Origin of the sequence: Pseudomonas sp. 13B_3.2_Bac1, from assembly GCF_025466205.1 — a bacterium.
In the GTDB taxonomy this organism is placed as follows: domain Bacteria; phylum Pseudomonadota; class Gammaproteobacteria; order Pseudomonadales; family Pseudomonadaceae; genus Aquipseudomonas; species Aquipseudomonas fluorescens_H.
Map to the genome: position 1 here is coordinate 55,674 of NZ_JANLOG010000152.1, position 57,671 is coordinate 113,344.

Sequence of the window (57,671 nt, forward strand, 5' to 3'; positions counted from 1 at the left end):
GCGCCTCTTCAAGTGTTCCGTCAAATAATCCATGAAAGCTCTGACCTTCGGCGTCATCGCCGCTCGCTCCTGCACGCATGCATAGATGTCCATCGGTTCGACATAAGCCTGCGCCTCACCTTGGAGATCGTCGAACAGCGGCAGCAATTGACCGCTTTCAAGATAGGGCGCGGCGACGAATTCGGCCAGGCGCGTAACGCCCGCGCCGTTGACTGCCATTTGCGCCAGAACATCGATGTCGTCGCTGATGGCGGTGGCGTTGATCGGGGCGTCGTAGTGCTCGCCGTTGCGGAGGAAACCCCAGCGCAGAAAACGCCCGTCCAATGGATAACGGAACGCCAGACAGGCGTGGTGTTGCAGGTCTTGCGGTGATTGCGGCACGCCGGCGCGTTCGAGGTAGGCGGGGGCGGCGCAGAAGATGAACGGCAGGGAAGCAATCCGGCGCGCGACGATGCCATCTTCCAGTTGCGGCTTGATCCGCAGGCTCAGGTCGATGCCGTCCTGGATGTGATTGATCTTGCCGTTGGTGGTCGACAGCTCGACCAGCAGGCGCGGATGCAGCGCGGCGAAACTGGCGAGTAACGGCGCCAGGACGTGGCGGCCGAATGCGCTGGTGGAGGCGATGCTCAAACGCCCTTGCAGTTCGCTTTCATCGCTGACGATCGCACTTTGCGCCGACTCCAGATCAGCCGCGATGCGTCTGACCTTTTCGTAATACAGCGCACCATTTTCGGTGAGGGCCATGCGGCGGGTGGTGCGTTGCAGCAGGCGAACACCGAGGTGCGTTTCGAGGCGATTGAGGGTCTGGCTCACCGCGGCCGCACTGACACCCAGCGTCTTGGCGGCGCCGACGATGGAGCCGGCTTCGACCACTTTGATAAAACTGGCAATCGCCGCCAACAGATTCATCCGTGTCCCGCCGCATGGGTTTGATTCGTAAGTTGTGCTTTATAAAGTACCTGTGGCGGGCCGTCTAGTTGCGCGCAGGGGGGCTTTGCTAAGGTGCCGACTCCCTGTCAATGGATGGAAAAGCCCTATGAATCAAAGAACCACCACCGATGCCTTGTATCTCAGCCGGCGCAAGCTGTCGCCGCGGGCGACACCCTATGTGTTTGCGTTGTACATGGCGACGATCATGGCGTTCCTGATGTCGCTGGTGATCACCGCCGCCAATTCCGGGATTGATAACGACTACCTGAGTAATGCGTTGCACGCTTACAAGCTGGCAATGCCGGTGGCCTTTCTGTGCATCCTCGTGGTGCGGCCGATTGTGATCAAACTGGTGGCGATGACGGTGCATCCGCATCGTTGATGCGTGCCTCAGAAAAACTCGTCGAGCAACTGATAGAAAGCGATTTTTCGCAGATCCGGTTGCACCCCATAAGCCTCGAAAAATGCCGGCACCCATTGCTCGCCGAGGTTGTAGGCGATGCTGTGGGCTGTCAGTGCAAGGTCCTGGAAACGGTCGGAAACGCCCAGCCGCCCGCAGTCGACGAAACCGCTGAAGCGACCGTGGTCGGCGAGCAGGTTGGGCAGGCACGCGTCGCCGTGAGTCACCACCAGGTCTTCGCTGTTCGGGCGCGCGGCCAGCATCTGCTCGAACAGCGCTTCGGCGCTTTGGCCGAGGCGCGAGTCGTCGAAATCCTCTTCGTCGATCAAACCGGCCAACAGGTGCTCGCGGGCCAGGGCGATTTTCGCGTCGAGGCGATGATCGAATGGGCAGTCTTCAATGTTGATCGCATGCAGCGTGCGCAAGGCATTCGCCGCCAGCGAGACGATTTGCTGCGGCGTGAGATGTTCACTGCTGGCGAGGTCGCGTCCCGGTACAGCGGTCATCAGCAACCAGAAGCGCTCGCTTTCTTCGACGCTGTCGAGCACGCGCGCCGCCGGCAGATCCTGCTCAGCCAGCCATCGCAGGCGGTGCACTTCGCCAGGCAATTCGGAGAAGCTGATTCGCGGCTCTGATTTGACGAACAGCGGCGCTGATCCGGCGGGCGTCAGGCGGAACACATCGGCGCGGGATTCGCCGATGGTTTGCTGTTCGTAGCGGGTGTCAGCGAAACGCTGGCGCCATGTCTGTGGCAGATCCATTTTCATTCGTCCCTTGTGACAGTGGGCGCCAGTGCGCCTTCAAGAATTCGATAAACACTTTGACCTTGCGCGTGTTGCGCCGGTGGGCCAGATACAACACGTAAATCCACGGGCCGAACGCGCTTGGCTCGCGCCAGTACTCGGGCATCACTTCCACCAGTTCGCCGCTAGCCAGATACGGCGCGGCGCTCCATTGCGGCAGAAACTGCAGGCCCTGGCCCTTCAGCAGGCAGGCCAGCAGGAAGTCGTAATTGTCGCTGGCCACCCGTGGACTCGGCTGGGTCAGGCGAATCCTCCGGTCACCTTGCTTGACCCACCAGAAATGCCGGTTGAGCAGCGGGTGACGAAAGATCAGCCAGTCGTGCTGCTGATAGTTGTCCAGTGACACCTCTTGACCCTTGCGCGCCAGATACGTCGGGCTGGCGCACAGCACCACCCGATTCTCGACGATGGGTTGGGCGATCACGCCCGGCAGATCGATCGGGCCGTCACGCAGCGCCAGATCGTAACCGCCATCCACCGGATCGTCATAGCTGTCACTCAAGTCGACTTCCAGATGCACCTGTGGGTGGGCGTCGAGAAAGCGGCAGCAGACGTCGTTGAGAAACGCCGGGGCGAAGGAGGGCGGTGCGGTGATGCGCAGGCCGCCGCTCAATTCGTGCCTGAGCTGTTCGACACCCTCGCAGGCCAATTGCAGTTGCATCAACGCCTGCCGCGCGCCATCCAGATAAATCCGTCCGGCCTCGGTCAACGCCATGCGTCTGGTCGTCCGGTCGAACAGCCGCGTGCCAAGCTCTTCTTCCAGTTGCGCCACGGCTTTGGTCAGGGCTGACGGAGTCTTGCCGAGCACCTCGGCGGCGCGGCTGAAATTGCCGTGTTCGGCGGTGGCGACGAACATCGTCAGGGCACTCATCTTGTCCATTGATCTATTCCTGCTGGGCACAGAAGTTGTGCGCGAGGTGGCATTCAGTTATCGCCAAGGCTTGGATAGGCTTGCTCGCAGCCTAACAAAAATAACGAGAAGCCTCATGAAGCAGCTACTGATCCTGATGGTGTCATCGGCACTGGCCTGTGCCTCACTGGAAAGTCTGGCGTCCGCCGATCTGATCCTGCACGACGCCAAGGTCTACACCGCCGAACCCGGCCAGCCCTTGCAGCAAGCGGTCGCGGTGGAGAACGGCAAGATCCTCGCCGTGGGCACGGATGCGCAGGTGATGCGCCTGAAGACGCCGGCCACGCAAGTGATCGACCTGCACGGCAAAGTGCTGATGCCGGGCTTCATCGACTCGCATTCCCACACGATCAAGGGCGGTCTGCAGATGTTGCAGGCCAACCTCGACGGGCAACTGTTGCCGCTTGATCAACTGGAACAACGCCTGCGCCAATGGCGTCAGGACGGCAAGGCGCAGCGTGGGGATTTCCTCAGTGTCGGCGGGTTGCCGTCGACCTACTGGAGCGACATCGCCGCCCTCGAGCAGCGTTTCAATCAGGGCGAATGGGCGAACCAGCCGATCCTCCTGCTGGGCTGGGATCTGCACACCGGCTGGGCCAATCGGGCGATGCTTGAACGCGCCGGCGTCACGGCAGAGAAAGTTAAAACGCTCAAGGGCGAAGAGCAGGCAACCATCGGCCATCACTCCGACGGCAGCCCGGATGGCTTCCTCGTCGATGCCGGACTGTACCCGGTGCAGGCCTTGCTGCCGCCGCCGACCGCTGACACCTTGCTGGCCGCTGGGCGCGCGGCGTTGAACTACTACAAGAGCCTGGGGATCACCGGATGGATGGACCCGCTCGCCAACGAAGTCCCGGGCAGTGACGTTACCAACACCTCGCTCGGTGTGTTGCCGACCTACAAAAAACTCTCGGAAAACGGCGAACTCACCGCCCACGTCGCGGCGCTGTTGATGGCGGATTCCAAGGCCAGACCGGCCGACCTCGATGAGCTCGACAAGGTGCGCCAACAGTTCCTCGGAGTCAGCAATCTGACCTTGCCGGGGATCAAGATTTTCGCTGACGGCGTGGCCGAAGCGCCGGCGCAAAGCGCGGCGATGCTCGAGCCGTACCGCAACTCGAAAAAGACCGGTGAGCTGCTGATCGACCCGGCGCATTTCGGCGAGCTGGTCAGCGCTGCCGATGCCCGTGGCTGGCTGGTGCACATCCACGCCATCGGTGACCGCGCGGTGCGTGAGTCGCTTAACGGCATCGAGCAGGCGCGCAAGGATCGTCAGAGTGGCATCGCCCATTCGATCACTCACCTGCAAATGGTCAATCCCAAGGAGTTCGCTCGTTTCAAGGCGCTGAATGTCATCGCCTCGATGCAGATGTTCTGGGCTGCCGCCGATGAGTCGAGCATGGATCTGGTCAAGCCTTACGTCAGCGCGATGGCCTTCATGTACACCTATCCGGCGCGCTCGCTGTTGAAGAACGGCGCGACCATCGCCGGTGCCAGCGACTGGCCGATCACCACCCCGGAGCCGTGGAAGGCGATCTATCAGGCCGTCAGCCGCAAAGGACCGAAAGGCGTGCTCAACGCCGCCGAAGACATCGACCGCCAGGTCATGTTCCAGGCCTACACCCTCAACGCGGCCAAGGTGCTGCGTCTTGAAGACCAGATCGGTTCGCTCAAGCCCGGCAAGCAGGCCGACATGATCGTCCTCGACCGCGATGTGTTCACGGTCGAGCCCGCCGCTCTGCGCGACACCCAGGTGCTCAACACCTGGTTCGCCGGTCGCGAAATCTACCGCCGTAAACCGTGACGGCAGCCTTTCAAAACGACAACAAGGAAATCTTTTCGTGAATGTTCATTGCTTCGTCACCGACACCCGTAACCCGCAGACTCGCGGGCAGCAGATTGGCACCACCTGGGGCGCGCAGATCCGCCAGACGGTGGCGCTCTATCTGGATTTCTTCAATCAGGTCGGTGTTCCCCAGGCACAGGTGCAGGCCATCGGTGAAGCCAGTCTGCAAACCCTCCAAGGCTGGTGCCCGAGCCTCGCCGAAGAGCTCGTCGCCACTGCTGAAGGTGCCGAGGTGCCGCTTTGGCAGCTCGCCAGTCTGAATGCTCGTACCGAGATTCTCGCGGTAATGCCGGCGTCCACCGAGGGCGAGTGCTCGACCGCCGTGTTCGCCCCCCACGGCGCATTGCCGCCGCGCAGCATCCAGACTTGGGACTGGCACGATTCGCTGGTGCCCAACGGGCTGATTCTGCAACTGACCACGGCCGCAGGCATGACGGTCAAACTGTTCACCGAGTTCGGCATGCTCGGCAAGATCGGCGTCAACAGCGCCGGGCTGGGTTTGCACTTCAACATCCTGCATCACGCCAGCGACAATGGATCTGCCGGGGTGCCGGTGCATGCGGTTGCCCGGCGCATCCTTGAAGAAGCCAGCAGCGTTGACGAAGCGATTGCGCTGGCGCGTTCAGCGCGGGTCAGCGCCTCCACGGTGCTGACCGTGTTCTCCCGCGAGGACTCAAGCCCGCGTGCGGTGAGCATTGAAATGTCGCCAGCATTCACTGCAGTGGTGCAGCCCGATGCCGAGGGCTGGATCACCCACACCAACCATTTTCTAGATCCCGAACTGAGCCTCGGCGAGCGCACACCGGATGCCTCGACGACTTACGCGCGTTTCGATCACGTCAACGCGGCGCTGCAAAACATGGCCAGTGGCAACCTGAGCCATCGGGCAGACGCCATGTGCGGCGAGGCGGGTGAAGACGCGCCGATCTGCTTCCACCCGGATCTGAGCATGCCGGCGACCGAACGCTGGGAGACTCTGCTGACCATCGGCATCGACACCGAGAACAGCGTCCTCGAATACGCCGCCGGCAACCCCAAACAGCTCGCCCGAAACGGCTATCTGCGTTTCTGAATCGCGGCCTCCAATAAAAACAAAACGAGCAATGCACATGGCTACCGAGATTGATCGCAAGAGCGGTTCCCCGTCAGCGCTGAGGACGTTTTTCGTCTCCGGCATGGGCACCGCCCTGGAGTTCTATGACTTCGTGATATACGGCACCGCCGCCGCGCTGGTGTTTCCCAAAGTGTTCTTTCCGCAGATGGATCCGCTGACCGCGACGCTGGTGGCGTTCGGCGCCTTTGGCGCCGGGTTCTTCGCCCGGCCCCTTGGCGGCATGGTGTTCGGGCATTACGGTGACAAACTCGGCCGGCAGAAAATGCTGGTGATCACGCTGCTGCTGATGGGTTTGAGCACGCTGTTGATCGGCTGCCTGCCGGGCTATGCCACCCTCGGCGCTGGCGCACCGGTGTTGTTGGTGCTGCTCAGGCTGGTGCAGGGCTTTGCCGCCGGTGGCGAGTGGGGTGGCGCGGCGTTGTTCGGTATCGAGTCGGCGCCGCCCGGGCGTCGTGGTCTGTGGGGCAGTTTCACCAGCATGGGCATCGGTATCGGCGGGATTCTCGGTGCCGGAGTGTTCGCGATTGTCAGTGTCGCATCACACGATGACCTGGCCGGATTTGCCTGGCGCATTCCATTCTGGCTCGGTGGCGTGCTGGTGCTGATCGGTCTGTATGCGCGCCTGCAGAAACCGCTCGAACAACCCGCCGAACCGCACGCCCACGTGCGCATGCCGCTGCTTGAAGCGCTGCGTGCGCGGCCCAGAGCCATGCTGTTGTGCACCGGCATCGCTTTCGGCTATGTGACCATCGCCTACATCGGCAGCACGTTCTTTCTGTCGTATGCAACGCAATTGGGCTATGGCAGTACCGATGCGCTGGTATTCGACTTGTCGCTGTCGATCGCCATCGTGATCACCGCGCCGTTGTTTGCCTTGCTGTCCGACCGGATCGGCCGCCGCCAGGTGATGATCCTCGGCGCGCTGATCATGGCTCTCGGCTTCTTTGCGTTTTTCCCGCTGGTCGGCCTCAAGAGTCTGCTGATTTCTACCGCTGCCTATATCGCTATCGGTGCGTTCATGGGCGCGACGCAGGGGCCTATTCCGGCGTTTCTGGCTGAACAGTTTCCGCGGCACATGCGCTATTCGGGAATGTCGGCGGCGTACCAGATCGGTGCGGCGCTGGGCGGCGGGACCGCTTCCAGTGCGGCCACAGCGATTCTGATCGCCAACAACCACAACGCGTTCGGGGTGGCGGTTTACGGCGCGGTTGCGCTGGGTATCGTGGCGCTGTGCTCGTTTCTTCTGAAGGAGACGGCGCACCTGAGCCTTGCCCAAATCGATGAGGTCGAGTGGGCGCAGGCTGTACCCGTCGCCACTGGCTAATGGCAAAAACAATCGAAACTTCGCGCTCTTCTCGGCTGTCCAGACCCTTGTACTTCCCGGCGGATGTTTCGCCGGGAAGGCTTCATGCATCGGTGACAGGCGAGGAACGAGATGACGACGACAGTGGGAGATTTTCTGGTTGAGCGGCTCAGCCAATGGGGCGTCACGCGGATTTTTGGTTATCCGGGAGACGGCATCAATGGCGTGTTCGGCGCGCTCGCCCGAGCCAATGGCAAGATCGAATTCGTTCAGGCCCGGCACGAAGAAATGGCCGCGTTCATGGCTTCGGCCCACGCCAAGTTCACCGGCGAATTAGGTGTGTGCATTGCCACTTCAGGCCCCGGCGCTACGCACTTGATTACCGGGCTGTACGACGCCCGCATGGATCACCAGCCGATGCTGGCGATTGTTGGTCAGCAGGCGCGTACCGCACTCGGCAGCCATTACCAGCAGGAGCTGGACCTGGTCTCGATGTTCAAGGATGTGGCCGGGGCTTTTGTGCAGCAGGCGTCGGCGCCGTCGCAAGTACGACATTTGCTCGACCGCGCCGTGCGCACAGCGGTTGGCGAGCGGCGGGTGACAGCGATCATCCTGCCCAATGATTTGCAGGATCTTGAGTACGAACCACCGGCGCGGGCGCATGGCACCGCGCACTCTGGCGTCGGTTACACCAAGCCGAAAGTGCTGCCCTACGAGGCGGATCTGCAGCGCGCCGCCGACGTTCTGAACAGCGGTGAAAAGGTTGCGATTCTGGTGGGCGCCGGCGCGTTGCAGGCGACGGATGAAGTGATCGCCATCGCGGAAAAACTTGGCGCCGGGGTTGCCAAGGCGTTGCTCGGCAAGGCTGCGCTGCCGGACGATTTGCCGTGGGTCACCGGCAGCATTGGTCTGCTGGGCACCGAACCGAGCTACAAGATGATGAACGAATGCGACACCTTGCTGATGATTGGCTCGGGTTTCCCCTATGCCGAATTTCTGCCCAAGGAAGGTCAGGCGCGCGGCGTGCAGATCGACCTGCAACCCGACATGCTCAGCCTGCGTTATCCGATGGAGGTCAATCTGGTTGGCGACTCCGCGGAAACCCTTGCTGCGTTGCTGCCGTTGCTCGAACAGAAGACCTCGCGCAAGTGGCGCAAAAAGATCGAAGGCTGGCGCGGCAGCTGGGAAAAGACTCTGGAAAAGCGCGCGATGGCCAAAGCCACACCGATCAATCCACAGCGGGTGGTGTATGAACTGTCACCGCGCCTGCCGGATCAGGCAATTATCACCAGCGATTCGGGCTCCTGCGCCAACTGGTACGCCCGTGACCTGAAAATTCGCCGGGGCATGCAGTGTTCGCTGTCCGGCGGACTGGCTTCGATGGGGGCTGCCGTGCCGTACGCGATTGCCGCCAAGTTCGCCCATCCCGAGCGCGCGGTGATTGCCCTGGTGGGGGATGGCGCGATGCAGATGAACAACATGGCCGAGCTGATCACCGTCGCCAAATACTGGCGCCAGTGGGACAGCCCGAAGTGGATCTGCGCGGTGTTCAACAACGAGGATCTGAATCAGGTCACTTGGGAACAGCGGGTGATGGAGGGTGATCCGAAGTTCGAAGCCTCGCAGAGCATCCCCGATGTGCCGTATCACCTGTTCGCCATTTCCATCGGCCTGAAAGGGATTTTCGTCGACCGCGAAGAGGACGTTGCCGCCGCCTGGGAGCAGGCATTGGCTTCGGAGGTGCCGGTGCTGATCGAGTTCAAGACCGATCCCAACGTACCGCCGTTGCCGCCGCACATCACGCTCCAACAGGCGAAGAAATTTGCCACGACCCTGCTCAAGGGCGACCCGGACGAGGCAGGCGTCATCGTGCAAGCCGCCAAGCAGGTGCTGGCGAGCGTCCTTCCAGGCAAAAAATAACCGCATAGGAGCTTCGCCGTGCCCCAAATCTGTGAATGCCGCTGAAACCTGTGGGAGCGGGCTTGCTCGCGAAAGCGCTGTGTCAGGTGCAGAAGTTGTGGATGTATCGACGCCTTCGCTGGCAAGCCAGCTCCCACAGGTGTTTCGTCGTCCCCCCCATCTGTGAACGCCGCCGAAATTGTGGGAGCGGGCTTGCTCGCGAAGGCGGTATGTCAGGCGCAGCGATTGTGGATGTGTCGACGCCTTCGCTGGCAAGCCAGCTCCCACAGGTATTTCGTCGTACCCCCAATCTGTGAACGCCGCCGAAATTGTGGGAGCGGGCTTGCTCGCGAAGGCGGTGTGTCAGGCGCAGCGATTGTGGATGTGTCGACGCCTTCGCTGGCAAGCCAGCTCCCACAGGTGTTTCGTCGTACCCCCAATCTGTGAACGCCGCCGAAATTGTGGGAGCGGGCTTGCTCGCGAAGGGGGTGTGTCAGGCGCAGCGATTGTGGATGTGTCGACGCCTTCGCTGGCAAGCCAGCTCCCACAGGTATTTCGTCGTATCCCAAGTTTGTGAACGAAGACCGTGGAGATTTTCATGCGTGAAGCGGCGAAGGTGTTTTTTTGATGTTCATCGGTTGCGCAGGCTGGAGTCTGGGGCGTGAGTATTGGCCGCAGTTTCCGGCCGAGGGCACGCATCTGCAGCGGTATGCGGCACGGTTCGACTGCGTGGAAATCAACAGTTCGTTCTATCGCCCGCATCGGCGCGAGACGTATGCACGCTGGGCGGAATCGGTGCCGCCGGGCTTTCGCTTTTCAGTGAAGGTGCCGAAGCAGATTACTCATGAATTGCGTCTGCAAAACTGTGAGCGAGCGCTGGATGAGTTTCTCGGGCAGTGCGAGGGCTTGGCCGATCGGCTGGGGTGTTTGCTGGTGCAACTGCCGCCGTCGCTGGCCTTTGAGCCGGCACGTGCAGAAGCGTTTTTCGTGGCGTTGCGCAAGCGATTCGCGGGTGATGTGGTGTTGGAGCCACGGCATGAATCGTGGGTGACGGCGGCGCCGATGCTGCACGCTTATCGTATCGCCCAGGTCGTGGTCGATCCATCGCGGATCAGTACCGACGGCTCGGCGCAGGGCTGGGCGGGTGTGCGCTATTGGCGACTGCATGGCGCGCCACGGATTTATCACAGTGCTTATGAGCTGCCTTATCTGCAACAGCTTGCGCAGAGCATGCGGCTCTGCGCTGCTGAAGGCGCCAGCGTCTGGTGCATTTTCGACAACACCGCCAGTGGCGCCGCGTTGGGCAACGCGATGACACTGTCGGCGCTGATCCGGGCCTGAATCAGGCTGACAAGTGCTCGTACAGAATGGTCGCGCCGACGATCATCAACACCACACCACCGACGATTTCCGCACGCTTGCCGACCACCGCTCCGAGTACCCGGCCAAGCATCACGCCGATGGTCACCATGGTCATGGTTGCCACGCCGATGGCCGCTGCCGCCACCCAGATATTCACGTCGACAAACGCCAGACCGACGCCGACTGCGAGGGCGTCAATGCTGGTGGCGAATGCGGTGACTGCCAGAATCAGGAACGAATGCTGGCCGGGTTTTTCCTCTTCCTCGTCTTCGTGTTTCAGGCCGTTGTAGATCATGTGCAGACCGAGGATCAGCAGCAGGGTGAAGGCGATCCAGTGGTCCCATTCGGCGACCCAACGGGTGGCGGCCTGACCGATCAGCCAGCCGATGATCGGGGTGATGGCTTCGATCACGCCGAAGATCAGGCCGGTGCGCAGCGCTTCGGTCAGACGTGGTTTGTGCAGGCTGGAGCCTTTGCCGATGGCCGCGGCGAACGCGTCCGTGGACATGGCCAGAGCGAGGAATATGAGGGAAACAGGATTCACGGGGGCACACTTCCAGTCGGGCTATGAGTCAACGACACAACCACACGCCCGACTTTAGGCATGGATGTGTCGTCGGTCTCACCAACCAAAAGGTGTTCGTACCACGGCATGTTGCCGAGAATGTTGATACGAACGCTTCCGAGGAACTCGGAAACAGGCTACTCCCCAACGAGGCTGCGGATCTTATTGGGGCAAACATGAAAATTTTGTCAAAAGCATCGAGGCGATCGATAAACACCAGACTCTGTGGCGAGGGAGCTTGCTCCCGCTGGGCTGCGCAGCAGGCCTTCTGCTGTTCGGCAAAGAAAGGGCCGCTGCGCGCCTCAGCGGGACGGTGCGACGATTCGACAAGCTCCCTCGCCACAATGCTCGTGCAGGGTCCGGGCGATGTTATTGACTCGAGAGCTCATTGATCCGCAACTGCGCACACAACCCGCCCTGCGGCCGGTTGTACAGCTGCAACGTGCTGCCGATCTTGCTGACGATCATCTGCACGATCGCCAGCCCCAGTCCCGCGCCGTTACCGTGGCCGTGGCTGTAGAAACGCTCGAACAGCCGCGCGTATTCCTGCTCGTTGATACCGGGGCCGGCGTCCTCGACGCTGATGTACACCGCGCCGCCCGCCTGCGGTTGCACCTGGACCCGCACCTCGCTGCCCGGCGGGGCGAAGTTCAGGGCGTTGGTCACCAGGTTCTGCAAGGCGATGGCGAGGGCCACCGGGTCGGTGTCGACCGGGCAGTGGTGGTCGCTGTCGAGGATCAGTTCGACGTCTTTTTCCAGGGCCAGCGGTGCCAGTTCGGCGAGCTCTTCGCGCACCAGTTCGGTCAGTTCCACGGTGCGGGTTTCGGGATTGGCCAGGTGCGGTTCGATGCGCGCCATGGTCAACAATTGACTGGCGATACGCGTCGCCCGATCCACCGCGCTGACCAGATACTCCAGCGCTTCTTCGCGTTGTTGCGGGGTCGCCGCCAGTTGCGCGTTTTGCGCGTGGATCCGCAGAATCGCCAGCGGTGTGCGCAGCTCATGGGCGGCGTCGGCAATGAAGCGCCGCTCCCGGGCCAGCAGATTGTCGATCTGTTGCAGCAGACGATTGAGCGCGGTCTGCATCGGCTCCAGATCGTGGGGCAGGGGGCTGAGGTGCAGCGGTTTCAGGGTTTCGGTGTCACGTCCGCGAATGCTCTGCGCCATCGCGCGCAGCGGTTGCAGGCCCCAGCCGATGGTCAGCCAGATCAGCGCGGCCAGCAGCGGGACGCCGATCAGACTCGGCCACACCGTGTGGCCGACGATGCGCTCGATCAGGTCCTGACGGATGTCGTCACGCTCGCCGACCCAGATCAGCAGCCCTTGTTGCGAATCCTTGAGCAGAAACGCGCACCAGTCGCGACCGTTTTCCATCAGGTCATGCGAGCCGAGAGTGGTCGGCGGTGCGGCAAGCTCCGGCGCTTCAGCCGAGCGCACCAGCAATTGGCCGTCGCTGCGCCAGACCTGAAAGGTCAGACGGGTTTCGTATGGGTGCGCAGCCTCACCGTCGCCGACCCGGCTCATCGCTTCATCGAAGGCCTGATAGAGCCGGCTCCAGTCGTTGTCGCCCGGCGCGCGCTGGGCCAGCACGCCTTGCAGCAGGCGCGCACTTTGCGCCAGTTGGGCATCGTAGACCTCTTCGATTTCATGGTGACTGTCGCGCAGCACCAGCCAACTGATCAGCAGATCGCCGATCAATACCAGAATCAGCACCGGCACCAGAATCCGCGCACGTATGGAAATCATGGCTTGAGCTCCACCACGTAACCGACCCCGCGCACCGTTCGGATCAACTCGCTTGAGAGTTTTTTGCGCAGGTTGTGGATCAGCACTTCAAGGGTGTTGCTCTCGACCCGGTCCTGCCAGCCATACAGCGCCCGGGACAGACGTTCGCGGGTGACGACCTTGCCGGGGCGGGCCATCAGTTGATGCAGCAGTTGATATTCCATCGGCGTCACCACCACGTCGGTGCCGTGCCAGGTGACCTGCTGCGTGACCGGATCAAGGCACACGCCGGCATGCTCGAGCACCGGTTGCGCACGGCCCTGACTGCGGCGCAGCAACGCGCGGATGCGCGCTTTCAATTCATCGACGTCGAACGGTTTGATCAGGTAGTCGTCGGCGCCGGCATCCAGCCCGGCGATGCGTTCGGCGGTGCCGTCGCGGGCGGTGAGGATCAGCACCGGCAAATCCTGTTGCTCGCCGCGCAAGCGCTGCAGCAGCGTCAGGCCGTCGAGCCGTGGCAGACCGAGGTCGAGCAGCAGCAAGTCGAAGCTCTCACTGCGCAGGGCGTGCAGGGCGCTGACCCCGTCCTGCAACCAGTCGAGGGTGTAGCCTTCGCTGCCGAGGGCAACACGAATGCCTTGACCGAGGGCGCGATCATCTTCGACCAGCAACAGGCGCATAACGGATTCTCTTGAGGAAACACGGCGGTTGACCGGCGGCATCATGCCGCTGTGCAGGCGGCTGTGGCAGCTGACCCGACGGGAAAGATGTAACGACTCGTTGCCAACTAAGCTTCGACTAAGGTTGCTTTTGCACAGTGAGGCCTTCCTCATCGAGCGAGAGTGTTTCCATGCGCAAACTTCTGCTGTTGTCCCTCATCGTTGCCAGCCCGCTGGCTGTCGCCGGCCCGCAATGCACCACCGCCGAACGCTCGCAATGGCAAGACCAGAAAGCCTTTCAGGAACAACTCAAGGCCCAAGGCTACGAGATCAGCAAGTTCAAGGTTACCGACGGCAACTGCTACGAGATCTACGGCTTCGACAAGGACAAGCGCAAGGTCGAGATCTACCACGACCCGGTCAGCGGCAAAGCGGTGAAAACCGAGATCAAGGGCTGATGCCGAGCGCGTCCCTGCGCCTGTGGGACCCCGTGGTGCGGCTGTTTCATCTGTCCATCGCGGGCGTCTTCGTCGCCAATTATTTCTTCAATGAAGCCGGTGATGACTGGCATGTGTGGCTCGGCTATTACGCCATGGGCTGGCTGCTGGTGCGGCTGGTGTGGGGATTCGTCGGGCCGCGCAGTGCGCGTTGGGCGGATTTCTGGCCGACACCGACGCGGCTGTTCGCCCATGCGCGCTCGTTGATTGCCGGACGGCCCGAGCATCGTCTTGGGCATTCGCCGATGGGTGCGCTGGTGATGATTTTGATGCTGCTGGCAATGTTCACCGCTGGCGTGAGTGGTTGGGCCATGGAAGAGGTCGATGCCTTGTGGGGCGCCGACTGGCCGTTGCAGGTGCACGAAACCGCTACCGACATCCTGCTGGTGCTGGTCTGCCTGCACATCGCCGCCGCGCTGTTCGAAAGTTTTCTGCTGCGCGACAACTTGCCGTTGTCGATGCTCACGGGACGCCGGCGCCGCTTGCCGGACGATCTACCGCGCTGACAAGGATGTTTTGCCGATTGCCCTCCATCCTGTTTTTGCCGTGAGTCCACTATGCGTGCGCTTCCCGATCGCTTGAAACTTATCCTCGGCGGACTGGCCGTGAGCCTGATTTTCTGGGGCGCCTGGCGCAGCCATCCGGCCCATGTGCTGGCGCCGTTTGCCGTGGCGACGCCGCCGGTCGATGCCTCGCTGCAGGCACCGGAGCCGCTGTACAGCAGTCGCTTCGTCTCCTCGCAATTGAATGATTTCGTGCACTCCTCGTCGGTGACCGCACTGCCGGGCGGCGACCTGATGGCGGTGTGGTTTGCCGGCTCCCGCGAGGGCGCTGCCGACGTGCAGATCCGCACCGCACGCTATGACGCCAACAGCGCGGAGTGGGGGGCCGAGCAGGTGCTGGCCACCCGCGAATCGACCCGCGACGGCACCCAGCGCTACATCCGCAAACTGGGCAACCCGGTGATTGCCCTCGCGCCGGATCAGCGGTTGTGGATGTTCTATGTCTCGGTGTCCGTGGGCGGCTGGGCCACCAGTGCGATCAACGTGATGGTCTCGGATGATGTCGGGCGCAACTGGTCGGCGCCGCGACAGCTGATCACTTCACCGTTTTTCAACATCAGTACGCTGGTGCGCGCCGCGCCGGTGTTCCATGCCGACGGCTCGATCGGTTTGCCGGTGTATCACGAGTTCATGGGCAAATTCGCCGAGTACCTGTACCTGAGCGCAGACGGCGCGGTGATCGATAAATTCCGCATCAGCCGTGGCAAACATTCGTTGCAACCGACCATTGTGCCGCTGGATGGCCGGCGTGCCGTGGCCATGCTGCGTTATGCCGGCGACACTCATCATCGAGTGCTGGCCAGCCGCACCGAGGACGCCGGGCAGACGTGGAGCGAGCCGTATCCGCTGGAACCGGCCAACCCCAATTCATCACTCGCGGCAGTCGGCACCGACGACAACGGGCTGCTGGTGGCGCTGAATGATCTGCAGGACGGGCGCTTCAAGCTCAGCCTCTATGGCACTGATGCCAGCCTGAACCACTGGCGCAACGTGATCGAGCTCGATCAGTCGCCCGACCCGCTCGGCCAGCCGTTCGCCCCCGAAGCCTATAAGGCAATCATCGGCGAAGGTTTTCGTGCTTCAAGTGGTGCCCGGCGCTTGCCGCTGGAGCAGCGCTTTCTGAGCAATCTGGACTACCGGGTGTGCAAGCCGCAGGGCTGTGATTTCGAGTACGAGTATCCGTACTTCAGTCGCGGCAGCGATGGCCTCTATCACCTGGTGTATTCGTGGAATAACACCTTCATCAAACATGTCAGCTTCAACGAAGCGTGGCTGGAGGAGCGCCTGTGATGCTGATTCTCTGGCAAGCCCATTTGACGTTCATCCTGCTCGGTTTTGTCCTGCTGGGTTCGTTGCAATGCACACAACGCTGGCGTCCGTGGCTGTTGCCGCTGCTGGCGGTGGTCAGCTTCGTGCCGGTCAACGAGCTGCCCTTGGCGGCGTATGTGCGCAGTGTCACCGACGATCTGGCGATCACCACGCTGGTGCTGCTCGGCTGGGCCAGTCTGGTCCGACTGGGCGTGGTCGAGCGGCAGACATTGTCGGCACGGGTGCAGGTGCTGGTGCTGTTTACCGTGCTGGCCGCGCTGCTGTACCCGGCGACGATGGGCCTGACCTATTTCGATCCGTACCGCTGGGGCTTCAACCCACGGCCGATGATCGTCTGTATCGGCCTGCTGGCACTGGCGCTGTTGTGGCTGCGCAACACGCTGGCAGTGTCGATGCTCGCGCTGGGCACGCTGGCGTTCGCCTTGCGTCTCAAGGCTTCGGAAAACTATTGGGATTACCTGATCGATCCGCTGCTGCTGGGTTACTGCCTGATCGCCGCTGCAACGCTGTGCATCCGTGAGGTCTGGCGTCTACTACGAGCCGCACCGGCCGGCGCGACATCTTCTATTTGAACCAACGACACTGAGGTCAATGATGGGCTGGTTGCAATCGCGACGCCTGCGCTACGGCGCGGGTGCGGCAGGTTTGGCGTTCTTGTTGTTTGCCGTGCTCCGGCTGGCGTTCGTGCTGGGGTTTTCCGGGATCGCGCCCAGCGAGTTCGTCGAAAACCCGGCACTGCGCGAAACCTTGGGCATCGGCTTGCGCTTCGACTTGCGCCTCGCCGTGTTGCTGATCCTGCCACTGGCGCTGCTGGCCTGGCTACCGCGCTGGAAACTCACGCGGTTGCCGTGGTTGCGCTGGGTCGCACGGGTTTACTGGCTGCTGGCGCTCGGTGCGATTGGCCTGTTGTACATCATCGATTTCGGTCATTACGCCTATCTCGGCGTGCGGATCAACGCCACGGTGCTGCGTTATCTGGAAGACGCGCAGATCTCGCAGCAGATGGTCTGGGAAACCTATCCGGTGCTGTGGATCGCCCTCGGCTGGTTGGCGGTGCTGGGCGTCTGGTTCTACGGATTTTTGAAGCTGGAACGGCTGACACTGGCCCGTGAAGCCAAGGTTATCCGGCGTCCGTCGCTGGCATTCGGCACCGGGCTGGGCGTGGTCGTGGTGCTGCTGGCGCTGCTGGGTCGTGTCGACAATCTCAACCTGGAAAACCCGGTGCCGCTGCGCTGGAGCGATGCGTTCTTTTCCGGTAACGCGCAGATCGCCGCGGTCGGTCTGAACCCGGTGCTGTTCCTGTACGACACGCTGAAAACCGGGCAGGCGCAATTCGATGAGGCGCAGGTGCGCGAGCACTATCCGCTGATTGCCCGCTATCTGGGCGTGGATCGACCGGATCCGCAATCGCTCAACTTCGAGCGTCAGCAAGGCCTGCAGCCGTATCGGCTGCAGGGCACGCCGAACGTGATGTTTGTCATGCTCGAATCGCTGGGCACCAGCGCCGTCGGCGCCTACGGCAATCCGTTGAACCCGACGCCGAACCTCGATCAACTGGCGAGCCGCAGCTGGTTCTTCAAACACTTCTATGTGCCGGTCACCGGTACCGCAAAAACCGTGTGGGCGAGCATCACCGGCGTTCCCAACGTGACGCGCCGCGAGACCGCAACGCGCCATCCGCTGATCACCCGTCAGCACACGCTGATCAACGCGTTCACCGATTACCAGAAGCTCTACATGATTGGCGGCAACGCCGGCTGGGCCAATATCAATGCGCTGATCCAGCAGAGCATCGACGGCGTGCGCCTGTATCAGGAAAGTGACTGGCGTTCGCCGCTGGTGGACGTGTGGGGCATCTCTGATCTGGATCTGTTCAAGGAGAGCGACCGCATCCTGCGCGACTTGCCGAAGGACCGACCGTTCTTCGCCTACGTGCAAACCTCGGGCAACCATCGGCCGTTCACCATCCCCAAGGACAACGATGGTTTCGAGGTCAGCAACCTGTCACTGGAGCAGGTGCAGGCCGCCGGTTCGCGCAGCGTCGAGCAGTACAACGCGGTGCGCCTGCTGGATTTCAATATTGGCAAGTTGATCGAGCTGGCCAAGGCTGGCGGCTATTACGACAACACGATTTTTGTGTTCTTCGGCGACCACAACACGCGCATCAGCCAGATCCCGCACATGCCGCCGGCGTTCGAGCAACTGGGCTTGGAAAGCAATCATGTGCCGATGTTGATTCACGCCCCGGGGCTGCTGGCGCCGAAGGTGATCGAGGAAGCCGTGGGGCTGGTGGATCTGCTGCCGACGGTGGCGGGGATGGCCGGCGTGCCGTTCAGCAACGGCGCGATGGGTCGCGATGTCCAGCAACCGGCGCCGGAAGGTGAGCGCGTGGTGCCGCTGGTGCTGCGCGAGGGGACGTTCCCGTTGATTGGCGGCGTGACCAAGGATTTCCTCCTGCAGATGCAACATGACGGCAGCTCGCCGACCCTGCATGACCTGGCGTCGAAGACTCCGCTGGATAACGTCGCCAGGCAAAACCCCGAGGAATTCCAGCGCCTGGTGGAGCTGACTCGGGGACTGCACGAAAGCGCGCGGCTGATGTTGTATCGCAACGTGCGCTGACCGGGACTGTTCCCGGTCAGCGTGGGGCTTTATTGGTTCAGGAAAGCCAACAGGTCTTCATTCAGCGCCTCGGCGTGCGTCACGGCAAAACCGTGGGGGGCGCCGGCATAGACTTTCAGTTCGGCGCCTTTGATCAGGGCGGCAGCTTGCTTGCCGGTGGTTTCGAACGGCACGATCTGATCGCCGTCGCCGTGGATGACCAAGGTCGGCACGTCGATCTTCGCCATGTCCGGACGGAAGTCGGTTTGCGAGAATGCGGTGACGCAATCCACGGTGCCTTTCAGCGAGGCGAGCAAGGCGACGTTCAGGGTTTGCGTGAGCACGCCGTCGGAGACTTTCTGGCCCTGATTGGTGCCGTAGAACGGCGCGGCGAAATCCGCGATGAACTGCGCGCGATCCTTGAGCAGGCCAGCCTTGATCCTGTCGAACACCGAGTGGTCGACGCCTTGCGGATAGTCGGCCTTCTTGCCGAACAGCGGCGTCACCGCCCCGAGCAATACCAGCCCGGCAACGCGCTCGCTGCCGTGGCGGGCGATGTAGCGGCTGACGTCGCCGCCACCCATGGAGAAGCCCACCAGCGTGACCTCGCGCAGGTCGAGGTGCTTGATCAGTTGCGCGATATCATCGGCAAAGGTGTCGTAGTCGTAGCCGGTCCACGGTTGATCGGAGCGCCCGAAACCACGGCGGTCGAAGGCAATCGTGCGGTAGCCGCGACTGCTCAGGTACTCCATCTGGTATTCCCACATGTCGGCATCCAGCGGCCAGCCATGGCTGAACAACACGGGTTTGCCGCTGCCCCAGTCCTTGAAATAGATCTGTGTGCCGTCATCGGTAGTGAATGTGCTCATGGAAACTCCTTGCTGTGGGCAATCGTTCAGGAAGGCCGGATGCCGCAATGGCCGCCGATCACTATCGGCGCAAATCGCTGCCGTCACTTGTACGCAAGTGCTGAATTGCCGGGCAGGGCAGTGTGGTTCTTTTCCAGCGTCACAGTTGTAAGATGCAACCACACGCCGGTTTTGATGGAGAAACACCCTGTGAAGCGCAAAAGCCTGCACGGCAACGCCTGCCCGGTCGCCCGTACGCTGGACCTGATCGGCGACTGGTGGTCGCTGCTGATCATCCGCGATGCGCTGGAGGGCATCCGCCGCTTCAGTGATTTTCAGAAGAATCTGGACATCGCCAAGAACATGCTCAGCGCCCGGCTCAAGGCCCTGGTGGAGCAGGGGATTCTGCAAACGGTGCCGGCCGCCGATGGCAGTGCTTATAAGGAATACGTGCTGACCGAACGCGGCAAGGCCCTGCAGACGGTGATCGTCGCGCTGTCGCAGTGGGGCGGGGAGCACCTGTATGCGCCGGGTGAGTCGGGTTCGGTGATGGTTGATGCAAAAGATCGCCAGCCGATTCGCAAGCTGCAATTGATGTCGGCTGATGGCCGCTTGCTTGCACCGCACGAGGTGGCGACGAGGACAGGCGTTGAACGCTGACAGGCAGTTGCAACATAGGTTTGACGTCAAAATGATGGCCATCTAATATCGCGGCGTTGTTTTGATGTCATTTCCCGTCCTGCTTGCTCAATAGAGATTCCTGCGTGAATAAACGTGTGCTTGTGACGTTGACCCTGCTGCTCGCGCTGCCAGGCTGCCATTCCAATGTGCGTGACTCTTCCCCCAGCCTGCTGAAAGACGGCATTCAGTTGCATCAAGACCAGGTGGTGGTGGACGCCCAGCACGCCAAAGTCATCATGAAATCATCGGGTGGCACCTATCCGGTGGAGTTTTCCATTCGCCGCGCCGATGATCCCGACCGCCGCATGGAAGTGCTCGGCACCGTTGTGGATTCAGGTCGTGGCAAGGTGTTCGGCTGGATCGCCAAACTCAACGAAGTGGCCAACAGCGCCACGGTCAAACGCTTTCCGCAACTGGAAGCACAGGCCGATGCCGGCAAGCCGTTTGAGGTCTCGGGGTATTCGAACAGCCGGGTGAGCGCAGGCATTTATACCTGTGGGCCGCTGAAAAGTGCCTTCACTCCGCAACAGGGCAAGGTGTACCAGGTGGAATTCCAGTTCTCCGGTGATCTCTGCGAGCAGCACGTCTACGACGTTACCCAACCCCAGCAGCGCATTCCTGTAGCAGGTTGATCCTGCATACGCGATGCATGGAATTCAGTTGAAGAAAGGAAATACCAAGTGAAACGCAATCTCTGCCTGGCTCTCATCGTCCTGGCTGCAACACTGGGTGGCTGTGCCGCCAACAAACCGGTCAACGATCCATCCCTGATCGGTTCATGGAAAGGTGTGCGGTCGGAAACCGGCAAATGCCAGTTCCTGTCCTGGAAAAACAACTTCAAGCCTGACGGCACCTTCAACATTACTTTCTTCCGGGATGCCCAGCAGACCCAGCCGATCCAGACCGAACACGGCATCTGGAAGGCGGCCAATGGCAAGAACGAGTTGCGAACCGCCGGCGTGCCCCTGCCCGATATCTATACCTACAAACTGATCGATGCCGACACGGTGCATTACGTCAATGTGGCGAAGGACCCTTCGGGCGATTGCCAGGAAGACTACGAGTTCACCGAGCACCGTATTCGCGGTTGAGTCGGTCTGCGCAAGAAAGGGGTGCATCCAATCTGGCCAATGGATGCGCCCCTTTTTCATGGCTTAACGGCACACGCTTCCTTTGTTAATTCCTTGATACAAAACCGACAAAAGGTTGAAACGATTGTTTGACGCCAAAATGATGGCCATCTAATATCGCGCCACTATTTTGATGTCATTCCGTCTCGAGGGATCGAACATGTACCCACCCGCCCTCGCGGCGAGGTTGTGCGTAGCTTTGCTGTGCCTGTCTCCGCTTCAAATTGCCTTCGCTGCACCCACACCCGGTGAAACCGACCTGATCCGCGATCGCCAGAATCGCTTGCTCGAAGAGCAGCAGCGGCGTCTTGAAGACCTGAAAAATCTGCCCGGCAAAGAGGCAGGTCCGGCGCAACCAGCGGCGCCCACCGACACCCGTTGTTTCCCGATCAAGGACATCGAGCTCAAGGGCGCCGACAGTCTGTCCGACAGCGACAGAACCCGTCTGCTCAAGCCCTACATCGACCAGTGCCTCGGTGTACCGCAACTCAACGAGCTGCTGAAAGTCATCACCGACCATTACATCGAGAAAGGCCTGGTCACCAGCCGCGCCTACCTGCCGCAGCAGGATCTGTCTGGCGGGCATCTGAAAGTGCTGGTGGTCGAAGGCAAGCTTGAAGGCATGAAGGGCGCCGAGAACAGCAAGCTTTCCGAGCGTGAACTGGCGATGGCGTTTCCCGGCAAGTCCGGCGATCTGGTCAACCTGCGCGAGATCGAGCAGATGGTCGATCAGCTCAATCGCCTGCCGTCCAATCAGGCCAAGATGGAACTGGCGCCGGGCAAGAACGTCGGCGGCAGTGAGGTGCTGGTCACCAATACGCCGCAGAAGCCATGGCGTGCCGGACTGTCGCGCAGCAACGACGGCCAGCGCAGCACCGGTGAACAGCAGTGGGGCACCACTTTCGATTGGGACAGCCCGCTGGGCCTGGCCGATCAGTTGAGCCTGCGCGGCGGTCACGATGCAATGACCGACCACCAGCACACCTCCAGCAACGCCATGCTCAATTACAACCTGCCGTGGGGCTGGTGGAACTTCAGCTACACCTACAGCCAGAGTGACTACCGCTCGCAGATCGCCGCCAACGGCTACAACTTCAAGCAGACCGGCGACAGCGAAAACCATCAGTTGCGCGCCGAACGGGTGATCCATCGCGACTCGGTGAGCAAGACCTCGCTCAGCGCCGGCCTGTCCTACCTGCGCACCAACAACTACATCGAAGACAGCAAGCTCAAGCTGAGCAGCAACCGCATCAGCGAAGCGCAGTTCGGCTTCAACCACGGTCGCCGCATCGGCAGCGCCTTCGTCAACTTCGATGCCGGCATGCAGGAAGGCATCGGCGCGTTCGACGCGCAGGGCAGCCACGATCCGGGCCCGGGCGAACCGGACGCACGCTACCGCAAATACACCGCGACCCTGAGCTACCTGCAACCGTTCAAGGTGTGGGGCGAATCCTTCACCTTCAGCAGCCTGATGACCGGCCAGCGCAGCGAAGACGTGCTGTTCAGTTCACAACGCACCAGCCTCGGCGGGCTGTCGTCGATCCGTGGCTACAAGGATCAGTCGCTGTCCGGCGACAGCGGCGGCTACTGGCGCAACGATCTGCGCTGGAGCCGTCCGATCAACGTCGAATGGCTGCGCCCGGTGTTCGCAGAATACGGCACCAGCCTCGGTTACGACCAGGGCGTGATTCGCGGCGACCGCTACAACGGCGATCAGCACGGGCGCATGTCGAGCAACTCGCTGGAACTGTTCGCCCGTGGTGAGCATGTGGCCGCCAGCGTGACTTTTGCTCACTCCCTCGAACGCCCGGATGTGCTGACCGAGCGTGAAGCGCCGATCTATTTCCGCCTCGACTTTTTCATCTAATTCAAATTCTTCGAGACCATCGACATGGATGTTCGTCAGTTCGCCTTCCTTGCAGGCCAGCCTTCTGCGGCCGTAAAAAACCGTGAGTCGTTTCTGGGCATGCCCAAGCGCGGGCTGGCGTTCCTGCTGGCGAACGTGATGTTCTGGCAACCGATGTGGGCGCAGGCCGACGGCATTGTCGTGGCCAACCCGAACACCGCGCTGGATCGGGCCGGCAATGGCGTGCCGATCATCAATATCGCCACGCCCAACGGCAGCGGGCTGTCGCACAACCAGTTTCACGATTACAACGTCGGCGCGCAGGGCGTCATCCTCAACAACGGCTCGACGCAAACCTCGAACACCCAGTTGGCCGGGCACATCATCGGCAACCCGAACCTGAAAAACAGTGGTTCGGCGCAGGCGATTCTCAACGAGGTCATCAGCGGCAACCCGAGTCAGTTGCGCGGTTACACCGAAGTGGCGGGGCAGTCGGCGCGAGTGATCGTCGCCAACCCGTATGGCATCACCTGTAATGGCTGCGGCTTCATCAACGCGCCGCGCGTAACGCTGACCACCGGCAAACCGGTGCTGGATGGCGCGGGACGGCTGGATCGTTTTCAAGTTGATCAGGGCAGCGTCGCCATCGAAGGCGCCGGCCTCAACGCCAACAACGTCGACCGCTTCGAAATCATCACCCGTAGCGCGAAGATCAACGCCGAAATTCAGGCGCAGAACTTGACCATTGTTGCCGGTCGCAACGACGTCAACGCGCAGACCTTGAACGCCACGGCCCGTGCCGATGACGGCAGCACCAAACCGCAACTGGCGATTGACTCCTCGGCACTCGGCGGGATGTATGCCGGGGCGATCAAACTGGTTGGCACCGAGGCCGGGGTCGGCGTGAAGCTCGACGGCAAACTGATCGCCAGCGGTGGCGATATTCAGCTTGATGCCAATGGTCAATTGAGCCTGGCCGATACTTCGGCGACCGGCGCGGTCAACGTCAAGGCGGCCAGTCTCGATGCGCGTGGGCCGGTGTATGCCGGCACGGCATTGAACGTGCAGACCCAAGGCAATCTGACCAACCACCAGACCCTCGCCGCCCGTGACAGCATCGCCCTCAGTGCCGGTGGTCAGTTGACCAACGCCGGCGTCATTGAGGCCGGGGTCAACGCCGACGGCAGCCGCAACGCCAACGGTGATCTGAGCCTGAATGCGCAGTACCTCGACAACAGCGGCAAGAGTCTGGTGGCGAGCCGCAGTCTTACCGTCAGCACCGCACAAACCCTGAACAACCAGGGCGGTACGCTGAGTGGCCAGAGCACGACGGTCAGCGCCGGCACACTGGACAACCGCAATGCGGGACGCGTGCTCGGCAACGCGACGCTGAACGTCACCGCCAATCAGCTATTCAACACTCAAGGGGTGATCCATAGCTCGGGCAATCTGACCGGTAGTTTCGGTCAGCTGGACAACAGCAACGGCGAGTTTTCCAGCAGCGGCGTCACCCGGCTCAACGCGGCAACGGTGAACAACCGCAGCGGTCAGATCCTTGGCGATCTGGGTTTGAATATCGACCTCAGTGGCGCGCTGGACAACCGTGACGGCGTGCTCGGCTCCGGCCAGTCGGTGAATCTGCAGGCTGCCAGCCTCGATAACCGCGATGGCGGTGTGGTGGTCAGCGACGGCGGCCTGACCTTGCGCGTGCGCGGCTTGCTCGATAACCGCAACAAAGGCGAGATCACGGCAAAGGGCGCCATCGATGCGCAAACCGGCAGCCTCGACAACCGCGACGGCAAAGTCATCGGCAAAACCACACTGGCACTGCGCAGCGATACGGCAGACAACCGCACAGGCGTGATCCAGGCTGATCAGCAACTGACGCTCAACGTCGATCGTCTGGACAACCGCGACAAGGGCCAGATCACCGGCAAGTCCGGTATCGCTTACGCCGGTACACGTCTGGACAACAGCGGCGGACTCATCAGTGCGGTCGGTCCGGTCAGCCTCAACGCGGGCGAAGTGCAAAACGCCGCAGGTCGGATCTCCAGCCAAGGCGATCTGACTGCGGCCATCGGTTTGCTGCAACAGCAGGGTGGTGCGCTGGTCGCTCAGGGCAATCTGAGCCTGACCGGCAAGACGCTCGACAACCGCAATGGCGGTCTGGTCGGCACCACAAAAGCGCTGACTCTGACTGTCGACGATATCGACAACCGCAACGGTGAACTCTCCAGCAGTCTGCTGCTGAACATCAAGGGCCAGCGCCTGGACAACAGCGACAGCGGCAAGCTGCTGGCCGGCACCGATCTGGGCCTCGCCGTGGCGAAACTGATCAACCTGAATAAAGGCTTGATCAGCGCCAAGGGCACAACCACGCTGACCGGCAGCAGCCTGGATAACAGCGACGGTCGCTTCAACAGCCTCAACGGCCTGGTGATTACCCTCGACGATGCCCTGATCAACGCGCAGGGCACTATCAGCAGCGAGGGCACGCTGACGGCCAATCTCGGCCGGTTCGACAACAGTGCCGGTAGCCTGAGCGCAGCCGGCGTCTTGTCGGTAACCAGCCGTGGCCTGGTACTCAATCGGGCGGGTTCGATCGGCACCGACAACACGTTGACCCTGACCAGCGCCAGCCTCGATAACAGCCAGAACGGTTTGATCAGCGCCAAAGGCGCCAGCCATGTCGATACCGGCGACTTCGACAACAGCCTGGGCGGCAAACTCACCAGTGAAGCGTCTCTGACGTTCAAGGCCGCTCAGGTCAACAACGCCACTGGCCGGATTGCCAGCCAGCAAGCGTTGAACGTATCGGTCACCGGGCTGGATCAGCAGGGTGGCGAGCTGTTCAGCAAGGCAGACCTGACCCTTGATTTGAACAACGGTCAGTTGAACAACCAGAACGGTTTGATCAACGCGCCCGGCACGCTGCTGCTGAAAAACCTCAATGGCTTGAACAACCACAGCGGCGAAATCTCCAGCCAGCAAGCATTCACGCTCGCGGCCAATGACCTGGACAACAGCAACGGCAAGTTGATCAGCCAGCAAGGGCTGACGCTGCGTATTGCTCAAGCGCTGAATAACCTCAAAGGCGTAATTTCTGCGGCGGCACTCGACAGCCATTCCGTGAGCCTCGACAACCAGGATGGCTTGATCAGTAGTCGCGGCCCATTGCTGCTGACCACCGACAAGACCTTGAACAACCAGTCAGGCACTCTCATCGCCGACGGTGAACTGACGCTGACCGCCGATACGCTGGTCAACCAGCAGGGCAGTATTGCCGGCAAGTCCGATGCCAGTATTCAGGTCAAAAGCCTGAACAACCAGAACGGTAAACTGATCGCCACCGGTATGCTCAAACTGAGCGCCGAGACCCTCGACAACCGCCAGGGTGGCTTGCTCGGTTCGACCAAAGCCATGACCCTGACGGTCGATGAGCTGGACAACCGTGGCGGCGAAATCTCCACCAACAGCGATCTGCTGCTGACCGGTAAAAAACTCGATAACAGCGATGGCGGCAAGGTCTTCACCAGCCAGGTACTGACGCTCACGGTCGATCAGTTGCTCAACCGCAACAAGGGCCTGATCGACACGGGCACGCTGCTGAAGCTGCAAGGTCGTACGCTGGACAACAGCGGCGGTGAATTGCTCAGCCAGCAGGACACGTTGCTGAACCTCAGCGGCGACTTCACCAACCAACTCGGCAAAGTCAGCAGCGAAGGCGCGCTGACCGTCAATACTGCGCAACTGAGCAATACCGGTGGCAGCCTGTCCAGCGCGGCGGATCTGACCCTCGACAGCAGCGGCAACATCGATAACCAGGCAGGCAGGATCGTCACCGATGGCGCCCTCGTGCTGAAAAGTACTGGCCTGGATAACCGGCAGAAGGGCACCCTCAGTGGCAAAGGTGCGGTCACGGTCACGACCGGTGATTTCGATAACAGCAGCGGTTCGCTGAGCAGCGCCGACACGCTCGATCTCGTCGCCGGCCAGGTCACCAACAGCGATGCCGGCAGCATCGGCAGCCAAGGCGCACTGACCGCGTCGGTGACCGGCTTCGATCAACAGGGCGGCAAGTTGCTCAGCAACACGCGCCTGAGCCTGGACCTGAACCACGGCCAGTTGAACAACATCAACGGCGTGATCAGCGCGCCCGGCACTCTGCTGCTTAAGCAACTCAACGGTGTCAACAACCAGGGCGGCACGATCTCCAGCACTGAAGCGTTCACCCTGAGCGCTGATAGCCTGGACAACAGCAACGGCAAACTCCTGAGCAATCAGGGGCTGACCCTGCGCATCGCCAACGCGCTGGACAACGTCAAAGGCCTGATCGGCGCGGCGTCGATCGATGTCCGGGCGGCCAGCCTGAACAACAGCGGCGGCAGCCTGGTCAGCCGTGGCGATCTTGAACTCACGGTCGATGGCCTGCTGCGCAATGATGCCAGCGGTCTGATCAGCGCCGCGCAGGCGCTGAGCATCAGCAGCGCCGAACTGAACAACCAGAGCGGCACGTTGCTGGGTGTCAGCGCGGTCACGCTCCATGCGATGGCGCTGAACAACCGCGACAAGGGTTTGATCAACAGCAAGGGCAACCTGACGCTGACCGCGACCGGTCTGGATTCCAGCAATGACGGTGAAGTCTCCGCGGCGGGTGACATCGGTCTCACCCTGACTTCGTTGACCCAGAACGGCGGACGCCTGTTGGGCGACCAAGCCGTCACGCTGGACCTGGCCAACGGCGACCTCGACAACCAGAACGGTCTGCTCACCGCCAAAGGCCCGTTGACCCTCAAGCGTCTGCGCGACCTGAACAACCAGCGCGGTGAGATCTCCAGCAACTTGAGTTTCGACGTCATCGCTCGTGCCGTGAATAACAACGCCGGCAAGTTGATCAGCGGCGCAAAACTCTTGCTGCGCGGCACCTCGATCACCAACCAGAAAGGCTTGCTGTCCGGCTGGCAAGGGTTGAGCGTCAGCGGCAACAGCCTCGACAACCGCGACAGCGGCACACTCTCGAGCAAATTCGGTGATGTCGCGGTCGAGCTCAAAGACGCATTGCTCAACAGCGGTGCCGGTGCGCTGGTCGCCGAGGGCAGCCTGACCGTCAAGGCCGGCAGCCTCGATAACAGCAACAAAGGTATTTTGAGCAGCGGAGCAGGGCAGACGCTCACGCTAAGCGGCGCGCTCAATAACAGTCAGGGCGGCTTGATCGCCAGCGACGGTGCGCTGGATCTGCTGAGCATGGCGCTGACCAACGTCGGCGGCGCGATCAATGCGCAGCAAGCGATCACCGCCACGGTTTCGCGACTGGACAACAGTGGCGGCCAGGTCGCCAGCAACGACGCGATCACCCTCAACCTCAGCGGCGACCTCAACAACAACGGTGGCCGACTGGCTGGCGCGGGCCCTGTGCTGATCAAGGGCGTGACTGACCTGAGCAACCAGAACGGCCAGATCGCCAGCCAGAAGAATCTGAACCTGTCGACCGGCACGCTGGACAACAGCAACAAAGGCACCATCGCCGCCAATGATCTGCTACAGATCACCGCCAGCGGCGCAGTGCGCAACAACGCTGACGGTTTGATCTACAGCCAGAACTCCGCGCTGCAACTGAAGGCGGCGAGCCTGAACAACGGCAAGGGTGCGCTGCAAAGCGAAAGCGGCCTGACCCTGGATATCAGCGGCGACCTCGACAACCAGAGCGGCAAAGTCATCGCGCAAAACGGTGATGTGAGCATCAACGCCGCAAACATCGATAACCGCGGCGGCATCCTGTCCAGCATCAAAGGCGCTCTCGAAGCGCGCACGGTGGGTGTGCTGCGCAATGGCTACGACCTCAACAACAACCGTCAGGGCGGCATCATTCAGGCACAGGGTCTGAAGCTGTCGGCACTGGCCGGGCTGGACAACAACGGCGGACGCATCTCCGCGCAAGCGACAGACGCGAACATCACCACGGCCGGGTTCGATAACCGCAACGGTGTGCTTTATGCCAAAGGTCTGGTGAGCGTCAGCGGCACCAGCCTGGACAACGGTGCCGGGCAGATCGCCGGCGAGCGCATCGACTTCGGCCTCAGCGGCGCGCTGAGCAACGTTGCGGGCGTCATTGAAAGCAACACGCAACTCGCCGTCAGGGCGGCCAGCGTCAACAACCAGAATGGTCGTCTGCGTTCGCTGGGCAACTGGGGCAAGACCGACTTCCAGATCGGCGGCCAACTCGACAACCGCAACGGTGTACTGGAAACCGCCAACACCGACATGACCGTCAACGTCGGCAGCTTCCTCAATGACGGCGGGCAGCTCAACCACGTCGGCCGCGGCAAGTTCGAAATTTCCACGGCCAATGTGATCGGTGCGGGTGGCAGCATCACCACCGGTGGGCTGCTGGAACTCAATGCCGATACCTGGAACAACAGCAGTGTCATCCAGGCTGGACGTTTGAACGTCAATGTTCGGCAGTTCAGCCAGACTGCCAGTGGCAAGTTGCTGGCCTCGGATCTTTTGCAGGTGCGTGGCGGCAACTGGACCAACGATGGCTTGATCGCCAGTGATGGCTTGATCGACATGCAGTTGAGCGGTGGCTACAGCGGTAATGGCCGACTGTCGAGCCAGCGCGGGACTTACCTCTCCGCTGCACAGATGAACATCGGCGCGGGCGGCAGTTTTGCCGCGGGTGCGACCTCGACCATCAGTGTGGGCGGGGCACTCATCAATTCCGGGCGCATCACCTCCAGTGAAGACCTGACCGTCAATGCCGGTAGTGTGACCAACTACGGCACCCTCGGTGCGGCGCAGAACCTGAACATCAACACACCTTCGTTGCTCAATGATCGCGGGCTGATTTTCAGCGGCAACGACATGACGCTCAGTGTCGGCAATCTGACCAACCAGAACGGTGATTTCTACGGGTTGGGGAATGTGACCATCAAGGGTTACGGCGGCGCCGCGCGGGCTGCTGGGGTCTACAACATCTCCGGTTCGATGGAGAGCGGTGGCGGGTTCGAGATCAATGCCGATGTTTTCGAGAACCGTACCGAAGGTCCGGTGATGTCGGGCGATCGCAAATTGATCTCGGGTTATATCGCCAATATTTGTAATGACTGCCAGGGTGACAATTACGTCTTCACGCTGATGGCCAAAGAGTTTTATCAAAGTACGGACGCTGATAGCAGCGCCTCGGCAGTGCTCAATGTCGGCAAGGATTTTGTTTTCCAGGGCGGTACGTTTCTCAATATCAAAAGCACCGTCGCTGCTGGCGGCAATATCAATATCACCGCTGACAGTCTCAAAAACATCGGGGCGAAAAGCGGCACCATCGAACGCACAAGTACTTACGTACTCAGCATGACCGACGGTGGTACCAAGCGGTTTTTTGACAGTGTCGTAATGCCTTACAACCAGCGCAATAACCCTGATTTTCCGTTTGTTTATTACATCGGAGCGGGAGGCAGCATACGTAAGGCCGTTCCCAAGTCCACGACTATCAGAGAAGGGGGGCGCGACGGCGAGTGGTTTGACGTTGTAACACTCAAGGACAGCGAAACCGGCGCGGTCGTCAGTAAGCTGCGTGGATGGGGCAACGCGATACCAGGTCTGAACTACGGCTTTGAAACCACAACCCCCTCCCTGTACGACCCGAACAATCTGGTTGAACTGCCTGGCCAGTTGACCCAGTACAAACCGGAGTCTGTCACTGAAGTCGCCGTGGACAGCACCGGTGCCGCCAGCACCAACACTGGCCGCAATGCAGTCATCCAGGCGGGTGGTAACGTTTCGATCACGGCTGCCAAGGAACTGGAAAACAGCGTTATCCACCAGGACTACGGTTCGGCGGGAGGCACCAACAAAGTTGGTAACACCAACGTTGGCAACACCGGCACCACCGTTATCCGCATCAACAGCCAGCTGCCACCGGACCTCGCCCAACAGCAGGTCAACCCGCTGTCCCTGCCAGGCTTCTCCCTGCCAACCGGGGAGAACGGTCTGTTCCGCCTGAGCGGGCAGGGCGCCACGGATACCGCGCCAATCGCCGCGATCGGCCCGGCGCCGACCTGGACCGTGGGCGGGCAAACCGTCGCTACCGAAGCACACGTTGTCGCCGGCAGCAGCGGCGGCCCGCGTAATCTTTTTATTGATGCACCGCCCGCAGTCTCCGACAGCACGCGCGCAGTGGATACGTTCCACCGCACCCCAAGCATCGTGCAGGCCGTGGCCAGCACGGTCGACGTCAACGTGCCAGTGAAACCCGCCGGCCCGGGCATGAAAGACCGTGGCAACGACGCTATGGAGTCGATCGACACCCGTCCGGTGACCCGCGTCACCGGTCTGCCGGACACCAAGGCGCCGTCTAACGCACACAAATACCTGATCGAAACCAACCCGGTGCTGACCGACCTCAAGTCGTTCATGAGCTCCGACTACCTGCTGGAAAAACTCGGCTACGACCCCGACCAGAGCGCCAAGCGCCTCGGCGACGGCCTCTACGAACAACGCCTGATCCAGCAAGCCGTTACTGCACGCACCGGCCAGGCGTTCATCGACGGCCAGACCTCCAACGAGGGCATGTTCAAGTACCTGATGAACAACGCCATCGCCAGTAAGGACGCACTCAACCTGTCGGTAGGCGTCGGCCTCACCTCGCAGCAAGTCGCGGCGCTGACCCACGACATCGTCTGGCTCGAAGAGCACGAAGTGAACGGTGAGAAAGTGCTGGTGCCGGTGGTTTATCTGGCGCAGGCCAATGGCCGTCTGGGTCCGACCGGGGCGTTGATTGCCGGTAATGATGTGACGCTGATCGCCGGTGAGAACCTGGACAACGTCGGGACGTTGAAGGCGACGAATAATCTGTCGGCGACGGCGGGCAAGGATCTGGTCAACAGTGGCGTGATTGAGGCGGGCAACCGTCTGGATCTGTTGGCGACCAACAATATCGTCAACAAGTCCGGCGGGATCATCACCGGGCGCGATGTGAACCTGACGACTCGCACCGGGGATGTGATCAACGAACGCACCATCACCTCCTCCGACAACAGCACCCGCTTCGGCACCCAGCATCATGACTATGCCGATAACGCGGCGCGGATCGAGGCGGCCAATGACTTGACCGTCAAAGCGGCCAACGACATCAACATCACCGGTGGCGTGATGAAAAGCGGCGAGGACATGGTCCTGAATGCGGGTCGTGACATTAACGTGTCGTCGGTGCAAGTCACCAACAGCGTGTTCCATGACGATCGGCACAACAGCAGCGACATCGCCCAACTGGGTGCTGACATTGATGCTGGGCGTGACTTCATGGCTGATGCCAAACGCGATATCAGTGTTATCGCGAGTCAGATTGACGCCAAGCGCGACGTTGCCATCAAGGCAACCGGAGATCTGCTGATCACATCGGCGGCAGATGAAGAGCACTCGCTATCCAAGAGCAAGAAACTCACCGTCCAGGAAGACCATGTCAGCCAGGTCATGTCCGGTATTTCAGCCGGCGGTGACGTCAGGCTGGACGCCGGTAAAGATTTGAGTGTGGTTTCCAGTCGCGTGACTGCTGGAGATGAAGCCTATCTGGTGGCTGGCGATAATCTGGAAATTCTTGCCAAACAGGACAGTGACTATTCGCTCTATGACAAAAAGAAAAAAGGCAGCTTTGGCAGCCTCAAAACCAAGCGCGATGAAGTTACCAAGATCACCCATGTGGGCAGTGAAATTTCTGCTGGCGGTAACCTGACGCTAAAAAGTGACGGTGATCAGCGCTATCAGGTAGCGAAGCTTGAAAGTGGCAACGATCTCACTCTGGACAGTGGCGGCGTCATTACGTTTGAGGGGGTCAAGGACCTCCATGACGAGAGCCATACCAAGAGCAATAGCAACGCAGGCTGGAACTCCGCCAAAGGTAGAGGCAATACCGATGAGACCCTGCGCCAGAGCGAGTTGATTGCCAACGGAAAGCTTGTAATCAAAGCGGTTGATGGTCTCAAGATCGATATCAAACAGATCGACCAGAAAAGTGTCAGCCAGACCATCGACACGATGGTCGCGGCTGATCCGAAACTGGCGTGGCTTAAAGAGGCAGAACTGCGCGGCGATGTTGATTGGCGCCGTGTGGAGGAAATTCACAAGAGCTTCAAATACTCGACATCCGGACTTGGTGTCGCCGCACAATTGGCATTGGCAATCATGTTGGCAGCGGTCACGGGCGGCGCGGGCGCCGGTTTGATCGGGGCCACTGCAGGTACATTCTCGGCAGGTTTTGCCAACGCTGTATTGATTGCTGTGGAAACCACAGCAGCTAACAGCGCCATCAGTAACAAGGGCGATCTGGGCTCAGTTCTTAAGGATGTCTTCAGCAGCGAAAACCTGCAGGGATACGTACTCTCGGGGATGCTGGGCGGTATCGGCACGGGGCTTGGTTATAACCCGACGGAGCTTGGGTTCGACTGGAACAGTGCCGGGCAGGTTGTTCTCAAGACGAGTGCCGACACGCTCGCCCAGACGGCTCTACAGGGTGGCAGCCTGAGTGATAACTTCATCAATAATATCCTGGGCGCTGTTATCGACATTGGTGGCGCTATTGCTGCCAACAAGGTCGGTAACCTCAATCTGGTCGACGGCAGTCCGACCAAGATTGCCGCACATGCATTAGTGGGCGGCTTAAAGTCCATGGCAATGGGCGGTGACTTCAAGACGGGTGCACTCGCTGGAGGTGCCAACGAAGCCATGGTGCAATACCTGGCGGGCTTGATACTTCCTGATAATTACGTTCCGAATATGCCGGGTGCGGACCAGGCAAAAGCCAATTTGTTGGCGATGTCCCAGTTGATCGCCGTGCTTTCTGCAGTGGTTGCGGGTACCGACCCGAACATCGCAGCGAATATTGCTGCAACCGCAACCCAGTACAACTTCCTGTCTCACTCGGATCTTGAGCGAGCAGCGAAGGAGATGATCAACTGCGGAAGTGACTCTACCTGCGCAAACAAGGCTTATGGCGAGTACCATGAACTGAGCCAGAAGCAGGATATCGAGGCGGTTGCAAAGTGTGCGGCCGATCCTGGTCAGTGCGCCACGTTCTCCAATCTGGTTGCGGAAGCAGAGGCTAAAACCCAGAAACTCAAGGACCTGGCGGCCTCTGCATCGCCTGAAGCGGCGCATTTTTTTGATCTGTTGATTACCGAGAACAATGGCTTCCAGAACATGTTGGCCGGTATTACCGCTGGCCATACCGTCGCGGCCATTGCCGATACGCTGGTCCAGACACTTGGTATCAGTCACGAAGTGGCGATGGCGGCCGTCGAAGGCTTCGCGATGGGCGTGTCCGCGATGGGGCCGACAATCAAGTTGCCTGGAGGGGGCAAAGGCGGGAAAGGAGGGACGAAGGACGGTGCTACCGACACGAAGGAAGGGCCCGGTGCAAAAGCGATAGATGACTCTGCGTCTTACGCTAAATGGTGGGATGATCTAGCACAGCCAAAAAACTTAACTGATAGAGAGGCTAGAGCTTGGTATTTGTCTAAAGAAGCAGAAATCCCAGCCCGAATTAACAGTAGCGCCTCCTTGGAAGAGCAGGCGAAGCAGGCTTTTGATATGAGAAATGATTTGAGGTCAACGGCACGAGAGTTAATGTCTAACAGGACATTGGCTGACTCCTTGAATAAGACTGACCCAAATAGAACTTGGAGTGAAATTGTGGATAAATATTCTGGGCAAGGTCTATCAGGAGATGAATTGTGGTCGAAGATCATAGAAAAGTCACAGTCTTCTCGAACGTCTGTTAATGATGGGTTGGGGATGTAATTTTATGTTTCGATTCTCCGAGTCAAGTTCTGAAACTAATCATTTCATATTTTTCGATGATTATGAGGAGGAAAGGTTCGAAGAGTTTGTGAGTGTCGTCTTAAAAACTCTGAGGATCAAAGAAGAAGCCCGTAGATTTGGCCCATATTCAGTATTGGTTTCAGCTTGTTATGAAGGCAACACCTTGATTTTGACTAGTGGATCCTTTGAGGGATGTTTTATTTCCATGGAGAAAAGTGCAAGTGCTTTGTCTAAAAAAATAATCCAGAGATTTAATCTCGTAGATTGATTTGGTGCAAAAGCGATAGACGACTCTGCGTCTTACGCTAAATGGTGGGATGATCTAGCACAGCCAAAAAACTTAACTGATAGAGAGGCTAGAGCTTGGTATTTGTCTAAAGAAGCAGAAATCCCAGCCCGAATTAACAGTAGCGCCTCCTTGGAAGAGCAGGCGAGGGGTAAATGGGGACAGGTAAATGGGGACAGACCACGTTTAGAAAACACTCGGAAAATGTGGTCTGTCCCCGTTGACCTACCCGTTGACCTAGGAAAATAGTCATGAATATTGGCGACGTTGTTGAGTTGGAAGGGTGGCTGGTGGTTATTGGTTTTAGGCCCTTTCTCGTGCCTGAGGAGTATTCTGAAAAATTACGAGGAAGGTGATAGGATTGAAATATCCAGGCCGGAAATAATGTTTTCCATAATGGATAAAATTCTTCCTTTGGGTGGCGGAAAAAGTTCTATTTTTCATCGGGCGAGGATTGCCGGTGTTTTAGAGGATGTCTTGCCGGCAAAGGTTAAGGCAACCTCTATATTTGTTGAAGAGAGAGAGGGAAGCTTTATTTGTATAGAACTTGAGGATGACAGTTTTGAGAAGAACAAGCCTCGGTATGATGAGTTTCTTAGGAAGAATCAAGGCATAAAGTCCGATGATTGGCTTGATTGTTTATAGGGAGTAAATGGGGATAGGCCGCGTTTAATGTAATCGGCTGAAACAATCCGTAAAATTTTGCCGTCATTTGAGTCTTGCAGCGCGCTAAGCTTTCAGTTTGACCAATTGAAAGGACTCATTGATGCCGCGTAGACCCCGAGTTTTGATACCAGGCGTACCACTGCACTTGATTCAACGAGGAAATAATAGATCTGTTTGTTTTTTTACCGAGGAAGACTACCTTTTTTACCTGGAGCTTTTGGTCGAGCAGGGTTTAAAAAGTAATTGTGATATTCATGCGTGGTGCCTAATGACTAATCACGTTCATTTGTTAGTAAGTCCTCATAATGCCAACAGCGCAAGCCTGCTAATGAAAGGTGTTGGCCAGAGATACGTCCAATATATAAATCGTACGTATGGTCGCAGCGGAAGTTTGTGGGAAGGCCGGTATCGCTCCTGCCTTGTTGAAAGTGAACGATATTTGTTGTGCTGTTATCGATACATCGAAATGAATCCCGTTAGAGCGAAAATGGTAATTCATCCAGCAGAATATCGCTGGTCAAGTTACCGTGTTAATGCACAATCAGAACGCTCACACATTGTTACCCCTCACGAACAGTATTTGGCGCTTGGACGGCGGGGCGGGCACCCGGCAGATGCTTACCGCGAACTGTTCAAAAATGACTTAGATTCTGAATTGGTTGACCAGGTTCGTGAGGCGACCAATGGAAATAATGTTTTTGGCGGTTCAAAATTTGCTGTTGAGGTCGAAACAATGCTCGGTCGCCGCGTGCAGAGGGGGAACCCGGGACGGCCGAAAAAGTCGACCATCTAGTGAAAACGTGGTCTGTCCCCGTTAACCTGGTTTTAAAGACAAGGTCTTCCCGAAAACTGTTTATGATCCGAAAATATTTACCGATCAGAAAATTCTTGATCTAGGGCAGCAGGCCGCAGCCACTGGCTATAAGGAAGCGCTATCTAAAGGGTGAGTCAATATGACTCTATTGCAGGAAGCGTCACCTTTAGGGTGTATTTAGATAAAGCTACAGGGACGGTGACAAACTTCCACCCGAAGTAAAGGTGAGGTGCTTATGAAAGAATTGTTCGGTCAGCCATACGGTGAGTCAGATCCTTATTGGGCCGTTAAAGGGTATTTCGATAGAATGTATAATGATGGCTATTTCGTTGAAGCGGTTGGCTATATCGTTAAGAAGTGGGGTTTCAGTACGGATGGGGCGTACTGTAACTTCCCTGATGAAAATAGTCCATTTGATGAGGAGCATTTTGAAGGGGTTGAATTTGCTTATGGCTATCCGCCTAAAGATGAAGACACAGTTGTCGTGAGTGAAGCTGTTTGCTTTGAATACATTAGATTAGCTTGTGAGAAATATCTTCAACACCATCCTGAAGATACTGCGAAAGTAAAAGAGCTCTTAGGTAAGATCTCTTTCTAGTTTCGAATAACAAATAGCCCAGGTCCAGCCGAGGCTATTTGGTGCAAAAGCTGGGTAGATGGGGGCAGGCCACGTTTAGAAGCACTCCGAAAATGTGGTCTGTCCCCGTTAACCGTCCCCGTTAACCTTCTTGGAAGATGGCAGATTCAGTTAAGGCTCTTGGTAGTAAAAAGACACGATCAGGACCCTACGATGCAAACTTAAATCGCATTGGAGATTGAAATGAGCGATAAAATAACTCCCGACTGGGTTGGTCGTGGGAGAACTATTAAGCAACTTATCGTTGAGTTGCAATCTTTCGAAAATCAAAATTTGTTGGTTGAAATATCAACTGATGATGGTATGACCAAAAAACCGATTAGCTTGGTTGTGAAGTCTGGTGATACTTGCGTACTGGTAAATTGCGAGCAGTAAAGGGGGCGGATTTATTTGCCTAGTCCTTCTGGAGGGGTAAATGGGGACAGACCACGTTTAGAAGCACTCCGAAAATGTGGTCTGTCCCCGTTAATCCTAAAATAGCAACAATGATTAGTGCCTACGACCCAGTAACGGGGAAAATCGCGGTAGGAAGCAGTAATGGAAAAATTAGTGCTGATCAATTAGATTTTCGTACTGTTGACTATTTAGAGTCAAAGCTTGGTGTGAAAATTGGCGAGATAACGACTCTATGTCGAAACGTCGCTGGTGCTTGTGCAGAGGTTTCAGCGGTTGACAAACTAGTGAGGCAGGGTGTAAATCCCGGTGAAGTGAAATTTACTAGCGCGCTGCGTCCTCGAACTGTTAGAGAAAATGGTGCCGTTACCGGGGATGCAGTTATTAAAACATGTCCGAACTGTAATGCTGTTTGGCCGGAGAGAAAGTGATGTTTTTAGATATAGATTGGCAACCGAGTTTTGGCGAAATAATTACGTGGTTTGCCATGGATAAAAACGGATTGGTAGCCGTTATGGTAAATAACTGTTTTGGAAAGCTTCCCAAGGTTTTGCTACAGGTGTCGGAGTTAGAGGGGAAGCTTGACCGGTTAAATGAATATATGTGGGAAGAGTCTTCGGGGGTTGTCAGTTATCCAGAAAACAAAAGAGGACTTGCAATTCTTGATTTGTATTCAATCTGTAGATTTGGGGGCGATAAGTCTCGTAAAGAGGTCGAATCAGTTATTGCACAGCGATCTGCATTTGATAAAAAGTTATCAGAGTGCTCGATTCCTTCGATAAAGGGTTTTTACGTTTATCATGCAGTGGAGGGTAGTGTTCAAGGTGAGGATTATCCTGTTGGTTATAGCGGGAAAACTGAAATGGGTGATTATTTCCGCTACCTGATGCCAACTGTGTATGCGAGTATTGATGATTTCCCCGAAGAGCTAAAAGGGGTTGTGGTCGTATCGGATGTATTGGATTTTACGTCTGATCAGATTGTTAGAAGCTGTGAGGTGGATTCAATTTTTAATCGGCTTTATAGTTGATTTTATGATAATTTAAAGGCGGCAGATCAATTTGGAGTAAATGGGGGGGCGGACCACGTTTAGAAAACACTCCGAAAATGTGGTCTGTCCCCGTTAACCCTCTCAGGACTGTGCCAATGTTTTATGCCACTTACTGATTGAAGACTGACACTTCAGCCACGAGAACAGCGCAAGGGAATTGAAGGTTTTCAAATTTCCTGCGGCCGTTGATTATTTGTTCAGGGCAGCACTTACTTGTTATCCTTATATCGTATCCGAGCATGCACTAGGTGTTAATGCATTCATGCTCTGCATGAGATCGGCACCGATAATGCTAAAGAGAAGTTACGTTTGTTGGCTAAGGTTGAGAATGCTGAAATGTCAAAACTTGCGACCCGTTTGTTGGCGCGGGGATGACGTTGGTTTAAAAGTGATTGATTTCTCACGTAGGAATATACAATTTTCCAATTTGGAGTAAAACGCCCCAAATTGCTTGGGGCTTTTTGTCATGTCAGAGAGCGGGTGTCGGTTCAGCGAAACGTCAGCACCACATCCTGATGACACGACAACGTTGACAGATTGTTTTTTTGGCGATAAAGGTCATCGTAAATAAATCTGTCCCTTTTTACGTGAGAGACTGATCGATGTCAGCGATTTTAAGTTATAAAGAAATAATGCAGCGAATGTTTTACTACTATCCCATTTACTGCAGAGCTAAAATCAGGAAGAACAAAAAGTCGGGTTTTTCCTGGGTTGAAGGGGAGCTTGAAGTCGGGTATGCATTAAATGAGATGGAAGAAAGTTTTGTTACTCCAGTTGAAAATCTGATGTTCCAGACTGCCGGACTTGTGTTGTCGGCGGGAAGAGAGCCCAAGGTCGCCTTTGATTTTGCGGTTGCCCATATCAAAGGAATTATTGAGGTGTATGGGCTAGCGTTTCTTATGTCGCAGTTACCTGAACAGGATGCTTTGCAGGTCCAGTCGGACTTACAACTTTTTGACATTATTTAACGGTGCTTCAGGGCAGGTTTATTGAGGTCGATAAATTTGCCCACTTTGGAAGGGTAATAAAAATTGATTAAAACCGCACTTTCGCTTCCGTTGATTTTCCTCATTGCAGGCTGCCATTCCAATGTCAGAGACTCTTCCCCCAGTCTTTTGAGGGATGGTGTCCAACTTCAGCAAAAAACGGCAACGCCAGATACACAACACGCCGGGGTAAAGGGGAGGGTAAAGGGGACAGACCACGTTTAGAAAGCACTCCGAAAATGTGGTCTGTCCCCGTTAACCCCCAGAATTGCCAAGAGACGACCTAAAGATATATGTCGAGATTTTACGTGACTCGGTCCTTGATTGGATTGGTGGCGATGGACACGAGTTGGAAGTTGTATTCAAAGAAGTTGATAGAGCTGTGGCCGAAAGTTTGCTAAAAATCAGGCTAAGCCTGTGACGCAAGGTAAATGGGAAAGTAATAGGTTGAAAACTATGGATCCGAAAACACATGAGTTGCTTCACAGTATTCCGGATAATGCCGATTATGCTGCCGAAGCCGGTGATTTGGATGCGGGAGATATTCCGGAGGCAAGACGTAGTGCCGTCAAGGAATTGATGCTCCATAGTAATGATGAAACAGAGCGTTTCTTGGCTGCAAAACTACTGGCAAGTTGGGGAGAATATGAAGGTTTAGTGGCCTTGCAGAAAGGTCTAGAGAGGCCTGAAGTCATTGAGGGGACGTATATTCATAGGCTTTATGGGTATGATGATACTTATCGGCAAGTATTGATGGCGGTGACCATGTATTTCGCCAATGTTGCCGGCGCACAAGGGAAGGACGTGGCCCGGCCTCATGTATATGAACTGCTCTCGAAAATTATCTCGTTGGCAAACGACAGGCCTTTTGAAATATCAGAGTTGTATTCCTTTGTGCGGCGAGAGAAGTATCTGGAATACTTGCCTATGATTGAGCGGCACTTGATCTCCATTATTGATTTTCCAGAAAAGCACCGCTGGAAAATCTACGATGCTATTGTGTTTCTAATGGAATTAGACTCCGATTTTGTAGTGCCTCTATTGATTGGGCGGAATAAGACTGTTGATGATTTTAAGCCGTAACAAGAGTTTATTAAAGGCTAAGCTCGAGGAGGTATATAATTATAGGTGTCGGATTTATTTATTCAAAACTAGATCTGACCCATTTTTCTTTTTTTAATAAATGGGGACAGGCCACGTTTAGAAAGCACTCGGAAAATGTGGTCTGTCCCCGTTAACTTGTATGGTCAGAGAGCGGGTGTCGGTTCAGCGAGCATGCCATCACCATATCCCTGACGACACGAAGAGGTCACCGGTTACGGTTTACGGACGAAATTGGCCGAAAGGCGAATGCGAGGGTTAACCATTGAGCAATGTCGAAGCATTGAATAAATTATTGCGCGAATATGTTTATGTGGAAAGTCTTCATCTAGATTCGGAAGAGGGTTTTTCCAGTTACAACTTATTGATGAAGTTGGCGGAGTCTTCGCATCCCGGAGCAAAAAATATTGCAATAAATTTTTATAACGTAGGTGGTTTCAAAATCCGGGAATTTGGTGGTGGTCTCACGCAGTTCATGGATCTATGTGTAACACGGGTTGAAGGCGAGCTGGATCGGATTCGGTACGAGCTGATGGATGAAGAAGACGAGAAAATAGCCTTCAATTTTCACTCTTTCAGGGTGTCCAGCGAAGACCTCGACAGTAAGTGATAGGCTGCGAATAGGGTCAAGTTGGCACGCTAAAGATGACATATTTATTCTTGTCGTAAAGAGATTGAAAATCCGCTTAAAAATAAATCTGTCCAATTTTTCTTTAAGAGTTTAATTAAAATGACCGTAAGTGAAGTGATTTTTGATGAACTGTGGGACGGCGAAAAAAATATCTGTTTTTTTGTTCATTCTGAAAAATGCTTCTGGGTTGTGGATGAAAAAGATAATTTTATTTTGGATATGGATATCAGTCTCAGCGCCTCTCTGGAAAATGGAGGAATTCAAAAGGAACATTATGAACAGTTTCGCCAAAACTACAGGGGAGGGCTTGCGCAGTTGACGTCGGAGAATTTTCCGAAGTATCTTGATGATTCGCGAAAGAAAATACTATCGTCGTTGGATTTGCAGGGCTTTGTTGGGGCCGATGAAACTGTCTTTGAGGCAATTGAGAGTTACTACTTGACAGGTAAAGGTTTGAGCGCCGATTTGTATAAATTGGCCAACGTTGTTAGTTCGCGCCTTCCAACTTTCTATATAAATTTTGATCGAAAGATATTTATGCATATGGATGAAGGTCGGTTTCACGAGAAATATGTTTATGCGGATTGGATTTCTGAGTGCTATGATTTTAGTTTTCTGATTCCCGCGCATGAAAGATACTGGATAGTGGATGGCAGGGACTATTGGAAGTTACGCTTTGTATGATCGTAGGCAATTAGGTGGTTGTTAAGTTGCAAGGCTACATACCTTGGAAAGGGGTAAATGGGGACAGCCTACGTTTAGAAAGCCCTCCGAAAATTTCGTCTGACCCCATCAACCACGTTAGCCCAGCCCCCCGTTAACCCAATTTTTCGGGTGCGCAGGACGTTTGGGATCATATCGTTAAAAGAACTGTCGATGCCTATAACAAGTAAATCAATAATCAGCTTGCTATTTAAATGCCGTGACTGGGTGGGGGTGAGTCTAATGCTCGCAGCACTACTCAATGGCTACTTTCAGTTCAATGGCAGTTGGGGGCGTTTTTTTACTATAATTGCTGTTCAGTTATGGTTTGCTCAAGGTGTTTATAACTATTTAAGAGGGGCAACGGTTGCCATTGCACCCGGTGGATTAGGCAGGGATGCTGACCCTGCCGGACGGGCGGCATTGGCAATTTTTGCCTTCATTTTGTATGCGATATTTTTCTTTTCGGATTACCAGTATTGAATTGTTGATTGCAAAATTTCCTTTGATATTAGAACTGTTTCGGAGACACCTATAAAAAAACCGGGCTGATGCCCGGTTTTTTACAAGTCAGCTCACCGAAACGCCGGCACCACATCCCTGATAAACAACTCCAACGACTTCTTCTTCTCCTCATGCGGCAGACTGTTGTCACACCAGAAACTGAACTCATCCACCCCCAGTTCCTGGTAATACTTGATCCGCGGAATAATTTCCTCCGGCGTACCAATCATCGCCGTCTTGTGCAGGCTCTCCAATTCAAACTCCGGACGCCCGGCAAACTTCTCTTCCGGGCTCGGGGCGAGGAAGCCGTTGACCGGTGTTTCCTTGTTGCCGAACCAGGCATCGAAGGTGCGGTAGAACCGTGAGATCGCTTTCGCGCCGATTTTCCAGCCATCCGGGTTATCAGCGGTGTGCACGTGGGTGTGGCGCAGCACCATCAGTTGCGGACGCGGCACGTCTGGATTGTTGTCCAGCGCGGCCTGGAATTTGTTCTTCAGGTCGACGACTTCTTCATCACCTTTCATCAACGGCGTGACCATCACGTTGCAGCCGTTGGCCACGGCAAAATTGTGCGAATCCGGGTCGCGGGCGGCGATCCACATTGGCGGGTTCGGCTTCTGGATCGGCTTCGGCACGCTGGTCGAGGTCGGGAATTTCCAGATGTCGCCGTCGTGGGCGTAATCGCCTTGCCACAGGGCGCGGACCACCGGGACCATTTCGCGCAGGGCCTGACCGCCGCTGGAGGCGGGCATGCCGCCGGCCATGCGATCGAATTCGACCTGATAGGCGCCGCGCGCCAGGCCGACTTCCATGCGTCCGTTGCTGATGACGTCGAGCAGCGCGCACTCACCGGCCACCCGCAGCGGGTGCCAGAACGGCGCGATGATGGTGCCGGCGCCCAGGTGAATGGTGGTGGTTTTGGCGGCGAGGTAGGCCAGCAGCGGCATCGGGCTTGGCGAGATGGTGTATTCCATCGCGTGGTGTTCGCCGATCCACACGGTGCTGAAACCACCGGCCTCGGCCATCAGGGTCAGTTCGGTCAAGTCTTCGAACAGTTGGCGGTGGCTGACGCTTTCGTCCCAGCGTTCCATGTGGATGAACAGGGAAAATTTCATGACGCTTCCTCGGATCTTTTGTTGTTGAGGCTACAAGACTGTGTGGGAGGGGGCTTGCTCCCGAAAGCGGTGGATCGATCGACATCTCTGGTGGCTAACACATCGCTTTCGGGAGCAAGCCCCCTCCCACAGTTGATTTGTGTAGGGCTGACGATCAGGCCAGAACGGGCAGGGCGCCCATCTTGCCGTGGCAGTAAACCAACGGTCCGGTGTGCTGCTCCGGGACGATCAGGTTCTTCACCGCGCCGACCATGATCGCGTGGTCGCCGCCTTCATATTCGCGCCACAACTCACACTCGATGATAGCCGTTGCGTTGGCCAGGATCGGGTTGCCCAACTCGCTCAGCGTCCACTCGATGCCCTGCGCCTTGTCCTTGCCTTTACGGGCGAAGGCGTAAGCCTCGCTCTGCTGGCCGCCGGACAGGACGTGGATCGCGAAGCGCTTGTTCTTGATCAGCACAGGGTAGGAGTCGGAGCTGTAGTTGGGGCAGAACAGCACCAGGGCCGGGTCCATCGACAGCGAGCTGAAGGCGCTGGCAGTGAGGCCAACGATCTGGCCGTCATCGTCCAGCGTGGTGATGACAGTGACGCCGGACGGAAACGAGCCCATGACTTGTTTGTAGATGGCTGCATCGATCATTGGACGGTCCTCGGGTGTTGTGACGCGATTTTTATGTGTTTGTTGGTCTGATGGTATACCAGTATTTTTGCTTTGCAAGGCCTTTTCTGCTGAACCGATAAACGTGGTTCTTTCGTCGGAAACTCAGCGTTTATTGGGCTTGTGGCTGGCCTGCAGGCCGCAGGATCATTGAGGATGGCGCATCAGATAGCGCCGTAAACTGCGGATCAGTCTTGTGAAATGTTTGGAATACCATAATATGGTCTGCATCTGAGGGGCGGCCAAAGAGTCCCCCCGGTTTGGCTTCATACAAAGATAAGAACAGACAAACTCGAGTTCATGCATATGTCCCAGATGTCCCGGCAAGATCCGTTGATCGAGAATCACACGGTCGACTACGTCCCACTCGCGGAACGCCACGGGAAGGCCCGCGACCTTTTCACCTTATGGTTCAGCACCAACATTGCGCCACTGCCGATCGTCACCGGCGCCATGGTGGTCCAGGTGTTTCATCTCGACTTGCTCTGGGGGCTGCTGGCGATTGCGCTGGGGCACCTGATCGGCGGGATTGTGATTGCGTTAGCGTCGGCGCAAGGTCCGCGCATGGGCATTCCGCAAATGGTCCAGAGTCGCGGTCAGTTCGGGCGCTACGGCGCATTGTTGATCGTGTTCTTTGCGGCGCTGATCTACATCGGTTTTTTCATTTCCAACATCGTGCTTGCCGGTAAATCGATTGTCGGCATTGCGCCGTCGGTGCCGGCCCCTTTGAGCATTCTGATTGGCGCGCTGGCGGCCACGGCGATTGGTGTGATCGGCTACAACTTCATCCATACACTGAACCGAATCGGCACCTGGGTGATGGGCAGCGCGCTGCTCGCCGGTTTCATCTACATCTTCGCCCATGAGCTGCCGGCAGATTTCCTGACGCGTGGCAGCTTCAACCTGTCGGGCTGGCTGGCGACGGTGTCGCTGGGGATCATCTGGCAGATCAGCTTCTCGCCGTACGTGTCCGACTATTCGCGTTATCTGCCGGCGGATATCGGTATCGCCAAACCGTTCTGGGCCACTTACCTGGGCGCGACGCTGGGCACGATTCTGTCGTTCAGCTTCGGCGCCGTAGCGGTGCTGGCAACGCCCGAAGGCACCGAGGCGATGGTGGCGGTCAAGCAGTCCACCGGGTGGCTGGGACCGATTCTGATGGTGCTGTTTTTGCTCAACATCATCAGCCACAACGCGCTGAATCTGTACGGCGCGGTGCTGTCGATCATCACCTCGATCCAGACCTTCGCCAGCCAGTGGACGCCGAGCATCAAGGTACGCGTGGGGTTGTCGGGCGTGGTGCTGGCGGCTTGCTGCGTGGTGGCGCTCGGCGCTTCGGCGGATTTCATTTCGCAGTTCATCGGGCTGATTCTTGCGTTGCTGCTGGTGCTGGTGCCGTGGGCGTCGATCAACCTGATCGACTTCTATCTGATCAAGCGCGGCAGCTATGACATCAGCTCGATTTTCCGTGCGGACGGTGGCATCTACGGGCGCTTCAATCTGCACGCGATCATTGCCTACTTCATCGGCATCATCGTGCAGTTGCCGTTCGCCAATACCTCGCTGTACGTCGGGCCGTACGCCAATCTGGTGGACGGTGCGGATCTGTCGTGGCTGTTTGGCCTGGTGGTGACAGTGCCGCTGTATTACTGCCTCGCCACACGCGGGCAGACCCGGCAGAGCAGGGCGGCGCGGTTGAGTTATACCGACTGAGCCGATCATCGTTAGAACTGTGGCGAGGGAGCAAGGTCCCTCGCCACAAATGATGTTTGCTAAGCCCTTGTGCATTACGGTGGTCATTCAAATTGGCCATTTCGATCCCCTTTTGGCCCATCCCCCACTGTGCCGCGACCACGCTGTCGGCAAGAATCGAAACCACAACGAAACGCTGGATCTTCCTTGCCCTTGGCTACCTTTACAGCCACTGCCGTGTACAGAACATAAAAACCATCGATCTCACGTCGCATTCTGGGGAAACAACCATGGTCACGATGAAACGCATTCTGGGTGCCACCGTGTGTGGGCTGACGCTGCTGGCCAGCGCAGTACACGCCGAGCAGCGCGAGCTGCGGGTTTACAACTGGGCGGATTACATCCTGCCGTCGGTGCCCAAGGATTTCGCCGCGAAGACCGGCATCAAAGTGACCTGGGACACCTTCGACACCAACGAATCGCTGGAGGCGAAGTTGCTCACCGGCAACTCCGGCTACGACCTGGTGGTGCCGTCGAACCAGTTCATCGACACCCAGATCAAGGCCGGCGTGTTCCAGAAACTCGACAAGTCAAAACTGCCGAACTGGAGTCATCAGGATCCGGCGCTGCTCAAGTTGCTCGACGCCAACGATCCGGGCAACCAGTATGGCGTGCCCTACATGTACGGCACGGTGCTGATCGGTTTCAACCCGGCCAAGGTCAAGGCCGCGCTTGGCGACAACGCGCCGGTGGACAGCTGGGATCTGGTGTTCAAACCGGAGAACATGGAGAAGCTCAAATCCTGCGGCGTGGCGATGCTCGATTCGCCGTCGGAAATCCTCCCGCTGGCCCTGCATTACCTCGGCCTCGACCCGAACAGCCAGAACCCGGCCGATTATGAAAAGGCCAAGGATCTGATGCTGAAGATTCGCCCGTACGTGACCTACTTCAACTCGGCCAAGTACATGACCGACATCGCCAATGGCGACATCTGCGTGGCCATCGGCTATTCCGGCAGCTTCTACCAGTTCGGTAATCGCGCGAAAGAGGCGGGCAACGGCGTGGTGGTTGACTGGCGCTTGCCGAAGGAGGGCGCGCCGATCTGGTTCGATACTTTCGCGATTCCGAAGAGTGCGAAGAATGTCGAAGAGGCGCATGAATTCCTCAACACCTTGCTCGATCCGAAAGTCATTGCGCCGATCAGCGACTTCCTCGGCTACCCGAACGTGAACAAGGACTCGATGCCGCTGGTGAATAAAGACATCACCGGCAACCCGAACCTGACGCCGACCAGCGAAGCGCTGAAAACCCTGTACGTGGTCCAGCCACTGCCGCAAAAACTCGAGCGCGTACGCACGCGGGTGTGGACCAGCATCAAATCCGACAAGTAGCCGCACACCCTCTGGAGGAGTGAGCCTGCTCGCGAAGGCGTCGGGTCAGTCAACATGGATGCTGAATGTGCCGGCCCCTTCGTGAGCAAGCCCACTCCCACTCTTTGATCTCGGCCAGCCCCGGATCCTCCATCCACCGACTATCACCTGTGGGAGCGGGCTTGCTCGCGAAGGCGTCGGGTCAGTCAACATGGATGCTGAATGTGCCGGCCCCTTCGTGAGCAAGCCCACTCCCACTCTTTGATCTCGGCCAGCCCCGGATCCTCCATCCACTGACTATCACCTGTGGGAGCGGGCTTGCTCGCGAAGGCGTCGGTCAGCCGACACCTTTATTGAATGCCGCACCGCGTTGTGAGCAGGCTCACTCCTACAGGTTTTGTGGCGCGTTTTTACTCATCACCAGACTCAACACCACCGACCCCAGAATCACCCCGCCCACCACCGCCAGTGACCATTCCACTGGCATGTGAAACCACGGCATCAGCGTCATCTTGCCGCCGATGAACACCAGCACAATCGCCAGTCCGTACTTGAGCAGATGAAAGCGGTCGGCCATGTCTGCCAGCAGGAAGTACAGCGCGCGCAGGCCCATGATCGCGAAGATGTTCGAGGTGAACACGATGAACGGATCGGTGGTAACCGCGAAGATCGCCGGGATGCTGTCGACCGCGAACATCAGGTCGCTGGCTTCGATCAGCACTAGTACAAGGAACATCGGCGTCGCCCAGCGCACGCCGTTCTGCCGCACGAAAAAGCGTTCGCCATGAAAGCCCTGAGTGATCCGCATGTGCCCGCGCACCCAGCGCAGCAACGGGTTTTTATCGAGGTCCGGTTGTTGCTCGGCGAACATCAACATCTTGATCCCGGTAAAGATCAGAAATGCGCCGAAGGCATACAGCAGCCACTCGAACTGCGACACCAGCCACACCCCGGCGAAGATCATCGCCGCGCGCATCACGATCGCCCCGAGTACGCCGTAGAGCAGCACCCGGCGTTGCAGTTCCGGTGGCACCGCGAAGTAGCTGAAGATCATCACGAAGACGAACATGTTGTCGATCGACAGCGACTGCTCGATCAAATAACCGGTGAGAAATTCCAGTGTCTTGCGCTGGGCAATCTCGGCGCCGAACTCGCCGTGCAGATACCACCAGAGCAAACCGGCAAAGGCCATGGCCAGTGCGCACCAGGCGATCACCCAACAGGACGCTTCCCGCACTGAAACGCGGTGCGCCTTGCGTCCGCCGAAGACGAACAGGTCCAGCGCAAGCATGGCGAGGACGAAGACGATAAACGCGCCCCACATCCATGGTTCGCCGATATTGATGTTGGTGGTTGGCATGGCTGGCTCCCTGGCTTTTATTGAATTAGGGTCAGGCAAGGCCATGCTATCGGCGAATTTGGTTGTAAGAAAAATCGCTTATTTCTGAGCAACAGTTCGGGAAAAGCGAAGTGTTGTACTGATGAAGCGCTCATGGCGGTATGATCGCCGCCTTCATTGGGTCGGGCGAATGCCTTGTCCGGCAACGAAAGGGAGTTTCGTAATTGAATCAGCCAGTCAATGAGTTGCGTGCAGAAGAGGGGTTGGAACGCTACCGGAAATATTTGCGCATCGAGGTTTCGTTATTCATTGCGGCGATGCTCGGCGCATTCGTACTCAATGGCTACGCTCATTTGGAAAAATATTATCTGGTGCTGGATGTGCCGTTTGACCGCTTGAATATCAGTGGTCAAAAGCTTGCTGCGTATGGCGCTGCAGGACTTGGCTCGATGATCGGCGCGTTACTGTTCGCCATAGCATTTGTCATTGCCGTTTCATTGATCATTGCCTTGACTGAGCGGCCGGGAAGGCTGCCGGTGTCCCCGACAAATCCTCTGTGGCTTGTGAGGTTTCGCCAACGTGCAAGTGAATTGAACATCGTGTTCAAACTCTTCGCGTTTTCCGCAGTCCTGGCCGGATTTTCCATTCTGGCCTGGTATCTGACAGTCCACGTACCCTCGATGTCGGGCAGAAAATCTGCCCTGGATACCGCCGCGAAGTGCGAGGAGCGCACCTTGACCTTCCGCAGCCTGGACCGCTACACCGCCTGCCAGGTCGCAGAGTCTGAGGACATGTTGTATCTGCTTAAGCGCGACTCAAAAAACAACACCGAGGTTTCGTTTTATACCTTTCAGCTCCCCAAAGCCGGCCTTGTTGAAAGTAAGGGAGAAAGCAAGAAAATGAAATTCGAGCCGGATGATGACGACGCGAAATAACATGACTGTCGCCATCAGGACCGATCAAGTGCGCGCACCTGATCGGTCATCTGGCGTGCCCGAGGAGGCTGCAGCTGCCTCCTCGGGTTAATTATTTGCCACGGGCCAGCGCCGGAGTGCGCGGTGGCACCAAGCGCTTCGAGCCAGTCGCCTCAAACGCCGAGGCCAGACGCAACAGGTTCGAGTCATCGTAGGCACGACCGGCGAAGGTCAGGCCGACCGGCATGCCGATGTCGGCCATGATGCCCATCGGCACGGTGACGGTCGGAACGCCGAGGTGACGGATCGCCAGGTTGCCGTTGGCGACCCAGATGCCGTTGCTCCAGGCGATGTCTGCCGATTCCGGATTGATATCGGCATCTGCCGGACCAACGTCTGCGTTGGTCGGGAACAGCACCGCGTCGAGTTTCAGTGCATCCATCCAGTCTTCGAGATCGAGCTTGCGGGTCTTTTCCAGACCGCGCAGGCCGTCCGGCAGGGTCGGGATCTGGTCCCACGGGGTGATGCCGCGTTGGGCCATGCGCACGTATTCGTCCATGCCGGCGGCCAGGTCGCCCTCACGGTTGGGCAGGGTGCCCGGGTCGTGCGGGAAGATCTTCGGCCCGTCGACATCGGCCAGGCGATTGAGCTTCGGATCGCCGTTGGCGCGCAGGAAATCATCGAAGGCCCAGGCCGACAGATCCCACAGTTCGTGGTGCAGGAACTCCTTGGAGACGATGCCGCGATTGAACACGGTCGGTGCGCCCGGACGATCGCCTTCGCAGTTGGAAACCAGCGGGAAGTCTACTTCGATGACTTCGGCGCCAGCCGCTTCCAGAGCAGCGCGGGCCTGTTTCCACAGGTCGATCACTGACGCACGAGTGTTGATGCGCTGCCCGGTCGGGCCGCCGATGCCTGGGGCTTCGCTGGTGCCGGCTTCAGGATCGGCGTTGATGTACATCTTCGGCACGCCGAGGCGTTTGCCGGCCAGTGCATCGGACTTCACGGCCAACTCGGCGTAGGAGGCCGGGCGCACCGAGTCGACGCTCGGGATCGGCACCCACGGCTGCAGGCGCCACAGATCGCCACGGGTGTCAGGGTCTTCCGCGACCACCACGTCGAGCACTTCGAGCAGGTCGGCCATGGTTCGGGCGTACGGCACCACCACGTCCATGGTCGGCGTCAGCGGCCAGTTGCCGCGCACCGAAATCACCCCGCGTGACGGCGTGTAGGCGCACAAACCGTTGTTCGACGCCGGGCCGCGACCACTCGACCAGGTTTCCTCAGCCAGACCGAACGCCGAGAAACTGGCGGCAGTGGCGGTGCCGGCACCGTTGGACGAGCCGGAGGCAAACGGCGCGGTCAGGTAGGCCGCGTTGTACGGGCTTTCGGCACGGCCATAGACGCCACGCTGCATGCCGCCATTGGCCATCGGCGGCATATTGGTCTTGCCCAGGCAGATCGCTCCGGCGGCACGCAGGCGTTCGATGGTGAAGGCGTCGCGATGTGCCACCAGATCGGCGAATGCCGGGCTGCCCGAGGCGGCGGTCAACCCCTTGACCAGATAGCTGTCCTTGGCGGTGTAAGGGATGCCGTCGAGCGGGCCGAGGGTTTCGCCCTTGGCGCGGCGTGCATCGGACGCCTGGGCCTCTGCCAGTGCTTCGGGATTGCGTACGACCACGGCATTCAGTGCAGTGGCGGTGTTCGGGCCGTCATAGGCGTCGATCCGGGCCAGATAGGCCTGCACCAGTTCAACCGCGGTGGTCTGGCCGGCTTCGAGCGCCGCGCGTAATTGAGCAATGGAGACTTCAGTGACTTCGATCATGCTGTTACCGCCGACAGGTTCGCTAAAGGGGTGGGTCATTATGGTTATGGTCGAAACGCATAGAGAATTTCGTATGGACGAAACTCTACCCTGAACTTTGCCGAATGGCATGTGCTAATTCGATAAATATCGACAAAACTCAGCGAAAAAATTCCCCCGGTGTCTCGCCGAACTGTTGCCGAAAGGCCGCGATGAACGCCGAGGTCGAGTCATAACCGCAGGCCAGAGCCACGTCGGTGACGCGTTCGCCACGTTCCAGCGGGGTCAGTGCGCCGAGCAATCGCAAGCGCTGACGCCAGGCACGGAAGGTCAGGCCGGTGTCACGTAAAAACAGGCGGCTGAGGGTTTTTTCGGTGACGCCGAATTTGTCGCTCCAATGGTGCAGCGTGGTCTGCTGTTCCGGATGTTGCTCCAGGCTTTGATAGATCTGTCGCAGACGGCTGTCCTGGGGCAGTGGCAGCATCAGGTCGATCTGCGGCGCCTCGGCCAGTTGATCGAGGATCACCTGGGCCAGGCGGCCATGCGCGCCGCGCTCATCGTACTCCACCGGAACCAGACTGAACGCGCGAATCAGCTCGCGCAACAGGTCGCTGACGGCCAACACATGACAACGTTCAAGCGCCCAGCCGGCCACGCTGCAGTCGATGTACAGGCTGCGCATTTCCGTGTGCGGCGAGCTGAACACACGGTGCGGTACGCCCGCCGGAATCCACACCGCGCGCTCCGGTGGGGCAACGAAGCGTCCAGCGCCGGTCTGCACTTCGAGCACGCCCTGAATCGCGTACGACAATTGCACCCACGGGTGACTGTGGCGCCGGGTCAGTGCACGATTGGGCAGCGATTCGGTGCGCCCGTATAGAGGACGCGGCAGGCTGGGCAGTCCGGGAATGCTGCGCCGGAAGCTTTTCTCATGTCCTTTAGGCGGCATCTGTTGGCTCTTCGGCGTTAGTCGGTAATTCCCACTCACGTTAGAGTCGCAATCACGTACTGGCAACCCCCGGATGAGCAAACCATGACCCGCCCAAGATTCCTGCCCGACAACTTCACCCTGACCCTGATCAGCGTCGTGCTGCTGGCCAGTTTCCTGCCGGCCAGCGGGCAGGTCGCGGTGGGGTTTGGCTGGCTGACCAACATTGCCATCGCGCTGCTGTTCTTCCTCCACGGCGCCAAACTGTCGCGTGAATCAATCATCGCCGGTGCCGGCCACTGGCGCCTGCACCTGTTGGTGTTCGGTCTGACCTTTGTGCTGTTCCCGATCCTCGGCCTGGCATTGAAACCGCTGCTGTCTCCGCTGATCGGCGACAAGCTGTACATGGGCATGCTCTACCTCTGTGCATTGCCCGCCACCGTGCAGTCGGCGATTGCCTTCACCTCGCTGGCCCGGGGCAATATTCCGGCAGCGATCTGCAGTGCGGCGGCCTCGAGCCTGTTCGGGATCTTCCTCACGCCGTTACTGGTGACCCTGCTGTTGAACGTACACGGCGATGGCGGCTCGACCCTCGATGCGATCCTGAAGATCAGCGTGCAACTGCTGCTGCCGTTCATTGCCGGGCAGATCGCTCGCCGCTGGATCGGTGCGTGGGTCGGACGCAACAAGAACTGGCTGAAGTTTGTCGATCAGGGTTCGATTCTGCTGGTGGTTTACAGCGCGTTCAGCGAGGCGGTCAACGAAGGCATCTGGCATCAGATCCCGGTGGTCGATCTGCTGGGGTTGGTGGTGGTCTGCTGCATCCTGCTGGCGCTGGTGCTGCTGGCGTCGACCCTGCTGGGCAAGGCGTTCGGCTTCAGTCAGGAGGATCGCATCACCATTCTGTTCTGCGGTTCGAAGAAGAGTCTGGCCACCGGCGTGCCGATGGCGCAGGTGTTGTTTGCCGGCAGCACCATCGGCGTGTTGATTCTGCCGCTGATGCTGTTCCATCAGATTCAGCTAATGGTTTGTGCGGTGCTGGCGCAGCGTTATGCCAAGCGGCCGGAATCGGTGCCGGAGTTGATGGCGCAGGTTGATCCATAAACACTGCTTCCCTGTAGGAGCTGCCGCAGGCTGCGATCTTTTGACTTTCAAGATCAAAAGATCGCAGCCTGCGGCAGCTCCTACAGGGGATTTTGTTGTGTCAATCCTGCGTAACGTGTTTCGGCCCTGCCAGTGCCCAGGCGATCAGGCCAAACAACGGCACGAACACGATGGCGATAATCCACACGCCTTTGTTGCTGCCTTTACCGGCGCTTTTGCGCACCCGGTTGATCGCCCACAATTCAATGAGCACAAGAACGGCGGCGAGTACGATCCAGACGGGTTCAATTTGCATGGGCTACCTCCTGATGGTCTTTCAGTTAGGTGAGCCTCGGCGCGCAGGGTTCATTTAAATTGCGCCACTGCCTCCCGAATACTTCACCGCCGCGGCTGCCCGCGACGGCACATTGAGCGTGCGCAACAACGACGACACATGGATGCGCACGGTGAACGGCGAGATATCCAGTTCCCGAGCGATTTCCTTGTTGGTCTTGCCTTGGGCGATCAGCCGCAACACATCCTGCTGACGCGGGGTGAGGGCGGTGCCGGTCTCCAGCGGCAACAGCCCGGAAGGCGCAAACCTGACCAGCACTTCGCCTTCACGGATCGCGAGAATCGCCTGGCCGATCTCATCCGGGGCGATGTTCTTGCCGATGAAACCGTCGATGCCGGCCGCCATCACTTCACCGATCAGCGCCTCGTCGTCCACCATCGACACCACAATCAGTGTGGTGCGCGGCAGTTTTCGGCGCAGCTCGGCGAGTTGGCTGATGCAGGTCAGGCCAGGGAAGCGCAGGTCGAGAATCAACGTGTCCGGCTCGCTGCCGTTGGGCAGCAAGGCCAGCACGGCGTCGAGGTCCCCGGCTTCTTCGATAGTCGCTTCGGGCAGCAGGCGCTGCACGGTGTGCCGCATGGCTTCGCGAAACATCGGGTGATCGTCGGCTATGATGATGCGGCATGTCATGGCGTGACCCTCCCTGGATCAGTGTTGTTTATGGCATGCACCATAGCACCGCGCGCCAGGGTCGCCTGTCGATTGGTGTTGAATCTGACGACTGTTGCACAAGGACGTTGCCCATGAAGTTCGAGAAAAACACCGAACTCGACCAAGCTAATCTGCGGATCATCATCGCCAGCATTGCCATGGTTTACATCGGCGTGCTCGGTTTGCTGCCGGGTCAGCGCTTCGATACTTATCTGCCGGTAATGACTTACATCTTCGTGTTTCTGCTGGTGTCGGTCGGCTTGCGCCAGGCCATTGCGCGCTGGCCCGGGCATTACCCGGCGCGGCGGATTTTCGGCATGGTCCACGATTACACCGGCACCTGTTTCGGCCTGGTGCTCGGCGGTGAAGCGGCGTTGCCGCTGTATGCAGTAATCATCTGGGTCAATCTGGGCAACGGCATGCGCTACGGCTCGCGCTATCTGGCGATTGCCACCGGTCTGGCGCTGGTGGCGCTGCTGGCGGTGTATCGCTTGACGCCGGTGTGGCAGGCGCAACCGTTCATGGTGTTGATGTTGATGCTCACCAGCACGGTGATCCCGTTCTACGCGCACTTGCTGCTGGAGCGCACGCGCAAGGCGTCGGAAGAAGCCGTCGCGGCCAATCTGGAAAAGTCGCGGTTTCTCGCCCAGGCCAGTCACGATCTGCGTCAACCGATTCACTCCATCGGTCTGTTCACGGCGTGCCTGCGCGAGTCGCGGCTGGGCGAGCAGGAGCGGCAACTGGTCGACAACATCGACCGTTCGTTGCTCAACGTCTCGCAGTTGTTCCGTTCGATTCTCGACCTTTACACCCTCGACAACGGGCGCATCCTGCCCAGGCCGCAGGTGTTCAATCTCGGCGAGTGGCTGGCCGACCTGATCCGCCAGAACGCCGAGGCGGCGCGCTGGGCCGGCGTGGAGTTGCGCCTGCGCCCTTGCAAACACTGGGTGCAGAGCGATCCGGCGGTGCTCGCGACCCTGGTGCAAAACGTGCTCTCCAACTGCTTCAAGTACGGCGCGCAACGCCCGGTGCTGATCGGCGTGCGCAAACGCGGCGCCGGGCTGGCCATCGTGATTTATGACCGCGGCAACGGCATTGCCGAGGAGCACCTGCCGAGGGTCTTCGAGGAGTTTTATCGGGTGCGTCAGGTGCGCGACAAAGACGTGGAAGGCGTCGGCCTCGGGCTGTCGATCGTCAAGCGTCTGGGGCAGTTGATCGGCGTCGATGTTGCGTTGCGCTCGCAGCTTGGGCGCGGCACGGCGGTCACGCTGTATGGCTTGCCGCTGGCCATGGCACCCCAGTTGCCAGTCAATCGTGACGATGTGCGGCAGGTCGGTCTGTTGACCGGGCTGAAGGTGTGTCTGGTGGAAGATGACCGCAACGTGCTGCTGGCGACGTCCGCGCTGCTGGAGCGCTGGGGCTGCGTGGTGCAGGGCGAGTTGAGCGGACAGGGTCTGGTCACCGATTGCGACATCATCGTCGCCGATTACGATCTGGGAACGCATTCCACGGGTATCGAGTGCATTGACGCTGTGCGGCGCCAGCGTGGTTTTGCGGTGCCGGCGATGATCATCACCGGGCATGACATCGAGAAAATACAGGCGGCCTTGCACGACCGCCAAATTGCCATCCTGTCCAAACCGGTACGCCCGGCCGAGCTGCGCGCGACCTTGCGCAGCCTGCGCGACCGGCAAACCGAGCCGGTCGCGCAGGTCTGATTTCAACGCTTGCAGAGGTAGTCCTGAGTGATGGTGGTTTGCAGGCAGTTGAACTGGCCCATGGTGCGGCAGATGTTTTTCTCCGAACCGGTCACCTCGGCGTTCTTGTAGCCCCAGGTCTTGCAGCGCTCCATCGCGACAGTCAGGCCTTGCGCGGCGTTGGTCTGGCCGCTTTCAAACTGGCCCAATTCATAGGAGACCTGGACGACACCGTCGTTCTTGCTGCCGCCGGTGGCTTCCCACTGTTTGGGCGTGGCGCAGCCGCTCAAGGCGAGGGCGGTGAGGGTGAGAGTTGCGATCAGGGTTTTCATGATGGAACGTAGTCCTTTACCGGGGATGAGGGATTACTGGAACGGAATCGGCGAGGCGCCTTTCGGCAGGCACGACAGTGGCGGGCTCATGATGCCCATGCTCGCCACGGCGACAATCGCGCCGCTGGGCAACTCGCAGTTGTACTCGCCGGCCGGGGTGTAGGCGGTGTAGTAGGTGAGGGTACTGTCGCTGCGGATGTTGTCGATTTTCGACACCGGTTTCCCGATGACCGTCTGAGCGCGCTCTTTCATGCTGGCTTCGGTGGGCTTGGCGGTCTGGCAGCCGCTGGCGCCAAGCAGCAGAGCGCTGACGATGGCCACTCTGCAGAGGTTGGAATGCAGTTTCATGGTGTTTCTTCCTTGGTGTTGTTCTGATTTCCAGGCACAACGATCCCGCGCACTGCACAGCGGCAATGTTGGGGAGCATCGGGGGGTGCGAGGGAATATAACGCCGGGTGGCGGGGCGGTCGATTAGCACAAATGTGCTAGTGCGACCTGAGGCGATAGTCGTTTAGCTTCCTTGCAGGCCAGTGCAAAAAAGGAAATCAGTCTAAAAACACCGAGGCGGATCTTGTGGCTTTTGCTAGGCTCAAGGATGTAGGCGAAGACGCAGACTGATGCGCAAGCGGATAGCAAGGGGACGTGGGGCGCGTTCCGAAGGGTACACGGTTAGAAAGATCTCCGCGCTGAGATCCAGCCCTTATGCCGTGTGAGGCAGCAGAGCACCGCTCTTTTTCCATGGTTGCTTTTGTACTGTGAGAGGCCCGATAAACCTTGTAAGCCAGAGACCAGCACTGGCCGCCTACTCGAACACCAAAGCCCGCATTGCTGCGGGCTTTGTCATTGTTGCAGGATCAGATTTTCGTCAGTGCGTGCGCCAGATCGGCGCGCAGGTCTTCGAGATCTTCGACACCCACCGACAGACGCACCAGGCCATCGCCGATTCCGAGTTTGGCGCGGGTTTCAGCGGGAATGGTCGCGTGGGTCATGATCGCCGGGTGCTCGATCAGGCTTTCGACACCGCCGAGGCTTTCGGCCAGGGCAAAGATCTTCACGTTTTCCAGAAAGCGCCGTGCGCCCTCCAGATCACTGTTCAGATCCACCGAGATCATCCCGCCAAAACCGTGCATCTGCCGCTTG

At 58.2% G+C, this 57,671-nt stretch carries 50 protein-coding genes and 1 riboswitch (2 of these 51 cut by a window edge); of the genes, 33 read left to right on the forward strand and 17 right to left on the reverse strand.

Annotation, left to right across the window (positions count from 1 at the left end; all coding sequences use genetic code 11):
• On the reverse strand, positions 1 to 909 hold the 5' portion of the coding sequence (locus tag NTD85_RS26015) for a LysR family transcriptional regulator (protein WP_262143569.1). The gene continues 63 nt to the left of window position 1, outside the view; the window shows 909 of its 972 coding nt (coding positions 1-909); it begins with the start codon at positions 907 to 909; its stop codon lies off the left edge, out of view.
• Between the two features lie 127 nt (positions 910 to 1,036).
• Between NTD85_RS26015 and NTD85_RS26020 the strand changes: the two genes are divergently transcribed.
• A complete protein-coding gene (locus tag NTD85_RS26020) occupies positions 1,037 to 1,312 on the forward strand; it encodes a DUF2798 domain-containing protein (protein ID WP_262143570.1) in 276 nt (91 codons plus the stop codon).
• An 8-nt stretch (positions 1,313 to 1,320) separates the two neighbouring features.
• Here NTD85_RS26020 and NTD85_RS26025 read toward each other — a convergent pair whose 3' ends face one another.
• Together NTD85_RS26025 and NTD85_RS26030 are read right to left on the reverse strand one after the other, a co-directional pair.
• Positions 1,321 to 2,091 (reverse strand): APH(3')-II family aminoglycoside O-phosphotransferase, encoded by a 771-nt coding sequence (locus NTD85_RS26025; protein ID WP_262143571.1) that lies wholly within the window; start codon positions 2,089 to 2,091, stop codon positions 1,321 to 1,323.
• A complete protein-coding gene (locus NTD85_RS26030; protein ID WP_201137356.1) occupies positions 2,054 to 3,013 on the reverse strand; it encodes a LysR family transcriptional regulator in 960 nt (319 codons plus the stop codon). The genes NTD85_RS26025 and NTD85_RS26030 overlap by 38 nt, the downstream gene beginning before the upstream one ends.
• 106 nt (positions 3,014 to 3,119) lie before the next feature.
• Between NTD85_RS26030 and NTD85_RS26035 the strand changes: the two genes are divergently transcribed.
• From NTD85_RS26035 to NTD85_RS26055, 5 genes are all read left to right on the forward strand, one after another.
• The gene (locus NTD85_RS26035; RefSeq protein ID WP_262143572.1) at positions 3,120 to 4,847 is read left to right on the forward strand and encodes an amidohydrolase; all 1,728 of its coding nucleotides are present in this window, start codon (positions 3,120 to 3,122) and stop codon (positions 4,845 to 4,847) included.
• 37 nt (positions 4,848 to 4,884) lie between these two features.
• Positions 4,885 to 5,961 carry a C45 family autoproteolytic acyltransferase/hydolase gene (locus tag NTD85_RS26040; protein WP_262143573.1) on the forward strand — a complete coding sequence of 359 codons (1,077 nt, stop codon included), beginning with the start codon at positions 4,885 to 4,887 and terminating at the stop codon, positions 5,959 to 5,961.
• Between the two features lie 37 nt (positions 5,962 to 5,998).
• A complete protein-coding gene (locus tag NTD85_RS26045) occupies positions 5,999 to 7,327 on the forward strand; it encodes an MFS transporter (RefSeq protein WP_262143574.1) in 1,329 nt (442 codons plus the stop codon).
• 111 nt (positions 7,328 to 7,438) lie between these two features.
• The gene (locus NTD85_RS26050; RefSeq protein WP_262143575.1) at positions 7,439 to 9,226 is read left to right on the forward strand and encodes a thiamine pyrophosphate-requiring protein; all 1,788 of its coding nucleotides are present in this window, start codon (positions 7,439 to 7,441) and stop codon (positions 9,224 to 9,226) included.
• Between the two features lie 606 nt (positions 9,227 to 9,832).
• On the forward strand, positions 9,833 to 10,546 hold the full coding sequence (locus NTD85_RS26055) for a DUF72 domain-containing protein (RefSeq protein ID WP_262143576.1): 714 nt from the start codon (positions 9,833 to 9,835) through the stop codon (positions 10,544 to 10,546).
• Between the two features lies 1 nt (position 10,547).
• Here NTD85_RS26055 and mntP read toward each other — a convergent pair whose 3' ends face one another.
• From mntP to NTD85_RS26070, 3 genes are all read right to left on the reverse strand, one after another.
• Entirely contained in the window at positions 10,548 to 11,111 is a 564-nt protein-coding gene (gene mntP, locus NTD85_RS26060; RefSeq protein ID WP_045122500.1) for a manganese efflux pump MntP, read from the reverse strand.
• A gap of 6 nt (positions 11,112 to 11,117) precedes the next feature.
• Positions 11,118 to 11,290: riboswitch (yybP-ykoY riboswitch) on the reverse strand.
• Positions 11,291 to 11,501: 211 nt separating this feature from the next.
• Positions 11,502 to 12,878 carry an ATP-binding protein gene (locus NTD85_RS26065; protein WP_262143577.1) on the reverse strand — a complete coding sequence of 459 codons (1,377 nt, stop codon included), beginning with the start codon at positions 12,876 to 12,878 and terminating at the stop codon, positions 11,502 to 11,504.
• Positions 12,875 to 13,537 carry a response regulator gene (locus NTD85_RS26070; protein ID WP_003225808.1) on the reverse strand — a complete coding sequence of 221 codons (663 nt, stop codon included), beginning with the start codon at positions 13,535 to 13,537 and terminating at the stop codon, positions 12,875 to 12,877. The genes NTD85_RS26065 and NTD85_RS26070 overlap by 4 nt, the downstream gene beginning before the upstream one ends.
• Positions 13,538 to 13,707: 170 nt before the next feature.
• Here NTD85_RS26070 and NTD85_RS26075 point away from each other — a divergent pair, with 170 nt between their 5' ends.
• Genes NTD85_RS26075 through NTD85_RS26095 form a run of 5 tightly spaced genes read left to right on the forward strand, consistent with a single transcriptional unit; the run spans position 13,708 to position 18,527 of the window.
• Positions 13,708 to 13,974 (forward strand): PepSY domain-containing protein, encoded by a 267-nt coding sequence (locus NTD85_RS26075; RefSeq protein WP_007960465.1) that lies wholly within the window; start codon positions 13,708 to 13,710, stop codon positions 13,972 to 13,974.
• A complete protein-coding gene (locus tag NTD85_RS26080; RefSeq protein WP_103522493.1) occupies positions 13,974 to 14,519 on the forward strand; it encodes a cytochrome b/b6 domain-containing protein in 546 nt (181 codons plus the stop codon). The genes NTD85_RS26075 and NTD85_RS26080 overlap by 1 nt, the downstream gene beginning before the upstream one ends.
• A gap of 51 nt (positions 14,520 to 14,570) precedes the next feature.
• Positions 14,571 to 15,866, forward strand: a complete 1,296-nt coding sequence (locus NTD85_RS26085; protein ID WP_262143578.1) for a sialidase family protein — start codon at positions 14,571 to 14,573, stop codon at positions 15,864 to 15,866.
• Positions 15,866 to 16,477: a hypothetical protein gene (locus NTD85_RS26090; RefSeq protein ID WP_262143579.1), complete on the forward strand. Its 612-nt coding sequence runs from the start codon at positions 15,866 to 15,868 to the stop codon at positions 16,475 to 16,477. The genes NTD85_RS26085 and NTD85_RS26090 overlap by 1 nt, the downstream gene beginning before the upstream one ends.
• Before the next feature lie 22 nt (positions 16,478 to 16,499).
• Complete coding sequence (locus NTD85_RS26095; RefSeq protein ID WP_262143580.1) at positions 16,500 to 18,527, forward strand: LTA synthase family protein; 2,028 nt, start codon at positions 16,500 to 16,502, stop codon at positions 18,525 to 18,527.
• 29 nt (positions 18,528 to 18,556) lie between these two features.
• Here NTD85_RS26095 and NTD85_RS26100 read toward each other — a convergent pair whose 3' ends face one another.
• Positions 18,557 to 19,375, reverse strand: coding sequence for an alpha/beta fold hydrolase (locus NTD85_RS26100; protein WP_262143581.1), 819 nt, complete (start codon positions 19,373 to 19,375; stop codon positions 18,557 to 18,559).
• Between the two features lie 189 nt (positions 19,376 to 19,564).
• On the opposite strand from NTD85_RS26100, the gene NTD85_RS26105 reads away from it, so the two are divergent.
• From NTD85_RS26105 to NTD85_RS26185, 17 genes are all read left to right on the forward strand, one after another.
• Positions 19,565 to 20,014: a winged helix-turn-helix transcriptional regulator gene (locus tag NTD85_RS26105; protein WP_262143582.1), complete on the forward strand. Its 450-nt coding sequence runs from the start codon at positions 19,565 to 19,567 to the stop codon at positions 20,012 to 20,014.
• Between the two features lie 104 nt (positions 20,015 to 20,118).
• On the forward strand, positions 20,119 to 20,667 hold the full coding sequence (locus tag NTD85_RS26110) for a hypothetical protein (protein ID WP_262143583.1): 549 nt from the start codon (positions 20,119 to 20,121) through the stop codon (positions 20,665 to 20,667).
• Positions 20,668 to 20,715: 48 nt separating this feature from the next.
• Positions 20,716 to 21,126, forward strand: a complete 411-nt coding sequence (locus NTD85_RS26115; protein WP_262143584.1) for a hypothetical protein — start codon at positions 20,716 to 20,718, stop codon at positions 21,124 to 21,126.
• A 199-nt stretch (positions 21,127 to 21,325) separates the two neighbouring features.
• Positions 21,326 to 23,032, forward strand: coding sequence for a ShlB/FhaC/HecB family hemolysin secretion/activation protein (locus NTD85_RS26120; RefSeq protein WP_103522425.1), 1,707 nt, complete (start codon positions 21,326 to 21,328; stop codon positions 23,030 to 23,032).
• A gap of 24 nt (positions 23,033 to 23,056) precedes the next feature.
• The gene (locus NTD85_RS26125; RefSeq protein WP_262143585.1) at positions 23,057 to 34,801 is read left to right on the forward strand and encodes a filamentous hemagglutinin N-terminal domain-containing protein; all 11,745 of its coding nucleotides are present in this window, start codon (positions 23,057 to 23,059) and stop codon (positions 34,799 to 34,801) included.
• A gap of 703 nt (positions 34,802 to 35,504) precedes the next feature.
• Entirely contained in the window at positions 35,505 to 35,753 is a 249-nt protein-coding gene (locus NTD85_RS26130) for a hypothetical protein (RefSeq protein WP_262143586.1), read from the forward strand.
• 121 nt (positions 35,754 to 35,874) lie between these two features.
• Positions 35,875 to 36,567, forward strand: a complete 693-nt coding sequence (locus NTD85_RS26135) for a transposase (RefSeq protein WP_262143587.1) — start codon at positions 35,875 to 35,877, stop codon at positions 36,565 to 36,567.
• A gap of 256 nt (positions 36,568 to 36,823) precedes the next feature.
• Positions 36,824 to 37,186 carry a ribonuclease toxin immunity protein CdiI gene (cdiI, locus tag NTD85_RS26140; RefSeq protein ID WP_262143588.1) on the forward strand — a complete coding sequence of 121 codons (363 nt, stop codon included), beginning with the start codon at positions 36,824 to 36,826 and terminating at the stop codon, positions 37,184 to 37,186.
• Positions 37,187 to 37,323: 137 nt separating this feature from the next.
• Positions 37,324 to 37,407, forward strand: coding sequence for a toxin C-terminal domain-containing protein (locus tag NTD85_RS26145; RefSeq protein ID WP_262143610.1), 84 nt, complete (start codon positions 37,324 to 37,326; stop codon positions 37,405 to 37,407).
• A gap of 1 nt (position 37,408) precedes the next feature.
• Positions 37,409 to 37,600 carry a hypothetical protein gene (locus tag NTD85_RS26150; protein ID WP_262143589.1) on the forward strand — a complete coding sequence of 64 codons (192 nt, stop codon included), beginning with the start codon at positions 37,409 to 37,411 and terminating at the stop codon, positions 37,598 to 37,600.
• A gap of 74 nt (positions 37,601 to 37,674) precedes the next feature.
• Complete coding sequence (locus NTD85_RS26155) at positions 37,675 to 38,049, forward strand: hypothetical protein (RefSeq protein ID WP_262143590.1); 375 nt, start codon at positions 37,675 to 37,677, stop codon at positions 38,047 to 38,049.
• Positions 38,049 to 38,648, forward strand: coding sequence for a hypothetical protein (locus tag NTD85_RS26160; RefSeq protein ID WP_262143611.1), 600 nt, complete (start codon positions 38,049 to 38,051; stop codon positions 38,646 to 38,648). The genes NTD85_RS26155 and NTD85_RS26160 overlap by 1 nt, the downstream gene beginning before the upstream one ends.
• A 623-nt stretch (positions 38,649 to 39,271) precedes the next feature.
• Positions 39,272 to 39,637: a hypothetical protein gene (locus NTD85_RS26165; RefSeq protein ID WP_262143591.1), complete on the forward strand. Its 366-nt coding sequence runs from the start codon at positions 39,272 to 39,274 to the stop codon at positions 39,635 to 39,637.
• A 474-nt stretch (positions 39,638 to 40,111) separates the two neighbouring features.
• Positions 40,112 to 40,738, forward strand: coding sequence for a hypothetical protein (locus NTD85_RS26170; RefSeq protein ID WP_262143592.1), 627 nt, complete (start codon positions 40,112 to 40,114; stop codon positions 40,736 to 40,738).
• A 283-nt stretch (positions 40,739 to 41,021) separates the two neighbouring features.
• Positions 41,022 to 41,366, forward strand: coding sequence for a hypothetical protein (locus NTD85_RS26175; protein ID WP_262143593.1), 345 nt, complete (start codon positions 41,022 to 41,024; stop codon positions 41,364 to 41,366).
• 120 nt (positions 41,367 to 41,486) lie between these two features.
• Positions 41,487 to 42,071 carry a hypothetical protein gene (locus NTD85_RS26180; RefSeq protein ID WP_262143594.1) on the forward strand — a complete coding sequence of 195 codons (585 nt, stop codon included), beginning with the start codon at positions 41,487 to 41,489 and terminating at the stop codon, positions 42,069 to 42,071.
• 192 nt (positions 42,072 to 42,263) lie between these two features.
• Positions 42,264 to 42,572, forward strand: a complete 309-nt coding sequence (locus NTD85_RS26185; RefSeq protein ID WP_262143595.1) for a hypothetical protein — start codon at positions 42,264 to 42,266, stop codon at positions 42,570 to 42,572.
• A gap of 92 nt (positions 42,573 to 42,664) precedes the next feature.
• On the opposite strand, the gene NTD85_RS26190 is transcribed toward NTD85_RS26185, so the two are convergent.
• Entirely contained in the window at positions 42,665 to 43,708 is a 1,044-nt protein-coding gene (locus NTD85_RS26190) for an LLM class flavin-dependent oxidoreductase (protein ID WP_262143596.1), read from the reverse strand.
• Positions 43,709 to 43,862: 154 nt separating this feature from the next.
• A complete protein-coding gene (locus NTD85_RS26195) occupies positions 43,863 to 44,348 on the reverse strand; it encodes a flavin reductase family protein (protein WP_003225754.1) in 486 nt (161 codons plus the stop codon).
• 324 nt (positions 44,349 to 44,672) lie between these two features.
• On the opposite strand from NTD85_RS26195, the gene NTD85_RS26200 reads away from it, so the two are divergent.
• Together NTD85_RS26200 and NTD85_RS26205 are read left to right on the forward strand one after the other, a co-directional pair.
• Complete coding sequence (locus NTD85_RS26200; protein ID WP_262143597.1) at positions 44,673 to 46,079, forward strand: purine-cytosine permease family protein; 1,407 nt, start codon at positions 44,673 to 44,675, stop codon at positions 46,077 to 46,079.
• A 269-nt stretch (positions 46,080 to 46,348) separates the two neighbouring features.
• Positions 46,349 to 47,449 carry a polyamine ABC transporter substrate-binding protein gene (locus NTD85_RS26205; protein WP_003225750.1) on the forward strand — a complete coding sequence of 367 codons (1,101 nt, stop codon included), beginning with the start codon at positions 46,349 to 46,351 and terminating at the stop codon, positions 47,447 to 47,449.
• Between the two features lie 367 nt (positions 47,450 to 47,816).
• On the opposite strand, the gene NTD85_RS26210 is transcribed toward NTD85_RS26205, so the two are convergent.
• Positions 47,817 to 48,788, reverse strand: coding sequence for a TerC family protein (locus NTD85_RS26210; RefSeq protein WP_262143598.1), 972 nt, complete (start codon positions 48,786 to 48,788; stop codon positions 47,817 to 47,819).
• A 203-nt stretch (positions 48,789 to 48,991) separates the two neighbouring features.
• On the opposite strand from NTD85_RS26210, the gene NTD85_RS26215 reads away from it, so the two are divergent.
• Positions 48,992 to 49,702: a hypothetical protein gene (locus NTD85_RS26215; protein WP_262143599.1), complete on the forward strand. Its 711-nt coding sequence runs from the start codon at positions 48,992 to 48,994 to the stop codon at positions 49,700 to 49,702.
• 91 nt (positions 49,703 to 49,793) lie between these two features.
• On the opposite strand, the gene NTD85_RS26220 is transcribed toward NTD85_RS26215, so the two are convergent.
• Together NTD85_RS26220 and NTD85_RS26225 are read right to left on the reverse strand one after the other, a co-directional pair.
• A complete protein-coding gene (locus NTD85_RS26220; protein ID WP_262143600.1) occupies positions 49,794 to 51,506 on the reverse strand; it encodes an amidase in 1,713 nt (570 codons plus the stop codon).
• Between the two features lie 139 nt (positions 51,507 to 51,645).
• Complete coding sequence (locus NTD85_RS26225; RefSeq protein ID WP_262143601.1) at positions 51,646 to 52,434, reverse strand: AraC family transcriptional regulator; 789 nt, start codon at positions 52,432 to 52,434, stop codon at positions 51,646 to 51,648.
• A gap of 84 nt (positions 52,435 to 52,518) precedes the next feature.
• On the opposite strand from NTD85_RS26225, the gene NTD85_RS26230 reads away from it, so the two are divergent.
• Positions 52,519 to 53,517, forward strand: coding sequence for a bile acid:sodium symporter family protein (locus tag NTD85_RS26230; protein ID WP_103483297.1), 999 nt, complete (start codon positions 52,519 to 52,521; stop codon positions 53,515 to 53,517).
• A 100-nt stretch (positions 53,518 to 53,617) separates the two neighbouring features.
• Here the strand turns inward: NTD85_RS26230 and NTD85_RS26235 are convergent, their stop codons facing one another.
• Both NTD85_RS26235 and NTD85_RS26240 read right to left on the reverse strand, forming a co-directional pair.
• On the reverse strand, positions 53,618 to 53,812 hold the full coding sequence (locus NTD85_RS26235; protein WP_262143602.1) for a PLDc N-terminal domain-containing protein: 195 nt from the start codon (positions 53,810 to 53,812) through the stop codon (positions 53,618 to 53,620).
• Between the two features lie 54 nt (positions 53,813 to 53,866).
• Positions 53,867 to 54,481 (reverse strand): LuxR C-terminal-related transcriptional regulator, encoded by a 615-nt coding sequence (locus NTD85_RS26240; protein ID WP_262143603.1) that lies wholly within the window; start codon positions 54,479 to 54,481, stop codon positions 53,867 to 53,869.
• 113 nt (positions 54,482 to 54,594) lie between these two features.
• Here NTD85_RS26240 and NTD85_RS26245 point away from each other — a divergent pair, with 113 nt between their 5' ends.
• Positions 54,595 to 56,220, forward strand: coding sequence for a hybrid sensor histidine kinase/response regulator (locus NTD85_RS26245; protein ID WP_262143604.1), 1,626 nt, complete (start codon positions 54,595 to 54,597; stop codon positions 56,218 to 56,220).
• 2 nt (positions 56,221 to 56,222) lie between these two features.
• Here the strand turns inward: NTD85_RS26245 and yecR are convergent, their stop codons facing one another.
• From yecR to NTD85_RS26260, 3 genes are all read right to left on the reverse strand, one after another.
• On the reverse strand, positions 56,223 to 56,531 hold the full coding sequence (yecR, locus tag NTD85_RS26250; protein WP_003225737.1) for a YecR family lipoprotein: 309 nt from the start codon (positions 56,529 to 56,531) through the stop codon (positions 56,223 to 56,225).
• Between the two features lie 33 nt (positions 56,532 to 56,564).
• On the reverse strand, positions 56,565 to 56,879 hold the full coding sequence (locus NTD85_RS26255) for a hypothetical protein (RefSeq protein ID WP_003225735.1): 315 nt from the start codon (positions 56,877 to 56,879) through the stop codon (positions 56,565 to 56,567).
• 506 nt (positions 56,880 to 57,385) lie between these two features.
• A protein-coding gene (locus NTD85_RS26260) for a cystathionine gamma-synthase (protein WP_262143605.1) crosses the window boundary here: on the reverse strand, positions 57,386 to 57,671 show its 3' end. It continues 887 nt past the right edge of the window; only the last 286 of its 1,173 coding nucleotides appear in the window; the start codon falls outside the window, past its right edge; its stop codon occupies positions 57,386 to 57,388.

What these genes read in the sequence shown, in the direction of transcription:
- NTD85_RS26020 (WP_262143570.1), top strand. Translation starts at nt 1,037, where the DNA reads ATGAATCAAAGAACCACCACCGATGCCTTGTATCTCAGCCGGCGCAAG.
- NTD85_RS26025 (WP_262143571.1), bottom strand. Translation starts at nt 2,091, where the DNA reads ATGGATCTGCCACAGACATGGCGCCAGCGTTTCGCTGACACCCGCTAC.
- NTD85_RS26030 (WP_201137356.1), bottom strand. Translation starts at nt 3,013, where the DNA reads ATGGACAAGATGAGTGCCCTGACGATGTTCGTCGCCACCGCCGAACAC.
- NTD85_RS26035 (WP_262143572.1), top strand. Translation starts at nt 3,120, where the DNA reads ATGAAGCAGCTACTGATCCTGATGGTGTCATCGGCACTGGCCTGTGCC.
- NTD85_RS26045 (WP_262143574.1), top strand. Translation starts at nt 5,999, where the DNA reads ATGGCTACCGAGATTGATCGCAAGAGCGGTTCCCCGTCAGCGCTGAGG.
- NTD85_RS26050 (WP_262143575.1), top strand. Translation starts at nt 7,439, where the DNA reads ATGACGACGACAGTGGGAGATTTTCTGGTTGAGCGGCTCAGCCAATGG.
- NTD85_RS26055 (WP_262143576.1), top strand. Translation starts at nt 9,833, where the DNA reads ATGTTCATCGGTTGCGCAGGCTGGAGTCTGGGGCGTGAGTATTGGCCG.
- NTD85_RS26065 (WP_262143577.1), bottom strand. Translation starts at nt 12,878, where the DNA reads ATGATTTCCATACGTGCGCGGATTCTGGTGCCGGTGCTGATTCTGGTA.
- NTD85_RS26070 (WP_003225808.1), bottom strand. Translation starts at nt 13,537, where the DNA reads ATGCGCCTGTTGCTGGTCGAAGATGATCGCGCCCTCGGTCAAGGCATT.
- NTD85_RS26075 (WP_007960465.1), top strand. Translation starts at nt 13,708, where the DNA reads ATGCGCAAACTTCTGCTGTTGTCCCTCATCGTTGCCAGCCCGCTGGCT.
- NTD85_RS26080 (WP_103522493.1), top strand. Translation starts at nt 13,974, where the DNA reads ATGCCGAGCGCGTCCCTGCGCCTGTGGGACCCCGTGGTGCGGCTGTTT.
- NTD85_RS26085 (WP_262143578.1), top strand. Translation starts at nt 14,571, where the DNA reads ATGCGTGCGCTTCCCGATCGCTTGAAACTTATCCTCGGCGGACTGGCC.
- NTD85_RS26090 (WP_262143579.1), top strand. Translation starts at nt 15,866, where the DNA reads ATGCTGATTCTCTGGCAAGCCCATTTGACGTTCATCCTGCTCGGTTTT.
- NTD85_RS26095 (WP_262143580.1), top strand. Translation starts at nt 16,500, where the DNA reads ATGGGCTGGTTGCAATCGCGACGCCTGCGCTACGGCGCGGGTGCGGCA.
- NTD85_RS26100 (WP_262143581.1), bottom strand. Translation starts at nt 19,375, where the DNA reads ATGAGCACATTCACTACCGATGACGGCACACAGATCTATTTCAAGGAC.
- NTD85_RS26120 (WP_103522425.1), top strand. Translation starts at nt 21,326, where the DNA reads ATGTACCCACCCGCCCTCGCGGCGAGGTTGTGCGTAGCTTTGCTGTGC.
- NTD85_RS26125 (WP_262143585.1), top strand. Translation starts at nt 23,057, where the DNA reads ATGGATGTTCGTCAGTTCGCCTTCCTTGCAGGCCAGCCTTCTGCGGCC.
- NTD85_RS26130 (WP_262143586.1), top strand. Translation starts at nt 35,505, where the DNA reads ATGGATAAAATTCTTCCTTTGGGTGGCGGAAAAAGTTCTATTTTTCAT.
- NTD85_RS26135 (WP_262143587.1), top strand. Translation starts at nt 35,875, where the DNA reads ATGCCGCGTAGACCCCGAGTTTTGATACCAGGCGTACCACTGCACTTG.
- cdiI (WP_262143588.1), top strand. Translation starts at nt 36,824, where the DNA reads ATGAAAGAATTGTTCGGTCAGCCATACGGTGAGTCAGATCCTTATTGG.
- NTD85_RS26145 (WP_262143610.1), top strand. Translation starts at nt 37,324, where the DNA reads ATGGCAGATTCAGTTAAGGCTCTTGGTAGTAAAAAGACACGATCAGGA.
- NTD85_RS26150 (WP_262143589.1), top strand. Translation starts at nt 37,409, where the DNA reads ATGAGCGATAAAATAACTCCCGACTGGGTTGGTCGTGGGAGAACTATT.
- NTD85_RS26155 (WP_262143590.1), top strand. Translation starts at nt 37,675, where the DNA reads ATGTGGTCTGTCCCCGTTAATCCTAAAATAGCAACAATGATTAGTGCC.
- NTD85_RS26160 (WP_262143611.1), top strand. Translation starts at nt 38,049, where the DNA reads ATGTTTTTAGATATAGATTGGCAACCGAGTTTTGGCGAAATAATTACG.
- NTD85_RS26165 (WP_262143591.1), top strand. Translation starts at nt 39,272, where the DNA reads ATGTCAGCGATTTTAAGTTATAAAGAAATAATGCAGCGAATGTTTTAC.
- NTD85_RS26170 (WP_262143592.1), top strand. Translation starts at nt 40,112, where the DNA reads ATGGATCCGAAAACACATGAGTTGCTTCACAGTATTCCGGATAATGCC.
- NTD85_RS26180 (WP_262143594.1), top strand. Translation starts at nt 41,487, where the DNA reads ATGACCGTAAGTGAAGTGATTTTTGATGAACTGTGGGACGGCGAAAAA.
- NTD85_RS26185 (WP_262143595.1), top strand. Translation starts at nt 42,264, where the DNA reads ATGCCTATAACAAGTAAATCAATAATCAGCTTGCTATTTAAATGCCGT.
- NTD85_RS26190 (WP_262143596.1), bottom strand. Translation starts at nt 43,708, where the DNA reads ATGAAATTTTCCCTGTTCATCCACATGGAACGCTGGGACGAAAGCGTC.
- NTD85_RS26195 (WP_003225754.1), bottom strand. Translation starts at nt 44,348, where the DNA reads ATGATCGATGCAGCCATCTACAAACAAGTCATGGGCTCGTTTCCGTCC.
- NTD85_RS26200 (WP_262143597.1), top strand. Translation starts at nt 44,673, where the DNA reads ATGTCCCAGATGTCCCGGCAAGATCCGTTGATCGAGAATCACACGGTC.
- NTD85_RS26205 (WP_003225750.1), top strand. Translation starts at nt 46,349, where the DNA reads ATGGTCACGATGAAACGCATTCTGGGTGCCACCGTGTGTGGGCTGACG.
- NTD85_RS26210 (WP_262143598.1), bottom strand. Translation starts at nt 48,788, where the DNA reads ATGCCAACCACCAACATCAATATCGGCGAACCATGGATGTGGGGCGCG.
- NTD85_RS26220 (WP_262143600.1), bottom strand. Translation starts at nt 51,506, where the DNA reads ATGATCGAAGTCACTGAAGTCTCCATTGCTCAATTACGCGCGGCGCTC.
- NTD85_RS26225 (WP_262143601.1), bottom strand. Translation starts at nt 52,434, where the DNA reads ATGCCGCCTAAAGGACATGAGAAAAGCTTCCGGCGCAGCATTCCCGGA.
- NTD85_RS26230 (WP_103483297.1), top strand. Translation starts at nt 52,519, where the DNA reads ATGACCCGCCCAAGATTCCTGCCCGACAACTTCACCCTGACCCTGATC.
- NTD85_RS26235 (WP_262143602.1), bottom strand. Translation starts at nt 53,812, where the DNA reads ATGCAAATTGAACCCGTCTGGATCGTACTCGCCGCCGTTCTTGTGCTC.
- NTD85_RS26240 (WP_262143603.1), bottom strand. Translation starts at nt 54,481, where the DNA reads ATGACATGCCGCATCATCATAGCCGACGATCACCCGATGTTTCGCGAA.
- NTD85_RS26245 (WP_262143604.1), top strand. Translation starts at nt 54,595, where the DNA reads ATGAAGTTCGAGAAAAACACCGAACTCGACCAAGCTAATCTGCGGATC.
- yecR (WP_003225737.1), bottom strand. Translation starts at nt 56,531, where the DNA reads ATGAAAACCCTGATCGCAACTCTCACCCTCACCGCCCTCGCCTTGAGC.
- NTD85_RS26255 (WP_003225735.1), bottom strand. Translation starts at nt 56,879, where the DNA reads ATGAAACTGCATTCCAACCTCTGCAGAGTGGCCATCGTCAGCGCTCTG.